The sequence below is a fragment of the Citrobacter sp. Cpo037 genome, assembly GCF_030332945.1.
In the GTDB taxonomy this organism is placed as follows: Bacteria; Pseudomonadota; Gammaproteobacteria; order Enterobacterales; family Enterobacteriaceae; genus Citrobacter; species Citrobacter portucalensis.
In genome coordinates, this window is the sequence record NZ_JAOWGW010000067.1 from 1 (window position 1) to 57215 (window position 57215).

64 protein-coding genes and 1 pseudogene (1 of these 65 running past the window's edge) are annotated in these 57215 nt (G+C 51.0%); 24 read left to right on the top strand and 41 right to left on the bottom strand.

The window, feature by feature from the left end; genetic code table 11:
- From OGX94_RS24990 to OGX94_RS15260, 6 genes and pseudogenes are all read right to left on the bottom strand, one after another.
- A partial coding sequence (locus OGX94_RS24990) for a hypothetical protein (protein WP_502873445.1) occupies window positions 1-222 on the bottom strand: 222 nt, incomplete at its 3' end.
- Between the two features lie 198 nt (window positions 223-420).
- A complete protein-coding gene (locus tag OGX94_RS15240) occupies window positions 421-969 on the bottom strand; it encodes a lysozyme (RefSeq protein ID WP_115601849.1) in 549 nt (182 codons plus the stop codon).
- Complete coding sequence (locus tag OGX94_RS15245; protein WP_016150433.1) at window positions 941-1219, bottom strand: phage holin; 279 nt, start codon at window positions 1217-1219, stop codon at window positions 941-943. The genes OGX94_RS15240 and OGX94_RS15245 overlap by 29 nt, the downstream gene beginning before the upstream one ends.
- A gap of 143 nt (window positions 1220-1362) precedes the next feature.
- Window positions 1363-2415 (bottom strand): DNA-methyltransferase, encoded by a 1053-nt coding sequence (locus OGX94_RS15250; protein WP_286569523.1) that lies wholly within the window; start codon window positions 2413-2415, stop codon window positions 1363-1365.
- Window positions 2416-2605: 190 nt separating this feature from the next.
- Window positions 2606-2938 (bottom strand): hypothetical protein, encoded by a 333-nt coding sequence (locus tag OGX94_RS15255; RefSeq protein ID WP_213760566.1) that lies wholly within the window; start codon window positions 2936-2938, stop codon window positions 2606-2608.
- Between the two features lie 130 nt (window positions 2939-3068).
- A pseudogene (locus OGX94_RS15260) lies at window positions 3069-3302 on the bottom strand (hypothetical protein); the annotation flags it as partial.
- Window positions 3303-3911: 609 nt separating this feature from the next.
- Between OGX94_RS15260 and OGX94_RS15265 the strand changes: the two are divergent.
- Both OGX94_RS15265 and OGX94_RS15270 read left to right on the top strand, forming a co-directional pair.
- Window positions 3912-4859 carry a hypothetical protein gene (locus tag OGX94_RS15265; protein ID WP_125112475.1) on the top strand — a complete coding sequence of 316 codons (948 nt, stop codon included), beginning with the start codon at window positions 3912-3914 and terminating at the stop codon, window positions 4857-4859.
- An 18-nt stretch (window positions 4860-4877) separates the two neighbouring features.
- The gene (locus OGX94_RS15270) at window positions 4878-5327 is read left to right on the top strand and encodes a hypothetical protein (protein WP_125112476.1); all 450 of its coding nucleotides are present in this window, start codon (window positions 4878-4880) and stop codon (window positions 5325-5327) included.
- 38 nt (window positions 5328-5365) lie between these two features.
- Here OGX94_RS15270 and OGX94_RS15275 read toward each other — a convergent pair whose 3' ends face one another.
- From OGX94_RS15275 to OGX94_RS15315, 9 genes are all read right to left on the bottom strand, one after another.
- Window positions 5366-5734: an antiterminator Q family protein gene (locus OGX94_RS15275; RefSeq protein ID WP_198579279.1), complete on the bottom strand. Its 369-nt coding sequence runs from the start codon at window positions 5732-5734 to the stop codon at window positions 5366-5368.
- Window positions 5735-5748: 14 nt separating this feature from the next.
- On the bottom strand, window positions 5749-6744 hold the full coding sequence (locus OGX94_RS15280; protein ID WP_286569530.1) for a DUF968 domain-containing protein: 996 nt from the start codon (window positions 6742-6744) through the stop codon (window positions 5749-5751).
- Entirely contained in the window at window positions 6741-7427 is a 687-nt protein-coding gene (locus OGX94_RS15285) for a phage antirepressor KilAC domain-containing protein (protein WP_286569532.1), read from the bottom strand. The genes OGX94_RS15280 and OGX94_RS15285 overlap by 4 nt, the downstream gene beginning before the upstream one ends.
- Before the next feature lie 13 nt (window positions 7428-7440).
- Window positions 7441-7827: a RusA family crossover junction endodeoxyribonuclease gene (locus OGX94_RS15290; RefSeq protein ID WP_286569533.1), complete on the bottom strand. Its 387-nt coding sequence runs from the start codon at window positions 7825-7827 to the stop codon at window positions 7441-7443.
- Window positions 7824-9143: a phage N-6-adenine-methyltransferase gene (locus tag OGX94_RS15295; RefSeq protein WP_286569535.1), complete on the bottom strand. Its 1320-nt coding sequence runs from the start codon at window positions 9141-9143 to the stop codon at window positions 7824-7826. The genes OGX94_RS15290 and OGX94_RS15295 overlap by 4 nt, the downstream gene beginning before the upstream one ends.
- On the bottom strand, window positions 9140-9997 hold the full coding sequence (locus OGX94_RS15300) for a conserved phage C-terminal domain-containing protein (RefSeq protein WP_286569537.1): 858 nt from the start codon (window positions 9995-9997) through the stop codon (window positions 9140-9142). Before OGX94_RS15300 ends, OGX94_RS15295 begins: the two co-directional genes overlap by 4 nt.
- Window positions 9987-10166 (bottom strand): DUF4222 domain-containing protein, encoded by a 180-nt coding sequence (locus OGX94_RS15305; RefSeq protein ID WP_072144012.1) that lies wholly within the window; start codon window positions 10164-10166, stop codon window positions 9987-9989. The genes OGX94_RS15300 and OGX94_RS15305 overlap by 11 nt, the downstream gene beginning before the upstream one ends.
- A gap of 172 nt (window positions 10167-10338) precedes the next feature.
- Window positions 10339-10890, bottom strand: a complete 552-nt coding sequence (locus OGX94_RS15310; protein ID WP_286569540.1) for a YmfL family putative regulatory protein — start codon at window positions 10888-10890, stop codon at window positions 10339-10341.
- Between the two features lie 22 nt (window positions 10891-10912).
- Window positions 10913-11116 (bottom strand): Cro/CI family transcriptional regulator, encoded by a 204-nt coding sequence (locus OGX94_RS15315; protein WP_000278289.1) that lies wholly within the window; start codon window positions 11114-11116, stop codon window positions 10913-10915.
- A gap of 92 nt (window positions 11117-11208) precedes the next feature.
- Here OGX94_RS15315 and OGX94_RS15320 point away from each other — a divergent pair, with 92 nt between their 5' ends.
- From OGX94_RS15320 to cmoB, 16 genes are all read left to right on the top strand, one after another.
- The gene (locus OGX94_RS15320) at window positions 11209-11868 is read left to right on the top strand and encodes a LexA family protein (RefSeq protein ID WP_000845984.1); all 660 of its coding nucleotides are present in this window, start codon (window positions 11209-11211) and stop codon (window positions 11866-11868) included.
- Window positions 11869-12215: 347 nt separating this feature from the next.
- Window positions 12216-12587, top strand: a complete 372-nt coding sequence (locus OGX94_RS15325) for a YfdP family phage-associated protein (RefSeq protein ID WP_286569542.1) — start codon at window positions 12216-12218, stop codon at window positions 12585-12587.
- A 56-nt stretch (window positions 12588-12643) separates the two neighbouring features.
- Window positions 12644-13471 carry a YfdQ family protein gene (locus OGX94_RS15330; RefSeq protein ID WP_286569544.1) on the top strand — a complete coding sequence of 276 codons (828 nt, stop codon included), beginning with the start codon at window positions 12644-12646 and terminating at the stop codon, window positions 13469-13471.
- Window positions 13472-13599: 128 nt separating this feature from the next.
- Window positions 13600-14139, top strand: coding sequence for a hypothetical protein (locus OGX94_RS15335; protein ID WP_071696451.1), 540 nt, complete (start codon window positions 13600-13602; stop codon window positions 14137-14139).
- Window positions 14127-14303: a hypothetical protein gene (locus OGX94_RS15340; protein WP_001253786.1), complete on the top strand. Its 177-nt coding sequence runs from the start codon at window positions 14127-14129 to the stop codon at window positions 14301-14303. Before OGX94_RS15335 ends, OGX94_RS15340 begins: the two co-directional genes overlap by 13 nt.
- Entirely contained in the window at window positions 14300-14554 is a 255-nt protein-coding gene (locus OGX94_RS15345) for a hypothetical protein (protein WP_275262751.1), read from the top strand. The genes OGX94_RS15340 and OGX94_RS15345 overlap by 4 nt, the downstream gene beginning before the upstream one ends.
- Window positions 14551-15168 carry an ead/Ea22-like family protein gene (locus OGX94_RS15350; protein WP_227409201.1) on the top strand — a complete coding sequence of 206 codons (618 nt, stop codon included), beginning with the start codon at window positions 14551-14553 and terminating at the stop codon, window positions 15166-15168. The genes OGX94_RS15345 and OGX94_RS15350 overlap by 4 nt, the downstream gene beginning before the upstream one ends.
- A 1-nt stretch (window position 15169) precedes the next feature.
- Complete coding sequence (locus OGX94_RS15355; RefSeq protein WP_286569547.1) at window positions 15170-15358, top strand: hypothetical protein; 189 nt, start codon at window positions 15170-15172, stop codon at window positions 15356-15358.
- A 3-nt stretch (window positions 15359-15361) separates the two neighbouring features.
- Window positions 15362-16084, top strand: coding sequence for a hypothetical protein (locus OGX94_RS15360; RefSeq protein WP_286569549.1), 723 nt, complete (start codon window positions 15362-15364; stop codon window positions 16082-16084).
- 1 nt (window position 16085) lies between these two features.
- Window positions 16086-16655 (top strand): 3'-5' exonuclease, encoded by a 570-nt coding sequence (locus OGX94_RS15365; protein ID WP_286569552.1) that lies wholly within the window; start codon window positions 16086-16088, stop codon window positions 16653-16655.
- A gap of 40 nt (window positions 16656-16695) precedes the next feature.
- Entirely contained in the window at window positions 16696-16932 is a 237-nt protein-coding gene (locus tag OGX94_RS15370) for an excisionase family protein (protein WP_286569553.1), read from the top strand.
- A 58-nt stretch (window positions 16933-16990) separates the two neighbouring features.
- Window positions 16991-18304, top strand: a complete 1314-nt coding sequence (locus OGX94_RS15375; protein WP_286569555.1) for a tyrosine-type recombinase/integrase — start codon at window positions 16991-16993, stop codon at window positions 18302-18304.
- Complete coding sequence (locus OGX94_RS15380; RefSeq protein WP_185879268.1) at window positions 18283-19056, top strand: DUF72 domain-containing protein; 774 nt, start codon at window positions 18283-18285, stop codon at window positions 19054-19056. Before OGX94_RS15375 ends, OGX94_RS15380 begins: the two co-directional genes overlap by 22 nt.
- A 52-nt stretch (window positions 19057-19108) precedes the next feature.
- Window positions 19109-19504: an MAPEG family protein gene (locus tag OGX94_RS15385; protein WP_003833847.1), complete on the top strand. Its 396-nt coding sequence runs from the start codon at window positions 19109-19111 to the stop codon at window positions 19502-19504.
- Window positions 19505-19544: 40 nt separating this feature from the next.
- Window positions 19545-20288 carry a carboxy-S-adenosyl-L-methionine synthase CmoA gene (cmoA, locus tag OGX94_RS15390; RefSeq protein WP_003034686.1) on the top strand — a complete coding sequence of 248 codons (744 nt, stop codon included), beginning with the start codon at window positions 19545-19547 and terminating at the stop codon, window positions 20286-20288.
- Complete coding sequence (gene cmoB / locus OGX94_RS15395) at window positions 20285-21253, top strand: tRNA 5-methoxyuridine(34)/uridine 5-oxyacetic acid(34) synthase CmoB (RefSeq protein ID WP_125112494.1); 969 nt, start codon at window positions 20285-20287, stop codon at window positions 21251-21253. Before cmoA ends, cmoB begins: the two co-directional genes overlap by 4 nt.
- Window positions 21254-21416: 163 nt before the next feature.
- Here the strand turns inward: cmoB and cutC are convergent, their stop codons facing one another.
- On the bottom strand, window positions 21417-22163 hold the full coding sequence (gene cutC / locus OGX94_RS15400; protein ID WP_257661890.1) for a copper homeostasis protein CutC: 747 nt from the start codon (window positions 22161-22163) through the stop codon (window positions 21417-21419).
- 2 nt (window positions 22164-22165) lie between these two features.
- The gene (locus tag OGX94_RS15405) at window positions 22166-22732 is read right to left on the bottom strand and encodes a VOC family protein (RefSeq protein WP_003833855.1); all 567 of its coding nucleotides are present in this window, start codon (window positions 22730-22732) and stop codon (window positions 22166-22168) included.
- A 238-nt stretch (window positions 22733-22970) separates the two neighbouring features.
- On the opposite strand from OGX94_RS15405, the gene argS reads away from it, so the two are divergent.
- A complete protein-coding gene (gene argS / locus OGX94_RS15410; protein ID WP_003833857.1) occupies window positions 22971-24704 on the top strand; it encodes an arginine--tRNA ligase in 1734 nt (577 codons plus the stop codon).
- A gap of 230 nt (window positions 24705-24934) precedes the next feature.
- A complete protein-coding gene (gene mrdA2 / locus OGX94_RS15415; RefSeq protein WP_003833859.1) occupies window positions 24935-26872 on the top strand; it encodes a peptidoglycan DD-transpeptidase MrdA2 in 1938 nt (645 codons plus the stop codon).
- On the opposite strand, the gene bglB is transcribed toward mrdA2, so the two are convergent.
- From bglB to tar, 10 genes are all read right to left on the bottom strand, one after another.
- On the bottom strand, window positions 26844-27983 hold the full coding sequence (gene bglB, locus OGX94_RS15420; RefSeq protein ID WP_257661889.1) for a beta-galactosidase BglB: 1140 nt from the start codon (window positions 27981-27983) through the stop codon (window positions 26844-26846). The genes mrdA2 and bglB overlap by 29 nt on opposite strands.
- Window positions 27984-28289: 306 nt before the next feature.
- Complete coding sequence (gene flhE / locus OGX94_RS15425; RefSeq protein WP_003833862.1) at window positions 28290-28682, bottom strand: flagellar protein FlhE; 393 nt, start codon at window positions 28680-28682, stop codon at window positions 28290-28292.
- Complete coding sequence (gene flhA / locus OGX94_RS15430) at window positions 28682-30760, bottom strand: flagellar biosynthesis protein FlhA (RefSeq protein ID WP_003833865.1); 2079 nt, start codon at window positions 30758-30760, stop codon at window positions 28682-28684. The genes flhE and flhA overlap by 1 nt, the downstream gene beginning before the upstream one ends.
- On the bottom strand, window positions 30753-31904 hold the full coding sequence (flhB, locus tag OGX94_RS15435) for a flagellar biosynthesis protein FlhB (RefSeq protein WP_003833866.1): 1152 nt from the start codon (window positions 31902-31904) through the stop codon (window positions 30753-30755). The genes flhA and flhB overlap by 8 nt, the downstream gene beginning before the upstream one ends.
- A gap of 158 nt (window positions 31905-32062) precedes the next feature.
- Complete coding sequence (cheZ, locus tag OGX94_RS15440) at window positions 32063-32707, bottom strand: protein phosphatase CheZ (protein ID WP_003034659.1); 645 nt, start codon at window positions 32705-32707, stop codon at window positions 32063-32065.
- A gap of 10 nt (window positions 32708-32717) precedes the next feature.
- Window positions 32718-33107 (bottom strand): chemotaxis response regulator CheY, encoded by a 390-nt coding sequence (gene cheY / locus OGX94_RS15445; protein WP_003034656.1) that lies wholly within the window; start codon window positions 33105-33107, stop codon window positions 32718-32720.
- A 17-nt stretch (window positions 33108-33124) separates the two neighbouring features.
- Entirely contained in the window at window positions 33125-34174 is a 1050-nt protein-coding gene (locus OGX94_RS15450; protein ID WP_003833872.1) for a protein-glutamate methylesterase/protein-glutamine glutaminase, read from the bottom strand.
- Window positions 34171-35043: a protein-glutamate O-methyltransferase CheR gene (cheR, locus tag OGX94_RS15455; RefSeq protein ID WP_003833874.1), complete on the bottom strand. Its 873-nt coding sequence runs from the start codon at window positions 35041-35043 to the stop codon at window positions 34171-34173. The genes OGX94_RS15450 and cheR overlap by 4 nt, the downstream gene beginning before the upstream one ends.
- 19 nt (window positions 35044-35062) lie before the next feature.
- Window positions 35063-36664 carry a methyl-accepting chemotaxis protein IV gene (gene tap, locus OGX94_RS15460; RefSeq protein WP_103014296.1) on the bottom strand — a complete coding sequence of 534 codons (1602 nt, stop codon included), beginning with the start codon at window positions 36662-36664 and terminating at the stop codon, window positions 35063-35065.
- 43 nt (window positions 36665-36707) lie between these two features.
- Complete coding sequence (gene tar, locus OGX94_RS15465) at window positions 36708-38363, bottom strand: methyl-accepting chemotaxis protein II (RefSeq protein ID WP_003833879.1); 1656 nt, start codon at window positions 38361-38363, stop codon at window positions 36708-36710.
- Window positions 38364-38769: 406 nt separating this feature from the next.
- Here tar and OGX94_RS15470 point away from each other — a divergent pair, with 406 nt between their 5' ends.
- Window positions 38770-40029 (top strand): dicarboxylate/amino acid:cation symporter, encoded by a 1260-nt coding sequence (locus tag OGX94_RS15470; RefSeq protein WP_003833882.1) that lies wholly within the window; start codon window positions 38770-38772, stop codon window positions 40027-40029.
- 76 nt (window positions 40030-40105) lie between these two features.
- On the opposite strand, the gene cheW is transcribed toward OGX94_RS15470, so the two are convergent.
- The 6 genes from cheW to flhD form a co-directional block, all read right to left on the bottom strand.
- Complete coding sequence (cheW, locus tag OGX94_RS15475) at window positions 40106-40609, bottom strand: chemotaxis protein CheW (RefSeq protein WP_003034638.1); 504 nt, start codon at window positions 40607-40609, stop codon at window positions 40106-40108.
- Window positions 40610-40629: 20 nt separating this feature from the next.
- Window positions 40630-42666 (bottom strand): chemotaxis protein CheA, encoded by a 2037-nt coding sequence (gene cheA / locus OGX94_RS15480; protein ID WP_197385787.1) that lies wholly within the window; start codon window positions 42664-42666, stop codon window positions 40630-40632.
- Between the two features lie 4 nt (window positions 42667-42670).
- Window positions 42671-43600 (bottom strand): flagellar motor protein MotB, encoded by a 930-nt coding sequence (gene motB / locus OGX94_RS15485; protein ID WP_003034631.1) that lies wholly within the window; start codon window positions 43598-43600, stop codon window positions 42671-42673.
- Window positions 43597-44484: a flagellar motor stator protein MotA gene (gene motA / locus OGX94_RS15490; protein WP_003034628.1), complete on the bottom strand. Its 888-nt coding sequence runs from the start codon at window positions 44482-44484 to the stop codon at window positions 43597-43599. The genes motB and motA overlap by 4 nt, the downstream gene beginning before the upstream one ends.
- Before the next feature lie 124 nt (window positions 44485-44608).
- On the bottom strand, window positions 44609-45193 hold the full coding sequence (gene flhC, locus OGX94_RS15495) for a flagellar transcriptional regulator FlhC (RefSeq protein ID WP_008785071.1): 585 nt from the start codon (window positions 45191-45193) through the stop codon (window positions 44609-44611).
- Window positions 45190-45531 (bottom strand): flagellar transcriptional regulator FlhD, encoded by a 342-nt coding sequence (gene flhD / locus OGX94_RS15500; RefSeq protein ID WP_003034622.1) that lies wholly within the window; start codon window positions 45529-45531, stop codon window positions 45190-45192. The genes flhC and flhD overlap by 4 nt, the downstream gene beginning before the upstream one ends.
- 793 nt (window positions 45532-46324) lie before the next feature.
- Here flhD and uspC point away from each other — a divergent pair.
- Complete coding sequence (gene uspC, locus OGX94_RS15505; protein ID WP_063940887.1) at window positions 46325-46753, top strand: universal stress protein UspC; 429 nt, start codon at window positions 46325-46327, stop codon at window positions 46751-46753.
- A gap of 17 nt (window positions 46754-46770) precedes the next feature.
- Here the strand turns inward: uspC and otsA are convergent, their stop codons facing one another.
- The 6 genes from otsA to OGX94_RS15535 form a co-directional block, all read right to left on the bottom strand.
- Entirely contained in the window at window positions 46771-48192 is a 1422-nt protein-coding gene (otsA, locus tag OGX94_RS15510) for an alpha,alpha-trehalose-phosphate synthase (protein ID WP_003833894.1), read from the bottom strand.
- Window positions 48167-48970, bottom strand: coding sequence for a trehalose-phosphatase (otsB, locus tag OGX94_RS15515; protein ID WP_257661887.1), 804 nt, complete (start codon window positions 48968-48970; stop codon window positions 48167-48169). Before otsB ends, otsA begins: the two co-directional genes overlap by 26 nt.
- Before the next feature lie 175 nt (window positions 48971-49145).
- The gene (gene araH, locus OGX94_RS15520) at window positions 49146-50132 is read right to left on the bottom strand and encodes an L-arabinose ABC transporter permease AraH (RefSeq protein WP_003034609.1); all 987 of its coding nucleotides are present in this window, start codon (window positions 50130-50132) and stop codon (window positions 49146-49148) included.
- A 14-nt stretch (window positions 50133-50146) separates the two neighbouring features.
- Window positions 50147-51661 (bottom strand): arabinose ABC transporter ATP-binding protein AraG, encoded by a 1515-nt coding sequence (gene araG, locus OGX94_RS15525; protein ID WP_126317812.1) that lies wholly within the window; start codon window positions 51659-51661, stop codon window positions 50147-50149.
- Between the two features lie 132 nt (window positions 51662-51793).
- Window positions 51794-52783: an arabinose ABC transporter substrate-binding protein gene (locus tag OGX94_RS15530; protein ID WP_003833897.1), complete on the bottom strand. Its 990-nt coding sequence runs from the start codon at window positions 52781-52783 to the stop codon at window positions 51794-51796.
- 318 nt (window positions 52784-53101) lie between these two features.
- Window positions 53102-53659, bottom strand: coding sequence for a DJ-1/PfpI family protein (locus tag OGX94_RS15535; protein ID WP_286569561.1), 558 nt, complete (start codon window positions 53657-53659; stop codon window positions 53102-53104).
- Window positions 53660-54212: 553 nt separating this feature from the next.
- Between OGX94_RS15535 and OGX94_RS15540 the strand changes: the two genes are divergently transcribed.
- Complete coding sequence (locus OGX94_RS15540) at window positions 54213-54716, top strand: non-heme ferritin-like protein (RefSeq protein WP_003034597.1); 504 nt, start codon at window positions 54213-54215, stop codon at window positions 54714-54716.
- Window positions 54717-54855: 139 nt separating this feature from the next.
- On the opposite strand, the gene OGX94_RS15545 is transcribed toward OGX94_RS15540, so the two are convergent.
- Window positions 54856-55107 (bottom strand): DUF2766 family protein, encoded by a 252-nt coding sequence (locus OGX94_RS15545; RefSeq protein ID WP_003034595.1) that lies wholly within the window; start codon window positions 55105-55107, stop codon window positions 54856-54858.
- A gap of 129 nt (window positions 55108-55236) precedes the next feature.
- Here OGX94_RS15545 and OGX94_RS15550 point away from each other — a divergent pair, with 129 nt between their 5' ends.
- Window positions 55237-56658, top strand: a complete 1422-nt coding sequence (locus OGX94_RS15550) for an MFS transporter (protein WP_003833901.1) — start codon at window positions 55237-55239, stop codon at window positions 56656-56658.
- 33 nt (window positions 56659-56691) lie between these two features.
- On the opposite strand, the gene OGX94_RS15555 is transcribed toward OGX94_RS15550, so the two are convergent.
- Window positions 56692-57215, bottom strand: partial view of an RpiB/LacA/LacB family sugar-phosphate isomerase gene (locus tag OGX94_RS15555; RefSeq protein WP_003034591.1) — the 3' portion only. Its footprint extends 115 nt past the window's final position; the window shows 524 of its 639 coding nt (coding positions 116-639); its start codon lies beyond the right edge, outside the window; the stop codon is at window positions 56692-56694.

Here is a 57215-nt window from a genome sequence, read left to right on the forward strand (position 1 = left end):
CAGCATAATATCGAGCTTCTTCTGCAAGGCGTCCGAGCATGTCGGCGAGCACTGCGGCGTCGGCTCCGGCTGTTTTGCTTCTGACGGCAGTGGCAAGATCTGCGGTGTGCTTTGCGGCGTCCAGGCGAGTGGCAAGCTTTGTTGCTTCGGTACGCAGCTGGTTAACAGTGGCAGACAGGCCAGCAGCAGTGGCAGCGGATTTAGCGGCTTGTGCTTGTGCATCTTTTACAGCCTCATCACGGGCAATAATACGCCCTTGTTCAATCATGCGAGCGGCGGTCTGTGCGTTCGCTGTTTGCGATGATTCTACGCTGTCACGCTCGGCCCACTTCTTTTCCCAACCGCGGCTGCTCCATACACTACCCGCGAAGAATGCAACGGCCACCAGCAACAAAATAACAATGAACTGATAGCGCAGGCTCACTGGTCTATCCCCCAGCACGTCAACGCGCTTTCCTGGTCTCGCCGTTCAACCTGACCATAGCAACCGTTCTTCTGCCCTTTGGTCAGACGACAATCGCGACCACCGTCTTTTATCCACCAGCGGATCGCTTCACAGGCACCTTCACGGTCGCCAGCATTTATTCGCTTATAGAACGTAGATGGGAAACATTTTCCGGGACCGATGTTATATGGGCAGAAAGACGCGATCCCGGCTTTCTGTGGTTCGGTCAGTGGTACTTTGATATTTCGGTCAACCCACGCCAGTGCCTTATCACGCTCAATGGCGTTTACCTGATCGCATTTCTCAGCAGACAGCTTCATGCCCTGAACTACTGGCTTACCATCAACCATCGTGGCGCCACGGCAAATAGTCCAGATGCCGGAGCCATCCTTGTATGCGGTCAGACTGTTGCCTTCTTTCTCATCCAGAAACTGATCGAGAATCACGGGCGCGGAAGCCCCCGCAAGAATTAAACCAACGACCGCTGCACTCAGTTTATTCTTCAGCTTTGGTGGCATAGCCATTGCGCCGATCCTCCCGTTCTTTCCAGCGGAAATACCAGTTCACTGCACAGGTGATAACGGTGCATGCGATACCGACAATAATTGCCCAGTCGCTCAGGCTTAACCCTGCAATTCTGTCGGCCAACATCCAGGACACCTCTTTTGCTGTTTTAGCTGTTTCGGCATATGCCTTCGCTGATACACCGCAGCCGGCAAGCGTGGTTCCTGATCCATATGAAAGTCTGCTGTAAATGGTGCTCATTCTGGTCATAGCCTCACCTCCGATTTTTCGGATGGCGCTGTGTGTGATTGGAGGGGATCAGGCAACCGGGCTCTTTTGTTCAACTAAAAGTAAGGATGATTCCCGGTGCCTGAAAATGGTGATCACCACAGCAACAGGGAGCGTGATGATCGTTATGTTTTGTTGAGTTTTTCCACCTCTTCGGTGGTCTGAATAAACCTGTCGGTTTCCAGTTCTACGCCGATCGCCCGACGACCAAGTTCTATTGCAGCTTTCACAGTTGAACCAGAGCCCATAAAGAAATCGGCAACGATATCCCCCGGTCTGCTGCTGGCGCTAATGATCTGCTTCAGCATGTCGGCAGGTTTTTCGCATGGATGTTTGCCTGGATAAAACTGAACAGGCTTATGCGTCCATACGTCGGTATACGGAACAAAAGCGGAAACAGAGAAGCAGCGCCGGAGGGTTTTGTATTCCTCCAGCAATTCTGAATACTTGCGGTTTAATGACTGATAGGTGGCTACCAGCTGGTGGTGAGGATGTTCAAGCTTCTGCTGAATGTGCTTATCGATAGCGATCCGTGTGAACAGTTCCTGCAATATTCTATAGTCCACTTCATTTGGTAGTTGCCATTGGCTTGCACCAAACCAGTGTGACGTCATGTTTTTCTTTCCGGTTGCCTCAGCTATTTCTTTCGCGCTGACTCCCAGTGATTCACGGGCATTACGGAAGTAATCAATCAGCGGCGTCATAATGTGCTGCTTTAGCTCTGTGCTTTTCCTTTCGTAAACATCCTCTTTACCTGTGTACGGCCCAAGATAGTGCTCAGCAAACAAAATCCGTTCCGTAGATGGAAAGTACGCACGCAGGCTTTCTTTGTTACATCCATTCCAGCGGCCCGATGGTTTTGCCCAAATGATGTGATTCAAAACTTTGAACCGGGTACGCATCATAATCTCTATGTCTGAGGCCAGTCGGTGACCGCAAAACAGGTAGATGCTGCCAGCAGGTTTAAGAACGCGAGCATACTCAGCCAGGCAGCTATCAAGCCAGCGTAAGTAGTCCTCGTCCCCCTTCCATTGGTTGTCCCAGCCGTTAGGCTTCACTTTGAAGTACGGAGGATCCGTAACAATCAGATCAATAGAGTTATCCGGGAGGGTGGCGACGTAATGCAGGCTATCAGCGTTGATTAACTCAACCCTGTTTATTTTTACAGTATTTTTCATAGATCAGTAAGCGTAACTCTGATAGGCTCACGTTGCTTTTGCGCTAAAGCAGTGGGCCTTGGTTAGCTTGTGACCTGAAAGCATGAGCTGATGGCTGACTGGGTGCGCTAACACCCACCAGCCGCCCATTTCCACAGCAGAAAGCCGCCAAACCATTTATAGCGGCGCGATTAGGATCAGTAAGCGGGAATTAATTGTCTACTCTCCAGACAGCTTCATCCACTTCAATGTGAATACTTCCATCTCTAACTTCATATTCAAGTATCCCAGAGTCTTCGTGGGTATCGTTCATATCTGAGCAACCAGCAAAAAAATCAATCCCAACCTCATACTCAAAAAAACCATCTCCAATACCGATAACTTCAAATGAGCCATCAATAACGGAGTATCGGGCATCACCGCCATAACCGGCTAGAAAATAGTCATTGAAAAGATGGGAGTGTGTCTCCAATAAGTCTTTAACCGCACCCAGGTTAGTTGGGTCAACATCATTTAAAGCAATTTCATAATTTTCAACACTCATTTTTCACCTCTATCAAGTTGATAAGGTAAAAAATCTTAATAGCTAAAGAGTTATGTCAAAAACTATTTTTAAGCCAGAAATAAGAAAAAACTAAACTGTTGATGCAGTTCACATAGTGCAAAAAAACATATCACTGGAAACGCTTATAACATCCGAACTGGTAGTCAGATAATCCCGCCATCACCAATTGCGTAAGTATGAGTTGGCAACGTTCGCGGCTGAGGTGGGTATTCTGTGCAATCTCCCCAACCGTTGCTGGTTTATCGCTTAACTCATTGAAAACAGCCTTCGCGGTTTCTGTCATATCTTGCTGATTTAGCATGCCTTTTACCCTTAAACAATTAGAGTGACATACAGATAACTCTGGTTGGCTTCACCAGCAAGAGAAGAATTCCATTCTGCGACCACCAGCGCCTTTACGCGCCGCGCATGTCTGATTTGTCATAAAAAAACCACCCGAAGGTGGTCTTATATTGAATGTTGTGATCATGAACCACTGCACTCAAACGCAGGAACTAATGATCTTTCTTGGTAGTTTCTGCACGATGGGCAATATGGTTGCACTATAACTCTGCCATCCCCCATATCCCTCTCGCCAAACTCCTCAATAAGATAGAAAACGTGATGCCCGGAAATCTGCGAACATCTTGGACAAGATTTGAACGTATTACCTAGGCTATCGGTGGAATACTGCGACTCATCAAGCCTACCACCACAAGAACACACTCCCAACATAGAACCTCCTTAGATAGAAAATTCATAGTCAAGGAAAAGAAGATAAGTTTCAGAGAGATAAGTCGCACAATCAAGCATCGTTAAAACAAAACTCAGAAGCTGAATTTGATGATTAAGCAATGTGACCAAGTAACCACTCTTAACACGTTACATCACTTTTTGCGGACCGCGCTAATGATCTTCTCAATTATTTATAGTATTTTTCGTCCGTTTATCAGAAATTCTCATCGGATTGATAATGACTACAGAAGATAAGAAGAAAACTCGTCGCGTAAGAGTTGGCTTTTTCACTGGAAATGGAAGTAAAAAAGACGGTCTGTCTACAGCGAAACTTGCATTCGAGCAAATGACAAACACGACTCCGATTACATTCCCTTTAGTGGTGACAGCAGAAACCCAAAACCGCGGTTTAAAACTTGTCATTCTTGAAAAGGATGATAAGCAGCAGAGTTATTTTGGGTATGTCTCGTGGAGGCGTGATTGTCTCTTACCTTTTATCGAGGATGGCACCACAGGAAGCGAGCGAACGATACCGCTTAGCGATAAAGATTCAGTAGTAGAACGGACATATTTTATTTACTACTTTGAAACAGATTTACTAGCAATGACTCTCAACCATTTAGGCCCCAAAGTGAATGATTTATCTTTCATTTTGTACAACAAGACACAAATGAAAAATGTTACATTCGAGGCTATCTGGAAGCACGAGAGCATGAAGGAACTTCTTGAAGATGGGAACATCCTTCGCAGTTTTGACCTCACTGTCGCAGCGCCAAGAAATTTCAATAAAGCTAATTATCAGATTAAGAATGACCTTACTAATGACATCATTGATATGGTGGTTGGTATGGGCGGTTCACACCTGAGACTTAACATGCGCGGTCGCATTCGTCCCAAAAGAGCAGGCTTCAACTATCTTAAATCATCAGTTACTGATGCTATTAAAGAACTGCTTGAACTATTCCCCAAAGGCTCTGGCGGGCTAAACATCAAGAAAATTGATGTAACAGAACCATCAGATACAGCGCCAAAAAGCCTACTTGATCAAGTGCTCATAGGCTCGAAAACTATAGTAGTAAAAAGCGGCTATCCTTCTGATTCTGATATCAGGACGGCGATGATATCTGCTAAAATTGATAATGCAAATTACCTTGCACAGTATGAGCTTGCAAAAAAAAACCAGTAACGCAAAAGGGAGGACAAAATGAGAGAATTTCTAACTCTTTTTTGGAAAGTGGTCCTCTTAGTTCTGATTACTTATGCAGCGACAAAACTGTTTAAGCCTATGAAACATGCTGATGTGTTAACTACAGCAGGTGTGCTTTCGACAATTTCAGGAATTCTTTTTGGGTTTGTTCTCGCCGCTATATCTATATTCAGTAGCGCAGATAGTGACAAAGATGGGGCCATTAACGCCCTCAAAAGGAATAATATATTACCAACATTGATAAATCGCTTGCTATCAACAGGGTTGACGCTGATTTTGGCCTGCTTGTTTCCACTGATCGCTATGTTCTTACCAGAGGATGTTAAGGTCTTTGCTCAACCAATTGATTTTTTATTTCTCCTGTTAGGATTGTCTTCGCTGCTCCTTTCACTTTGCACATTTGGTAGGTGTTGGTTAGTGCTGCGTAGAATTTTCCCTCACTTGTAACATTAGGCCCCTACACGGGGCATAATGTTAACAATTAGTTATTCATCCATATCAAGCCTTACATCCAACATTGAAAGGCAGCCATCAATAAACCCCTCAGCCATCTGTATCTCGATCCGTATCAATTTCTCATCTTTTTTACGCACTTTTGCGATCTTCCTCTTGGATATTCCATACAGATAGTGAGCTACAAGCAGTGAATGCTCATATGGTTTCCGGCTTTTCAATCGCGCCAGGCAACCTTCGATGATCAGCGCATCATCGTCAGTACATGACGGTCGGGATCTACCTGTTTGCGGCAACAGCCCCTTAAATCCTGCAGCTATAGGAGAATAGTCCACGCCAGAACTATCACTGGCAGCCCACCCGCCCCATCTTTCAAGTAACATTTGAATATCACGCATCACTTTTCTCCATACACTTAAGCTTTCGCAATTACACCGATCGCCAGCGCCCGATCCATAAAACGCAGTAGCAGCTCAAGCTGCGTACCATGCTTCTGCTCGAATGCCGGTACATCGGCGTGTAACTCGTCGTGGCACTCTCTGCACAGAGGGATCACGAAGAGGTCATGGGCTTTTGTTGCTGTACCACCCATACCGTGCCCTACGATATGGTGCGGATCATCTGCTGGCCGTCGGCAACACTCACAGGGTTGTGTTTTTACCCAGCGGGTGTAAGTCTCATTTATCCAGCGGCGTCGCTTTGGCCTGAGCATGAAAGATTCCGGAGACTCCGGATCAACAGAGAGCGTGATGATCTTCTTCGCCTTCTCCTGCACGAGGCTGGTTGCAGAAACGGAAGGTACAATATCGCTTTCCCTCATGACCGAGCGGATCTTCTCATCCGGAAGGCGTAGCCCCTTGTGCGCAACGCTTTCCGGAATAACATCAGCCAGGTCGTTTCTGACCATCCACCAGCACAGTTCCGGAAGCGTCAGGATATGCGACTCGGGAAAACCAGAATCACGCCGAATGACTTCCAGAATCCAGGATACCAGGTTTCCTGCCGCTATACCTGCAAGCTGTTCGGTATGTTGCCCCGACAAAGTGTGATCGCAATGCCAGCACAGGTGAATACTTCCTGGTGGGTGCCGCATTATTGTGAAGTTCTTATCGTGCCACGATGAATGTGGCCACTGGCATTCAAACCGGGTACTCAACCATTGCTCAAGGGAAGTAAGCCCACCGGCACGCTGAATAACCCGATCATTCTCGAAGACCTGCCGCATTACCGGATCATCAGCCAGCGGCTGAATGGCGGCGGGAACAGCTCCTGTACTGAATGACGCCATTTCTTCTGGTTCAGGCTCAAGCAGAACGCGACCGCGCATAAAGAGGTGCATCAGTTCCGCGCCGGGACGAAACAACACAATCCCCATGCGATGGGCGACTTCAGGAGTTAACAAAGCCCTCACGCCGCCTGCCCCCCTGCAATATGTTCAGCCCACAAACCACCAATCCAGCGTACTCCCTTGGCAGTGAAACGCGTCTGGCTGAATGCGTGATTGGATGAGCTCGATGTTCCCGTCTTAACTTCAAATCTTCCCGCGGAAATGTGCTGCGCCATGGGGGTAAGTGTGCCGCCGAGGCGATACAGGATATTGCGTTCAATAAGGAACAGACGAAACTCAGTTTCTTTTGCGTTAAGCAATTTGGCTACCTGCCGGAATGACATGGAGCCTTTTGCAGAGCAATAACGATCAACAAACTCCACTTTTGGCGCCGCGGCTGCCAGCTGGAACGTGAGTTGCTCTTTCTGCTCGGCTAAATCAGCAGCCAGACGAAGCGCTTCCGGCAATGAGCGGGGGACATTGACACTCTGCCCTTCTTCCAGTTCCTGCCAGCGATCGACGACCGCGGCGGTAAATTCAGGTGATAATCTGGCAACAATCACCAGAGAGTCGCGTTTGTTAAAACGATACTCCTGGTACACATTACCGTTATGCTCAAAATCGAACTGCGCCAACGGCGCGGTTAAAATTCCCGCAGCAACAAGACGCTCAGCTGAGCGTTTCACGTCACTGTGTTTACTCTGAACCAGATCCGCAATATCACGGCTGGACATTGTTACTACACCATTCACGATTAACTGGCTCATACTTTTCTCCATATCAGGCGGCTGCACCCGCCGGTCCATATCTGCTGATCGTTATCTCTACCCGACCTTTCGGCACTACGGGTCCCCATTCCACCAGCATGCGCTTAATCTGGCTGTCGTCTTCCCAGACACCCGCATGCGTCAGCGCGTCAAACAAGGCTTTGTTGTAATTATCGATATCCCGGCGGCGCGCATCCGGCGGGTACAGAGTGATTTCTACCGCTGCCAGTTCAGTCGATGGCTTCGGGAGACGTCGTAATTGCTCAATGATCGCCACGCAGGCAGCGCTTTGGTATTTACGGCCATCAGCGCTAATGAGGTGACGACCGGCCAGCGGCCCCTTGTTAGGGGCGCGCCAGTAAGTGTTCACGCTCGGAGGAAAAGGCAGGATCAGTTTCACGCGGCCTCTCCCCGCATATTGCGAACAAGTTCAGAAGCTGCAGTAATGATTTCGCTGGTGGCCGTTCGTTCCAGCCAGAGTTGATTGATATTGGCTTTCAGCTTGTTCTGCTGTGATTCATCCAGCATGCCAGCGCCATCCACCTGATCGAATACAATTCCAACCTCCAGCGGCCAGATATGGGACTCGGGATGCGGATCGGCTACTGGTTTAGCTTTCTCACGGATGTGCATGCGGATCTGGCGAATATTGGACCACCTGGAAACATCCAGGCTTCCCATAGCTGCAATGAAATCAGTACTGTTCATGCCATATTCACCAGATGCTTCAAGGGCAACAGTACGAATACGTTCCGACATATCCAGGCGCGCAGCAGCGTCATCGAATTCAATCGACAACAGCCACTCATCCACACCGAACAAAATACTCTCACGAATAAGCAGCTTCGCTTTGTCGATCGTTAATGGTGATACCTGAGTGAATTCCGGTGCTTCGACAGAATCCGCCGCCCAGGTATGCCCAAACTTCGATTCACTAAATGTGTATTCTTCTTTATCGCCGAACGCAGCTCTAACGCATGCCCACGCCTCGACACCGCTGATATCAAAAATATCTTTCTGGGTAAGTGGCAACTCTGCTTCTGGCTTGTCAGCTACAGATGGTGTGGCAGTTGCAGGTTGAAACTTGCTGGCAGCAAATTGCGCCAAAGTCATAAACGCCCGCCCTTTTGCCTCCAGTTCTGTACGGTTGATATAGCTGAACCGCTCACCACGCCATGACTTATCGAATACAGCTATGGCACCGGCAAAAAACGCGCTGGTGGGCTTCTGTTTTTCGTCAGCCGGTACAAACCACACAGGCAGATCGAACCCAATGCGCCCGCGAATGAATACAATGTGATCGGCATCTTCCGGCCACCACGTTTCACTAGGCGCGGCTTTTATCAGGAATACATAGCGACCGCCCTTCTCGCGCTGGGCTGCTGCGTACTTCATGATGTGCGTCATACCAGTGACCGCCTGTTTCTCGTGGTACTGCGAACGGCTATACGGTGGGTTGCCATAGCCAGCGCCACCCAGTTCTGCCAGACGTTCAGACCAGTCCTGCGTCAGCGCGTTATCTTCGGCGGTGTACCATGCCGGGCATTTCGCGTTGTCGTCGTCAGCAAACAAGTCCAGAACTAATGGACCAAATAGCGCGTTGATCCCCCAAAAAAGCAGATCCGGTGTTCGCCACTGATCGCCAACTTCTTTCAATTCGTGGGCTGGTTGGCTACGTAGTGCCACTAGCGCCTGGCAATATTTGTTTAACGTCATCCTCTGAACCCCTCTGGAATCGTTGTATCAACCGGACCAAAAGCCATCACATCGCGCTTTTTCGCACCCCAGTCAGCGCGTTTAGGCCGTCCCTTCTGCTCCCAGCGGGTAGCGCTTTGCAGATAGCTCTCGAATTTCTTCGGGCCGAACAGCGTTTCCGGGCGCATGTACTGGTACTGCTCGTCGTTCTCGTGCCAGTGCTCATGCTTCAGGTCGATAACCAATTGCAGGTCTGCAACGCTGTATCCCTCACGCAGTCGGGCACGAATGTTCTCCAGGGATGTTTTTGATTTCTGATACCGGGATCCGCTGATCTGGTTCAAATGAGACAAAACCAAAATCGCCTGGTCAGTAATCACGACTTCAGGGTCTGGTTGCGCTGCAACCGGACAAGAGGGTTTTGAAGTTACTTGTGGATCTTGTTTTGATTTTACTGACGGATCCCCGCCAGATTCTGACGGGTCAAAACCGCCTTTTTTGCCAGATTTCGACTGGTCAGTTTTTGAGGCGTCAAAATTTGATGCGTCAGATTTTGACGTGTCGGAATCTGACAGTTGAGAAAATGCGGCAGCCTGAAGTTTCGCCACATTCAGGCGGTACACGTTCGAAGCATTACGGTTACCATTACGGCGCTGTGTACGCGTGAGCCAGCCATCTTTTTCAAGCTTAGCGATTGCCGTTCTGATAGTGCTCGGCCCTGCGCCAAGCTGGCGAGCAATAGTTTCAATGGACGGCCAGCACACACCTTCATCGCTGCTGAAATCAGCAAGGCGAGCCATGATCGCGACACTAGACAACTTCATGCCCGACGCCGCGCAACCATCCCATACGTAGCCGGTTAATTTAGTGCTCATGATCGTCCGTTATCTCCCTGAACTTTTGCCTGAAATGCTCAAGTGGGCTGAAGCATTCGTGCGGGTAGCCATCACGCAGATAGATAACGCGCTGTGTTTCTGGCTCCCAGCGGATAACACGGACTGGCACTCCGCGGTTGTCTTTGAACCTTCGGTTAAGTTCGCGCACAGGCGTTTTGCCCTCCGGTTATAGACCCCCACAATTGAAACCGCCCTACTGTGGTTACACGGAACCCAGCGGTTTGATAATCTGCGTTCATACCGAAACAACGGAGTACCCGAAACCGGGATCATCCTGAGTTGCGGCAGACGGTCAAAAGCCGTTAAACTGCTCATGCGGATTATTTCTCCATACTCGAAGAGTTGTTCGCCAAGGCGCCCGGAGCTGCACACTCGCGGGCGTCACTCTTTTCAGCGACACAAAAAACTCGATAAAGAAGCGTTACGTGCTCCTGGAACTTCGCGATAACCTGATAGCTGTTTTCCTCAATCTGAGCACGCTCATCTGCGTCAATTACCCCATCAGCCGTGGCTTTACGTACAAAATTCGAATGACGGCCTATCCATTCGATGGACTCCATCAGGCGCTGATTTATATCGGCGTTATCCAGATCATCAACATCTGCCAGTGGTACAAATACGCCCTGAGAATGGCGCGCAACGGCATCAGCGATATGAGTTGAACCACCAGCACGTTGTAAAACCATTGCCCAGCCCAGTGGGAAGATCTGGTCGCCGTCAACACGAAGGCGGTTAAACAATGCGTTCTCTGTCACGCCCAACCATTCCGCCGCCTTGGCATAACCACCAGGTAGATCGGTGATCGTTTTTTTTATCGCCGCCACCAGCCAGGCTGGCTGACGTTCGACTTTCCAAATAGGTTCGTTACCCACGGCTTACTCCTTTTTCCTGTGGTTACTGGTTAGCAGATACGCCTGTAACCTTGTGATATAGGGATGCGTCATACTTAAGTTTCCCATTAGTAATTCTCTCTATTACGAAGGCTTGCTTCTCAGGGATGACCTTTCCCCAACGACATACGGCAGGGTGTGAGATATTCAAAGCAACAGCGGTTTTAGAGATACCGCCAAAATGCTTTACGACTTCGGACTTATACATAGTTCCTCCGGTGTGATGAATGAACTAAAGGTAACAAAAGGTACATTAAATAGCAAACAACAGTTACAAGCAAAGGGTGTAACATTGGTTACATGAAAACAGAGATGAAAGACCGCATCAGATCCAGACGAATCCAGCTGGATATAACCCAATTAGCACTGGCTAAAAAGCTTGGTGTAAGCCGTGTATCGGTTACAAAATGGGAAAACGGCACGACAAAGCCTGATGGTGAGAACCTTCACCAGTTGGCTCAGGCTCTATCAACAACACCAGAGTGGATACTCTATGGAAGCGGTGATGAGGCCATTGACGACACGCGCGTCGTGCCTTTTTTGAAACCCCCTGTAGCTGTACCGATCATATCGGCAGTTCAAGCCGGTTTATGGACGGATAGCTATGCCTGCTCAAGACTTACAGACGTGATTTCCTGGACTCAAACAACTGCAAATGTATCGGATGAAGCGTTTGGGTTAGTAGTCCGCGGTGAGTCGATGACTAACCCGCAAGGACTTCCATCTATACCTGAAGGTTCTATTGTTATAGTCGAGCCCCATTATGGGCAGCTTGATGATCTATATGGGAAAATAGTCGTTGCTATATTGGATGGGACATCAGAAGCAACGGTTAAAAAATTAGTTTGGGATAGCCCCTACTCATACCTAATGCCACTGAATCCGTTATTTAAGCCAATCCAAATTGATGGTAACTGTCGCATTGTCGGAAAAGTTGTACAAATCACTCAAAACATTTAATCCCTTCAAAATTAAGAGCCGAGCATAGCCTCGGCTTTTTTACATTCCCCAAGGTAACATAAAGTACATTACTCGCTTGACCACGAAGGTAACTAAAGGTACATTTAAATCATCAAACGTAATCATTGGTACGTTTGGTGAAGATAACAAATGCCTTGTATCACTATTCTGGCGGCCCAGTGTTTTCCCTTTTGTCTGGTTACCGCCAGCCTTTTTCAAGGCACAACATGCAAGCGCACTTCTTCACTTATCAGTTATGGGTGACAGGTATGAAACAGACAAAGTGCGCTTGCAGTTGAGTATGGAGAAAGTTCGGCGGTTGCAGCCGCCTTAACGAGGGTAAAACCATGAGTAATGACCACATGACCGTAGTGCCTGATTTTCTTGGCGAACTGGATGCCGGCGTGTTCATGAACAAAATCGCGGCAGCACTTAATACCACCGCGCTTGGCGTTCTGAACAACGGCAACAAAGGCAAAGTAGTCCTCACATTTGATTTTGAGCGCATGGGTAATTCCGTTGAAGAGAAGCGCGTCAAGATCAAGCACAAGCTGAACTACAGCACCCCAACACCGCGTGGTAAAGCCTCAGAAGAGGACACAACCGAAACCCCGATGTGGGTCAACAAAGGCGGGAAGCTAACCATCCTGCAGGAAGATCAGGGTCAGCTGTTCGGGATCACTGGCGCGGTGGATGGAAAGCTTAAAGCGGCTCAGTGATCCGCAACAACAAACTCACTGATACCACTTTGATCATCAGTTAATAAGGAATTTTTATGTCTCAGTTAGACAGCGGTACCTTCAAGCAGGTCAAAGACCTGGTTCTTTCAGGTTATCACCTGAATGATATTCATGGCCTGGCTTGCCCGACCGCATTACTGCCAGAGGGTACTGGCATTGAAAGCCTCGAGCGCTTTTCTCTGGAGCGTTTCCGCTTTCGTGGCGCAATGACCACAACCAGTATTGACGACTTCGCACGTTATTCTAAAGGCTATGCCAGCGACAGTGAGCCAGCTCGTTGCTTCATTGACGCTGACAACATGACCGCCCGTTCAGTGTTCAACATCGGCACCCTGGATAATCCCGGTCACGCCGATAACGTTGCTTCAATCACCCTGAAGAAAACCGCCCCGTTCCGTGCGCTACTGCAGATCGACGGTCAACGTCTGAAGCAAAAGCAAATCGCCGAATGGCTGGAAGACTGGAGCGATTACCTTCTGGCGTTTGATGCTGATGGCAATACGATGCAGATTTCCCAGGCGGCTCAGGCTGTGCGTCGTATCACTATTCAGCAAGCAACCCAGCAGGACCATGAAACTGGTGATTTCGCTGGTAAAAAATCGCTGATGCAAAGCGTTGAAGCAAGCAGCAAAGGCGTAATGCCTGTGGCATTCGAGTTCAAATGTGTGCCGTATGAAGGTCTGGGCGAACGCCGCTTTAGCTTGCGTAACAGCCTGCTGACCAGCGATGAACCCTGCTTTGTTCTGCGCATTGTCCAACTTGAAGCTCAGGAAGAAGAGATCGCCAACGAATTCCGCGATTTGCTGATCAGCAAGTTCGAAGGTGAATCAGTGGAAACTTTCATCGGTAACTTTAAAGCCTAATTGCTCTGCATTAAATCCCCGGCGCCGCGGGGATTTATTGAAGCGTAATTCCATTAATTATCGCCACCCGGCGAGGGATTCGTGCAACCAAAATCTGCGCGGTGCAGCGTGCCAATATGGAGAAAACCATGAGCTACATTCAGACATTATCCGGTAAAAAATTTAACTACCTGACCGCCACAATCGACGATATCGATGTTGAGGATATCGCGACGGCTCTTTCCAACATCTGTCGATTCGCTGGGCATCTGCCAGAGTTCTACAGCGTGGCCCAGCACTCTGTGCTTGTAAGCCAGATAGTGCCGCCAGAGTTCGCATTTGAAGCGCTGATGCACGACGCTGCGGAGGCATATTGCCAGGATATTCCTGCCCCGCTCAAAGCCCTGCTACCTGACTACCAACGCATGGAAACTTATGTTGATGGTCTTATCCGCTTTAAATTCGGTATCTCACTTGAACAAGCTGCTGTCGTGAAATATGCCGATCTAACCATGTTAGCTACCGAGCGCCGTGATCTGGAAATCGATGACGGTTCGAAGTGGGAAATTCTCGAAGGTATTCCCTGCTCTGATCTCGTTCAGGTTATCCCTCTCCGTCCTGGTCAAGCCTATGGCCTGTTCATGAATCGCTTTAACGAACTGGTGGAGCTGCGCCAATGCGCCGCATGAAGGTAAAAGAACTCGTTGCGGAGGCTTTTGCCTCCGTTGCTGAACTGCCACCAAAGCATGCACCGCTTATGCGCGAAGTCGCCACCAGACTGGACGCTACGTTCGCAGCATTAAAAGAGTCTCTGGTGCAACTGGAACAGGAACGTAAAGGTAAAACGCCATGACCGTATTTGAATATCTCCAGGCTCATCCGAATACCACCAGCGGTGAAATCGCCAAAGGCATGAATAAAAAGACACCCGCGGTCGCTGGCGCATTATCGCAACTCTATGGTACAGGCCGGATCGTGAAGTCTGGTGTTCGTAAGGGTATTCCAACATACCGTGTTAACGATATGCCGTTTGGATGCAGTAACAGCCTAACCATGTTGTTTAATCAGCTATTGAATAGCGCAAGACAGGGAGCAGCCCAATGACAGCACTCAACAAACAGGCGCTGCGTGAAGCGGTTAATGCCGCAAACATAGCTTCATGGGGTAAGTGGGAATCGTATAAGCCACATAAAGGCGCGAGAGGATATGAAGTAAAAGTTGGTGCAAAAGCAGTGGCTCAACACTGCCTTAAAGTTGATTCGGCATTCATCGCCGCAGCTAACCCTGCCACGGTGCTGGCGCTGCTGGATGAGCTGGAAGCCAAAGACAAGAGTATCGGCTTCCTGAAAGACCAGTTAGCTCAGCTGGCAAACTTCAACCCTGACTGGGACAGGCTAGAGGCAGCAACTGACAGCCTTCGTGAGCACATGGCTAAACTTTCCGCCGCAGAGAAGCGCATAGCAGAACTGGAGAGCAACGAAATTCGAGAGGACGGAAACCAGTTTCTCGTTGTTCGTCACCCTGGGAAAACTCCAGTCATCAAGCACTGCTCTGGTGACCTTGAAGAGTTTCTGCGGAACCTAATCGAACAAGATCCGCTAGTAACCATCGACATCATTACGCACCGCTACTACGGGGTTGGCGGTCAATGGGTTCAGGATGCTGACGAGTACCTGCATATGATGGCCGCCGCTGGCATTGGCGTGAAGGGGGAGTGAGATGACTGACAAATCTCCTTTAGAGCGCTTGAAGTCTGCAAACAAAGATAATCAGAGAATGGTCATGGTGAGCGTCGGAACACTCAAAGCCGCACGCAGTGAAATTCTTGCCCATGTCGCCGTAAACGGGAAAGGCCTGATGACAGATATCGTTCTCAATCAAATTAACGCAGTTATCGGTAAGGACTGACTCATGACAACTAACAACCACCCGGCGAACGGTCCTGTATCACTCGATCGCCTGCACCAGATAAGCGAAATACTCAGCAAAGCATCAGCACAAAGCGACGGCGGTAATCTCGGCTACGCAATGGCTGATGCTGTGAAGGTGATTGCTGGGGTTATTGCGGCGTTTGGTGCTGAGCCTGTGGCTGATGTTGTGGCCTGGTCATCGCCGAACGGGGAAAGAACCTGCGATATCCGATTGCGTCGTCACGATATTGCGCCGGGCCCGCTATACACCACCCCGCCAGCGCCGGAAGTGCCAGAACCAGCTACGGTAGAAACAACATACCCTGACGTGCAGACAAACTGGGAGGACGCAAAAATATACGCGGATGGATGGAACGCCTGCCGCGCCGCCATGCTTCAGGCTGGCAACTCTCCGGTGATTGGCTTTGACCTAGCATCTGAACCTGATCGCTCGGTCGAGGTTCACTATCTTGCACCTCCAGGCTACGTGATGGTTCCGAAGAAGCTAACCGCCGAGAGCGGCGCAAAGGGTGTACTGTCCGGTGAGTTTTCAGAAACGAAATTTATAAACTGCCCAGAGTGTTTTGGTGATGATGAATGCGAAACATGCGACGGCAGCGGTCAAATTGAGATAACAGTGCCAGTCAGTTGGACGAACATCAAGGCCATTTGGGCTAAAGGTGTCGAGCATTGCGAAGCAGCACCTCAGCAGGAGAATGTATAACGTGAACAATTTAATGATCGACCTCGAATCCATGGGCAAAAAACCGAATGCCCCTATCGTCTCCATTGGTGCCGTGTTTTTCGATCCGCAAAGCGGTGAACTGGGTCAGGAGTTTTACAGCGCCGTTAACCTTGAAAGCGCTATGGAGCAGGGAGCGGTGCCAGATGGTGACACTATTCTGTGGTGGTTAAGACAAAGCTCAGAAGCACGATCAGCAATCTGTGTTGATGATGCGATGCCGATATCATCTGCCCTATCTGAACTGAGCCATTTCATTAATCGGCATTCTGATAACCCAAAATATTTAAAAGTTTGGGGCAATGGAGCTACTTTCGACAACGTTATATTGCGCGGCGCATATGAGCGCGCAGGCCAGGTTTGCCCGAGGCAATTTTGGAATGATCACGACGTCAGAACCATCGTCACATTAGGCAGAGTTGTAGGTTTCGATCCTAAGCGTGATATGCCATTTGATGGGGTTGCACATAACGCACTGGCTGATGCCCGCCACCAGGCGAAATATGTTTCAGCGATTTGGCAGAAACTAATCCCAACCACCAGCAACAGCTAAAGTTTTCCCCGGGTGCAGCCGGGAAAATGGAGAAATAATTATGAGCAATATTTTCCAGTTAGCTCCCAACGATTGGGTTTGTGAAAGCGTTCTGATCGCGGTTACCGGGGTCAAACCCGGAACCATCCTCCGTGCCAGAAAAGAGTGCTGGATGGTTGGGAGGGAATATATCCACGTCTCGCCTGACGGGAATCCAAAACCGTCCAGTGAGTGCATGTATAACAGAAAGGCTGTAGATGCCTGGGTCGCTTCAATGAAATGCAAGCAGCCAGGGTGATTTGATGCCATGAAAAAGGTAAGCTCGTATCGCTCTTGGGCGTCTGGAGGTAACACCAATGGATAAAGTCACATATCCAACAGGCGTCGAAAACCACGGTGGCACTTTACGCATCTGGTTTAATTTTAAATGTAAGCGTGTCAGGGAAAGTCTCGGTGTCCCTGACACCGCTAAGAACAGGAAGATAGCCGGGGAACTGCGGACATCAGTATGTTTTGCCATCCGCACAGGAACCTTTGATTATGCAACCCAGTTTCCTGACTCCCCTAACCTCAAGGCTTTTGGTGTAAGTAAAAAAGACATTACAGTGAAAGAACTTGAAGAAAAATGGCTGGATCTGAAACGGATGGAAATCTGCGCGAACGCATTCAATCGCTATGAGTCTGTCGCAAGGAATATGGTGCCGAGGATCGGAGGTAATCGCCTGGTGTCAGCAGTAACCAAAGAGGAATTGCTGTATCTCAGGAAAGATTTGCTAACTGGTTACCAGAATCCGACGAAAAACAAAGTCCCGGCAAAAGGGCGAAGCGTTGTTACCGTGAACTATTACATGACGACAATGGCCGGAATGTTTCAGTTTGCTGCGGATCACGGTTACTTAGAGGTGAACCCATTCGAGGGAATTAAGCCTCTGAAAAAAGCCAGGGCAGAACCAGATCCTCTTTCTCGTGATGAATTTATTCGCCTGATAGATGCATGCCGGCATCAGCAGACGAAAAACCTGTGGTCATTAGCAGTGTACACAGGAATGCGTCACGGGGAACTGGTCTCCCTGGCCTGGGAAGATATCGACCTGAAGGCGGGAACAATTACCGTCAGGCGTAATTATACGAAACTTGGTGAGTTCACTCTACCGAAAACAGAGGCAAGCACAGATCGAGTGGTGCATCTTATCCAGCCCGCAATCAGTATCCTGAAAAATCAGGCTGAAATGACAAGACTGGGCAGGCAACATCACATTGAAGTTCAGTTACGTGAGTATGGACGTTCGGTGAACCATGAGTGTACATTCGTCTTTAACCCGCATGTGGTCAGACGCAGTAAGCAGGTCGGATTTATCTACCGAGTCGATTCAGTAGGCGACTCCTGGGAAGCGGCACTAAAGCGCGCGGGGATCAGACACAGAAAGGCGTACCAGTCACGACATACCTATGCGTGCTGGTCATTATCTGCTGGTGCAAACCCGAGTTTTATTGCCAGTCAAATGGGGCATGCGAGCGCGCAGATGGTGTTCAATGTTTACGGTGCATGGATGGCTGACAGCAGCGCAGAGCAGATCGCAATGCTGAATCAGAAGCTGGCAGATTTTGCCCCATTGATGCCCCATAGCCACGAGAGCAGTACGGGAGGATTATTAAAATCAGTAAGTTAACCCCTAACGCCCGTCATGTTAACTGCGTGGAGGGCAATACCACGCTGTATGCGCTGCCTAAAGCCGATATTGTTGCCCGCTGGCAGGCACAGACCACCGATGCGTTTCGATTTTGTTTTAAGTTTCCGGCGACCATCTCGCACCAGGCCGCGCTGCGTAATTGTGATGACCTGGTACAGGAATTTTTTACGCGTATGTCGCCGCTGGAATCGCGCATTGGACAATACTGGCTGCAATTACCCGCGACCTTTAGCCCACGCGACCTGCCTGCCCTGTGGCAGTTTCTCGATGCGCTCCCGAACCCCTTTACCTACGGTGTGGAAGTTCGCCATCCAGACTTCTTTGCCAAAGGCGAAGCCGAACAGCTATTTAATCGCGGTTTACACGAGCGTGGAGTAAACCGGGTGATTCTGGACAGCCGCCCGGTGCATGCCGCAATCCCACATACTGAAGCAATACGTGACGCTCAGCGCAAAAAACCGAAGGTTCCGGTGCATGTTGTGGTGACGGCAAACCATCCGATGGTACGCTTTATCGGTAGCGATGATATGGCACAAAACAGCGCCCTTTTTGCCGTCTGGCTGACCAAGCTGCCGCTATGGCAACGCAACACGACGCCGTATCTGTTTTTGCATACGCCGGACATCGCGCAAGCCCCGGAGCTTGTTGATACGCTATGGGCAGATTTACACAGTGCTCTGCCAGAGATCGGATCAGCCCCCTCTATTCCACAGCAATCTTCTCTTTTCTGAAAATGCCACCTATCATAGTCAATGCCAGCAGCCATTTAAAAAGGGAGTTTGTATGGTAAGCGCGCTTTATGCCGTATTGGGTGCGTTATTGTTAATAAAGTTCTCCTTTGACGTCGTTCGCCTGCGCATGCAATACCGCGTTGCCTATGGCGATGGAGGTTTTAGCGAGCTGCAAAGCGCTATCCGCATTCACGGTAATGCAGTGGAATATATTCCCGTCGCATTAGTGCTGCTGTTATTTATGGAAATGAACGGCGCAGAGACGTGGATGGTGCATATTTGCGGGCTGATGTTGATTGCCGGACGTCTGATGCATTATTACGGATTCCACCACCGACTATTCCGCTGGCGCCGTTCGGGCATGAGCGCAACCTGGTGTTCGCTGTTGCTAATGGTGCTGGCGAATCTTTGGTATATGCCCTGGGAGTTGGTTTTCTCCCTGCATTAGCGCACAATACGCCACTTTATTTTTCCCGGATTTTTACGTTATGTCTCACCGCGACACGCTTTTTTCTGCGCCTATCGCCAGTCTGGGTGACTGGACCTTTGATGAACGGGTAGCTGAAGTCTTCCCGGATATGATCCAGCGTTCCGTTCCTGGCTATTCCAATATCATATCTATGATTGGCATGCTGGCCGAACGTTTCGTACAACCCAACACGCAGGTCTACGATCTGGGCTGTTCTCTGGGCGCGGCGACGCTCTCGGTGCGTCGCAATATTCATCACGAGAATTGCAAAATTATTGCCGTCGATAACTCCCCGGCGATGGTTGAGCGCTGCCGTCGTCATATTGATGCCTATAAGGCACCGACCCCGGTTGAGGTTGTCGAAGGCGATATTCGCAACATTACTATCGAAAACGCCTCGATGGTGGTGCTGAATTTTACCCTGCAATTCCTTGAGCCACCTGAGCGCCAGGCATTGTTGGATAAGATTTATCAAGGGTTGAATCCCGGCGGCGCGCTGGTGCTGTCTGAAAAATTCAGTTTCGAAGACGCTAACGTTGGCGAGTTGCTGTTCAACATGCACCACGACTTTAAACGGGCCAATGGCTACAGCGAACTGGAAATTAGCCAGAAACGCAGCATGCTGGAAAACGTGATGCTGACCGACTCGGTAGAAACGCACAAAGCGCGACTGCATCAGGCCGGCTTTGAGCACAGCGAATTGTGGTTCCAGTGCTTCAACTTTGGCTCTCTGGTGGCGTTGAAAGCTGAGGTTAGCGCATGATCGATTTTGGTAACTTTTATCAGTTGATTGCCAAAAATCATCTGTCCCATTGGCTGGAAACGCTTCCGGCGCAAATCGCTGCCTGGCAGCGCGATCAGCACGGTCTTTTTAAGCAATGGTCAAACGCCGTCGAGTTTCTGCCCGAGCTGATGCCGCATCGTCTGGACTTACTACACAGCGTTACCGCAGAAAGTAAAGAACCGCTCAGCGAAGGCCAGCTTAAACGCATCGACACCCTGATGCGGAACCTGATGCCATGGCGTAAAGGACCGTACTCGCTGTACGGCGTCAACATCGATACCGAATGGCGTTCCGACTGGAAATGGGATCGTGTCCTGCCGCACTTGTCTGATCTCACCGGGCGGACCATTCTTGACGTCGGCTGCGGTAGTGGCTATCACATGTGGCGCATGATTGGCGCGGGGGCGCATCTGGCGGTTGGCATCGATCCTACGCAACTGTTCCTGTGCCAGTTTGAGGCGGTGCGTAAACTGCTGGGCAATGACCAGCGTGCTCACCTGCTGCCGCTGGGTATTGAGCAACTTCCAGCGCTCAACGCCTTTGACACTGTGTTCTCCATGGGCGTGCTTTATCACCGCCGCTCGCCGCTGGAACACCTGTGGCAGTTAAAAGATCAGTTGGTTAAAGATGGCGAACTGGTGCTGGAAACGCTGGTCGTCGAAGGTGATGAAAATACCGTACTGGTGCCGGGCGATCGCTACGCGCAGATGCGTAACGTCTACTTTATTCCGTCTGCGCTGGCGCTAAAAAACTGGCTGGAAAAATGTGGTTTTGTTGATGTGCGCATCGCCGATGTCTGCGTCACCACCACCGAAGAGCAGCGCCGCACTGAGTGGATGGTAACCGAGTCACTGGCCGACTTCCTCGACCCGAACGACCACAGCAAAACGGTAGAAGGTTACCCCGCCCCGCTGCGTGCGGTCTTGATTGCGCGTAAGCCGTGATGGATTGCCCGGTGACGCTACGCGTACCGGGCCTACAACTCCCGTAGGCCTGATAAGGCATCGCCGCCATCAGTCATAAAAGGATAAAAAAAGGCCCCTGTTGAAATTGCAGGGGCCTGGTACGAGCAAGCATCATATTGGGCGACATGATGCAACGGTAAAATCAGTTGGCCTGATGGTGTGCAATGATTGCTTTCATTTCAGCAACCGCCGCCCCGTCTACCGCATAGCGCGAATACTCATCCGCCTGCGCATCCGAAGACATCGACAACCCCGAATTGCGATAACGCATTGGTGAAGCCAGCCATACTCCGGCAGAACTGTGGACTTCCTGCACTCCAGCATCAAGGAGCAGGGACAAATTCGAGGCGCGAACCCCCGCTCCGGCCATAATGATTGGAGCACCGGGCTGCGCAATAAGTTCCATTATTTTTGTTAAACCTTGCGCCGCATCTGATTTTTGCCCTGAAGTGAGTACTCTGGCAACACCCAAATCAGCTAATTTTTTAAGCGCATTGAGTGGGTTAGCACACATATCAAAGGCCCGATGAAAAGTGACTTGCAGCGAACCGGCGGCAATCATTATTTTCTCCATGCGCGGCATATCGACATTGCCATCCGCATCTAAAATGCCGGTCACCAGCCCTGAGAATCCCAGTTCCCTGACCATCGCAATATCATCCAGCATTGCAGCGAATTCACCTTCGGTGTAGCAAAAGTCCCCTCCACGTGGGCGAATAATGGGATTGACGGGAATCGAAATGTGCTGGCGAACAGAACGCAAGACACCCAGTGACGGCGTTAAGCCCCCTTCTTTGGGTGCCGAACAAAGCTCAATACGATCCGCGCCGTTTTGCTGCGCCGTGCGCGCGCACTCCATGCTGTAACAGCAGATTTCCAGTATAGCCATGCTCACTCCTGACGTTCGCTTGCCACAATGGTTTCAATCGACCACGGATGGAATTTTATCGTCACGCTGCCATCGCTAACCGCCAGCGTCGGATTCGGTAAACGCTCACGCTCTCCTTTTGGCGAGCTGGTTTTCACAAAAATGCCCGGTTGACTCAGACCGTGATCGGAAAGCAGCGCCAGCGCGCGCGCATTCAGCGTTTCCGCCTCTCCCGGCAGAACAATTTCAATATGTTCCCAGCCTTCATGTGGGTAGCGTTTTTCGCCCGGCCACGGCAGTTCGACGATGGAAAATTGCCAATGTTGCACACAAACCGGCTCATGCAGTTTAAAAAGACAAATAGGTCTGCCGTTAATGATGTTTTCTGACAACAATTCACCGCACTGTTCAAACCCACGACGCCAGCGCTCTGCGGTGGTATTTTGATGGCAACGCAAGGAAATGTGATCGGCTTCCAGGCCTGTGATATCCAGCCCAAGACGGGTAGAAAGTTCCGTTAATGCCTGCGTGAAATGCGGTAAATCTGCAGAAATATCCTGTAGTTCTGCAACGGTTTGCCAGTTCGCCATATTAAAAGCTCATATCCATGTTCAAAGTCGCTAATTTACTCTGTTGCGCTGCGCCATCCAACCGCTGTTTTCTCCGAACACATCATGAATAAATTTACGCCATTGCATTGTTTATATTTCAGGCTACTGGCGGTACACACAATGCTGACGGCAACGGGCATTTGCAGTATACTCCCGCCCTTAATTCTTAAACTGGTGCGGTGAATTTTAGGCCGCTTCATAAATGTAAGGTATTCCGGTGAATATTCAGGCTCTTCTCTCAGAAAAAGTCAGTCAGGCCATGATTGCTGCAGGTGCGCCTGCAGATTGCGAACCGCAGGTTCGTCAGTCAGCAAAAGTACAGTTCGGCGACTATCAAGCTAACGGCATGATGGCTGTCGCTAAAAAACTGGGTATGGCGCCGCGACAACTGGCTGAGCAGGTGCTGACTCATCTGGATCTCAACGGGATTGCCAGCAAAGTTGAAATTGCAGGCCCGGGCTTTATCAATATTTTTCTCGATCCGGCATTTCTGGCGCAGCACGTTCAGCAGGCGCTGGCTTCCGATCGTCTGGGCGTCACTCAACCGGCTAAACAAACCGTCGTGGTTGACTACTCCGCGCCTAACGTAGCGAAAGAGATGCACGTTGGTCACCTGCGTTCCACCATCATCGGTGACGCGGCGGTGCGTACGCTGGAGTTCCTCGGTCACAACGTTATTCGCGCTAACCACGTCGGCGACTGGGGTACTCAGTTCGGTATGCTCATCGCATGGCTGGAAAAACAGCAGCAGGAAAATGCCGGAGAGATGGCGCTGGCTGACCTGGAAGGTTTCTACCGTGATGCGAAAAAACATTACGACGAAGATGAAGCCTTCGCGGAACGCGCCCGTAGTTATGTTGTGAAACTGCAAGGCGGTGACGAATACTTCCGCGAGATGTGGCGCAAACTGGTCGACATTACCATGTCGCAGAACCAGTTAACCTACGATCGCCTCAACGTTACCCTGACCCGTGACGACGTCATGGGCGAGAGCCTGTACAACCCGATGCTGCCTGGCATCGTCGCCGATCTGAAGGCGAAAGGGCTGGCTGTTGAAAGCGAAGGCGCTACCGTCGTATTCCTTGATGAGTATAAGAACAAGGAAGGCGAACCGATGGGCGTTATCATTCAGAAGAAAGATGGCGGCTATCTCTACACCACAACCGACATCGCCTGCGCCAAGTATCGTTACGAAACCCTGCATGCCGATCGCGTTCTTTATTACATCGACTCTCGCCAGCATCAGCACTTAATGCAGGCCTGGACCATCGTACGTAAAGCCGGTTATGTGCCGGATTCAGTGCCGCTGGAACACCACATGTTCGGTATGATGCTGGGCAAAGATGGTAAACCGTTCAAAACCCGCGCGGGCGGCACGGTTAAACTGGCCGATCTGCTGGATGAAGCGCTGGAGCGCGCACGTCGTCTGGTCGCGGAGAAGAACCCAGACATGCCTGCCGACGAACTAGAAAAACTGGCAAATGCGGTCGGTATCGGCGCAGTGAAATACGCGGATCTGTCCAAAAACCGTACTACCGACTACATCTTCGACTGGGACAACATGCTGGCGTTCGAAGGTAACACCGCGCCATATATGCAGTACGCTTATACCCGCGTACTGTCCGTGTTCCGTAAAGCAGATATCGACGAAAGCGCGCTGGCAAATGCGCAGGTCGTCATCAGCGAAGATCGCGAGGCTCAACTGGCGGCACGTCTGCTGCAGTTTGAAGAAACGCTGACCGTCGTTGCACGTGAAGGTACGCCACACGTGATGTGTGCTTACCTGTACGACGTTGCTGGTCTGTTCTCCGGCTTCTACGAGCACTGCCCTATTCTCAGCGCTGAAAACGAAGAGATTCGTAACAGCCGACTGAAACTGGCACAGCTGACGGCGAAAACGCTGAAGCTGGGTCTGGATACACTGGGTATCGAAACAGTAGAACGTATGTAATCACCTCAAGTAATATGAAAGCCCGCGCTATGTCGCGGGTTTTTTTATTTCCCCGAATTACCGCCCTCGTAGGCAGCACTATCAGGCCGACGAGAAACGGCTACGTTCACTGTAATTTGTAACAACCCACAAGGAATGACACATTTCCCTAGAGATATGGAACATCTTTTGCCTGTCATCCCGTCTAAGCCTCCGTATCATTAGGCGGCGAATTAATCGGGTACGGGTCAATGACATTCAGAGATTTTGAGGCGGAAGAAAAGCTCTTCCAGCGGCGTGTATTGGTGGCCTTTGGCCTGGTAGTCATCTGTTTTGGCATCCTGATTTACAATCTGTATAACTTACAAATCTGTCAGCACCAGTATTACACCACCCGGTCGAATGCAAACGACATCAAAATGCTGCCCGTCGCCCCAACGCGCGGCATGATTTACGATCGCAACGGCATCCCGCTAGTGCGCAACGTTACCTGGTACGATATTTCTGTTACGCCGTATAAAATCAGCGATATGAATGCGTTACTCCAGCAGCTCACGCCGATCGTTGACCTCACTCCTGATGACATAGACCAGTTTCGCCATGAGCTGAAAACCAGCAGCCGCTATCGTCCTGTGGTGCTAAAAAATGCGCTAACCGATGTCGAAATCGCCCGTTTCTCGGTAAACCAGTTTCATTTTAGCGGCGTCAACATCAATAGTTACGAAGACCGCCAGTATCCCTATGGCGCGGCGCTGGCGCATGTCCTGGGTTATGTTTCAAAAATCAATGACAACGACCTGAAAGCACTGGATCAAAAAGGTCTGGCGGAGAACTACGCCGCCGATCACAACATCGGTAAGCAAGGTATTGAGCGCTATTACGAAAACGAACTGCATGGAAAGACCGGTTATCAGGAGGTGGAAGTAGATAACCACGGACGCATCGTACGCCTGATCAAAGATGTGCCGCCCGTTGCCGGAAAAGATATCCATCTGACGCTGGATTTACATTTACAGCAATACATTGAGAGCTTGTTGGCTGGCCAGCGTGCCGCCGTTTTGGTTGAAGATCCACACGACGGTTCCGTACTGGCGATGGTCTCAAACCCCAGCTACGACCCTAATCCATTTGTCAAAGGCATCAGCTATCAGGACTATAACAAGCTACTCCAGGATAAAGACCTGCCATTAATCAACCGCGTCACGCAGGGATTGTACCCTCCCGCTTCAACGGTCAAACCGTATATGGCGATGTCGGCATTACTGAACGGTGTGATCACGCCGCAGACCAGTTTCTTCGGTGCCCCTACCTGGACGCTACCCGGCACCGAGCGACATTACCGTGACTGGAAAAAAACGGGCCACGGTATGTTGGATGTCACCAAAGCGATAGAAGAGTCTGCCGATACGTTCTTCTATCAGGTAGCGTATATGATGGGGATCGACCGGATTAACAGCATGCTCAGCCAGTTTGGTTACGGTAAACCGACCGGCATCGATCTTGATGAGGAGTATAACGGCCTGCTCCCGAGCCGTGAATGGAAGCAAAAAGTACACAAAAAAGCCTGGTATCAGGGGGACACTATTTCAGTTGGCATCGGTCAGGGCTACTGGATTGCCACGCCTATCCAGATGGTAAAAGCCATGGTCGCACTGATTAACAACGGCAAGGTTATCGTCCCTCACCTGCTGCTCGATGAAGAGAGCGGCAAAACCATCACGCCGTATCAGGCTCCAGAAGCACCTTCACAAATCGCCTCGGCCTCATCGCCCTACTGGGGACTGGTGCGTCAGGCGATGTTCGGCATGGCGAATGAACCAAATGGTACAGGTTATAAGTTCTTTCACACCGCGCCTTACGGCATTGCGGCAAAAAGCGGCACCTCGCAGGTCTTTAGCCTGAAAGAAAATCAGACCTACAATGCGAAGATGATCCCTGTCCGCTTGCGCGACCACGTGTTCTATACCGCATTTGCACCCTATAAGAACCCGAAGGTCGCGGTGGCGTTAATTCTGGAAAACGGCGGCAGTGATGGTGTCACCGCCGCGCCGGTTATGCGTCAAATCATGGATCATCTGTTTGCCCCGCAGGACAACACGGTACAAACAGTGACGACTGAACAATCAGGTCCGATAGCGGTATCGCCATTGAATACCGATATCAAAAATACTTTCGCAAGTATTCGGTAAGGCACAGCATCGCCATCGCCTGTCCGTAAGGCATGGAGGTCCGAGGGATGTTGCGGTAGAAATCAAGATTATGTCCCATCCCGGTACCAAACGAGGTGTGCAGCAGTTCACCTTCCGGTGAAATATGCTGCACAATGCCGCGAATGGCTTTTTCGGCCACCAGCGCATACTCTTGCCCAACATAGCGTTTACGTACTGCTTTGAGGATCCCATAGGCAAATCCGGCAGTTGCCGATGCTTCCAGATACGACTGAGGGTCGTCCAGCAAGGTATGCCACAACCCACTTTCATCCTGGCATTTCGCCAGCGCCGCGATTTGCGCGTTCAGGACCTGTACCAGATAGCGGTGAACAGCATTGTTTTCCGGTAAATCAAGTAATTCGAGGAAGTCCGGGATCACGATAGTTAACCAACTGTTGCCACGCGCCCAGCGGGCATTAGCAAAGTTATGATTTCCTTCATAGCTCCAGCCGTGGAACCACAGCCCCGTTTCTTTATCCATCAGGTTTTGCACGTGCAGCAGGAACTGATACGTTGCCTCTTCGATGTAGTCCGGGCGATTGAGTAGCTTGCCAATCTTCGCCAGCGGTAAAACCGTCATCATCAGCGTGTCATCCCACATCTGTTGATGGTTTTCTTCCGCCAGCGTGATGTGTTGCATACCACCAAATTCGGTACGCGGCATCTCATGCATTGCCCACTCCGCCCAGCTGTCGAGCCACGGCAGATACGCTGGGTTACGCGTCTCTTCAAAGCGATACGCCAACGTTAAAAATGGCGCCATGGTGTTCACGTTTTTGGTGGTTGCCCCTTCAGCAAAGCGATCGGCAAACCAGCTATCGATGATATCGCGCATTGTTTCATCGCCGGTTTGCAGATAGTACTGATACATCCCGTACAGGCCGACGCCATGTGTCCACTCCCATCCCGCCCAGCCTTTAGTATCAATTACGCGTCCATCGTCCAGACGCAGCAAGAACTCACCGGTTTCGTCATGAATATTGACCAGGTTATGCGTCACCTTTTTGATCAGCGTTTTTAATTCATCCCTGGCAATAAAATGTTCTGGCTGGCGCAATAACGGGCTATGTTTAACCGGGTAAACAATCATTTACTTAACCTCTGTCAATGTCGGATTCAATGCTGAGACTTGCCCCTGTTACGGCGCAGCAGCTTTTTTGGAGGCCCCGCAATCCTCGCTTTGACAATGGGCATCCTTATAGGGTCACAGTAAAAGCTAACGGGAAGTGAAACCTTTCTATTTCTGCCAGAAGGATTCGTTAAATGGCAAGAATACAAAGAGTCCGGCAACGTACGTCACTTATTTTATAAAACGGCGTTTCTATTTAATTGAGTGAGAGACTGAAATGTTGAAACAACCAGCAGTTTCAACTGCTGGTCTGAATGACGGAGGGTGTTAACGGTAGTTCACAATCACTTGATTGCTCTGAATGCGTAACGCGGGGATCAGGCGACCACCGCCGGGGACCTCCCAGACAAAATGCATCGGTTCAATGGCCGGAACGTTATTGAACCCGTTGGTGGTCCCACTTTGCCCGTCCAGCTCAACACAACGGGACTGAGAACATAAACGCACCCGCAAACCTGCGGGCGTGGGGCCATTCAGCTCATAGCGCCAGGCCACCAGCGTCATCAAGCCTGAGACCGGCTGGCTGGGAACCAAAGGATCAGACGAGGCTGACTGGCCACGGTGATTTAAGGTGATCCCCATGCCGCTTGCCTGCCAGGCCCCTTCTCCAGCGGCCTGCGCCACCAGAGGAAAAAACAACAACCACAGTAACTTACGCATTATTTACCTCCAATGGTCGCCGTCATGCGGATATGGCGGTTATCGGAAAGCTCCATATTCGATAACACCACCAACTGCGGGATGCTGCGACGTAAAAACCGCGCCAGTAACGGACGTAACGCGTGATTAACCAGCAAGACTGGCGGCGCGCCCAACATTTCCTGCCGGGACAGCGCTTCCTGAGTCTGGGCCAGCAGTCGGTCTGCAAGCCCAGGCTCCAGGCCGCCGCCCCCCTGCAGCGCTTGCAGCAGCAAACGCTCGAGCGGAGTATCAAGACCGATAACCTGAACCTCTTCATTACCCGGGAACCACTGCTGAGTGATAGCGCGTCCTAACGCAACACGGACGACCGCGGTAAGCTCATGCGGATCGTTTTGCAGCGGCGCATGTTCCGCCAGTGTTTCAAGGATGGTGCGCATATCGCGAATCGGTACTTTCTCGTCCAGTAAGTTCTGCAGCACTTTATGCAGCGTGGTGAGCGTCACAACGCCCGGCACCAGATCTTCCGTCAGCTTTGGCATCTCCTGCGACACTCGATCCAGTAACTGCTGCGCTTCCTGACGGCCAAACAGCTCAGCGGCGAACTGGCCAATCAGGTGGTTTAAATGTGTAGCGACAACAGTACTGGCTTCAACCACCGTAAAACCCTGAATCTGCGCCTGTTCCTTCAATGCGCTTTCAATCCAGATAGCGTCCAGTCCGAAAGCCGGATCGACCGTTTTCTCACCCGGTAGCGACCCGGCGGCAGTACCCGGGTTAATGGCCAGCCAGCGTCCCGGATAGGCGTCACCGCTGCCAATCTCTACCCCTTTCATCAAAATTCGATAGCGGGCCGGCTGCAGATCCATATTGTCTCGAATGTGTACCACCGGCGGCAGGAAGCCCATATCCTGGGCAAATTTCTTACGAATACTGCGAATTCGCCCCAGCAACTCACCATCTTGTTGAAAATCCACCATTGGGATCAGGCGGTAACCAACCTCCATGCCCAGCGAATCTTCCAGCTGCACGTCGTTCCATGTGGCTTCCACCACGGAGTTGTTTTCCGGCATTTTCACCGGCTGCGGTTCATCTGGCGCTTTTTGCTCACGACCGCGCATCCACCATGCCAGAGCCAACAATGCGGCAGTAAACATCAGAAACACCAGGTTCGGCATGCCCGGAACCAGACCCAAAAGTCCAAGTACCGCCGCACTGAGCAACATGACGCTGGGGTTACTGAACAGTTGGGTCACCATCTGTTCGCCTACGTCCTGGTCGGTACTCACGCGGGTCACGATAACGCCCGCCGCGGTAGAGATAACCAGCGCAGGAATTTGTGCCACCAGCCCGTCACCGATGGTCAGCAGGGTATAACTTTCCGCAGCGCTGCCCATGCTCATACCATGCTGCAACACCCCAACTAACAGACCGCCGACCACGTTGATCACCATGATCAAAATCCCGGCGATGGCGTCTCCACGGACGAATTTACTCGCACCGTCCATTGAGCCGTAAAAATCCGCTTCCTGGGTCACTTCCGAGCGTCGTTTTTTAGCTTCATCTTCGCCAATCAGACCGGCATTCAAATCTGCATCAATCGCCATCTGCTTGCCGGGCATTCCGTCCAGTACAAAGCGCGCGCCTACCTCGGCGATACGTCCTGCACCTTTAGTGATTACCATAAAGTTAATGATGACGAGAATCACGAAGACCACGATACCGATCGCGAAGTTACCACCCACCAGGAAGTGACCAAAGGCTTCAACTACCTTCCCCGCCGCCGCTGCGCCGGTGTGTCCTTCCATCAAAATGATACGGGTCGACGCGACGTTCAGCGCCAGGCGTAATAATGTGGTAAACAGCAAAATCGTCGGGAATGCGGCAAACTCCAGCGTACGCTGGGTGAACATCGCCACCAGCAGCACCATGATCGACAGCGCAATGTTAAATGTGAACAGCAAATCGAGGACGAAAGCCGGCAGCGGCAGCACCATCATCGACAGGATCAGCAGGATGAGGATCGGTCCGGCAAGGATTTGCCATTGCGTGGATTTCAGGTTGCTGGGCAGACGCAGCATCGCGACCAGATTAGCCATCAGTATTCTTCTCGTTCATGAAATCCAGTGCTTCTGGCACCGGAAGGTTTTCAGGTTGTGGTGGACGCTTGCCGCCAGCCAGACGCCAGCGTTTTAGCTGCCATACCCATGCCAGTACTTCAGCAACGGCGGCATATAATTGACCCGGTATTTGCTGACCAATTTCAGCATGGCGATAGAGCGCACGCGCCAGTGGCGGCGCTTCTAATGTCGGGACACGGTGCTCTGCGCCAATTTCACGGATGCGCAGCGCAACCAGCCCGGCCCCTTTCGCAACAACTTTCGGGGCACTCATTTTGTTCTCGTCATACTTCAACGCCACTGAGTAGTGCGTAGGGTTAGTGACAATAACGTCTGCTTTCGGCACATCCGCCATCATGCGACGCTGAGCGGCCGCGCGCTGCATTTGACGAATTTTGCCCTTAACGTGCGGGTCGCCTTCGCTTTGCTTAAATTCATCGCGGATATCCTGACGCGACATACGTAGCTTTTTCACATGGCTATAGATCTGGAAAAAGACGTCGAACCCCACCATCGGAATAACGCCAAGTACCACCAGTAGTGCACACATACCGACTAAATCCAGGGCGTTGCCCATCGCCGTAATCGGTGACTCCGCCATCAGACGCATCATCGCCGGCCAGTTATGCCAGAGATAAAATCCGGCCACGCTTCCCACTAACGTGGACTTCAGTATCGCTTTGAGCAGTTCTGCGCCGGTTTGCGCGGAAAACATGCGCTTAATGCCCGGCAGCGGATTCAGCTTCGAGAATTTGGGTTGCAGGGATTTACCGCTGAAAATCAAGCCGCCAAGCATCACCGGGGAGATTAAAGCCACCAAAACGACGCCGGTAATCAACGGCAACAGCGCAATCATCGCGTCTTTAATCAGCAGGATGATTTGGCTGAGGATCAGATTCGGGTCGTTAACCATGCTATGGTCAAAACGTAATCCGGCCGACAGCATGCCAGCCAGTCTGCGGGCAAGCGACTCCCCACCTATCCAGATAATGCACACACCCACCAGCAAAATAAGCAGTGAGGTTAGCTCTTTGGATCGGGGGATCTGCCCTTCTTCCCGCGCTTTTTCAAGTCGGTGGGGTGTGGGGGCTTCTGTTTTGTCGTCGTCGCTTTCTTCTGCCACGCATCAGACCCTGGATAGAGATATAGGCGAGAATGATGCCAGAACAGCTATCCAGCAATGGGAAGAGTAAGCGGTAAAAAAGACGGGATTTATGGCTTTAAGCAGAATTGCGCGTAAGCCGGATGAGAGGCCCACGCCTCACATCCGGCAAATACTCATCAGAACCCGAGGCTATCCAGCAGGTCGTCAACCTGATCCTGACTTGCCACTACACCGGCTTTCGAGGCGTCAACCTGCGGGCCGTTAAGCAAGCTTTCGTTTTCACGTTTTGGACGTGCGCCCTGTTCCGGAATGTTTTCCAACAGAACCATCAGCAGCTGACGTTCAATTTCCTGGATAACATCCATCATGCGCTTGATGACCTGTCCGGTGAGATCCTGGAAATCCTGCGCCATCATGATGTCCAGCAACTGGGCATTGGTAAAGCTGGTATGTCCAGGCACATCACCAAGGAACTGACGGGTATCGGTGACCAGTTCACGAGCATCGGACAGTTCGATCGGATTTTCGAACCATTCATCCCAGCGTTTGGTCAGGTCTTTGGCCCCTTTTTCCATCGCGTCCTGATGCGGCTGCGAAGCTTCTACGCTGTTTAGCGCACGCTCCGCCGCCTGCGCGGTCATCTGCACAACATAATCGAGACGATCGCGGGCATCAGGAATCGCTTCTGCCGCTTCGGCAATGGCCTGATCCAGCCCCAGTTCACGCAAGCTGTCGCGCAGCATTCGGGTCAAACTGCCGATGCGCGCGATGATGTCCCCTGCAGAGTGTTCGTCAGCAGGTTTAATTTGTGGTTGCATCATCATCACACCCTCACATGCCCAGTTTCTCAAAGATTTTATTCAGTTTTTCTTCCAGCGTCGCCGCCGTGAACGGTTTCACGACATAGCCACTGGCACCTGCCTGTGCTGCCGCAATGATGTTCTCTTTTTTCGCTTCTGCCGTGACCATCAGCACCGGCAGAGAAGCCATCCCGCCATCGGCACGGATGGTTTTCAGCAGTTCCAGTCCATCCATGTTCGGCATGTTCCAGTCAGAAATAACAAAGCCGAATCCCCCAGCCTGCAGCTTGTTCAGCGCATCCACGCCATCTTCAGCCTCTTCAACATTGTTGAATCCCAGCTCTTTAAGCAGGTTACGCACGATGCGACGCATGGTGGAAAAGTCATCCACAACCAAAAACTTAAGCTCTTTATCCGCCATAAAAATAAACTCCTGATTCAAATACGTATTGCCTGTCCGGCACTAATTTTCACCAGCATTTGCTGGCTCACCTGGCTAAGATCGACCACTTCGCTTACGCCACCCATATTGATGGCCTCGCGCGGCATGCCGAACACCACACAACTTGCTTCGTTTTGCGCAATGGTCCAGGCTCCCGCCTGATTCATCGCTAACATTCCGGCTGCGCCATCGTTGCCCATACCGGTCAGGATCACCCCGACGGCATTGCGCCCCGCATGTTTCGCCACCGAATGGAACAACACATCCACTGAAGGCCGATGCCGATTAACCGGCGGACCGTCATGAATTTTGATTTGATAGTTCGCGCCGCTGCGCGCCAGTTCCATATGCTTGTCGCCCGGCGCGATATACGCATGCCCTGGAAGTACGCGCTCTCCGTCCTCTGCCTCTTTCACGGTTATCTGGCACAGTTTGTTCAGACGTTCGGCGAACGAACGGGTAAATCCTGGCGGCATATGCTGGGTAATAAGAATACCCGGACTTGAAAGCGGCAATGGCTGGAGTACATGGCGAATTGCCTCTGTTCCTCCGGTTGACGCCCCAATCACCAGCAATTTTTCCGAACTGAGTAATGGCCCTGCCTTCAAGGTCGTCGGTGCAGCCATGGGCTTATGGGCCGCCAGTTTTGCCCGCGATGCGGTGCGGATTTTCTCCGCAATCATCTCGCTATACGCCAGCATTCCTTCGCGGATCCCCAGTTGCGGTTTGGTGACAAAATCAATCGCCCCCAGCTCCAGCGCCCGCAGCGTGACCTCTGAACCTTTACCGGTCAGCGAAGAAACCATGACTACCGGCATCGGACGCAGACGCATCAACTTCTCAAGAAAGTCGAGGCCGTCCATGCGCGGCATTTCCACGTCCAGCGTCAGGACGTCGGGATTGTATTTTTTGATTAAATCCCGGGCGACCAACGGATCCGGCGCCGTCGCCACCATTTCCATATCACTGTGACTGTTAATAATTTCGGTCATGATTTGACGCATCAATGCAGAATCATCTACCGACAACACCCTGATTTTACTCATGCTTTATCCTTACCTGGCGCATGCGCATACACGGTCTGTCCACGCAGGCTAAACTCGCGCACAAGGTTGCTAAAGTTTTCTGAATGACCTGCAAACAGCAGCCCGTCAGGTTTAAGAAGTGGAACAAAACGGTGCAAAATGTCCTGTTGAGTCGTTTTATCGAAATAGATCATCACGTTACGACAAAATATGGCGTCGAACGGTCCTGGCACGTTGTACTGCTTATCCAGTAAATTCACGCTGGAAAATTCAACATGCCCTGCCAGTTCCTGCCGAACGCGTACCAGCCCTTCATGCGGCCCGGTGCCGCGCATGAAATAACGCTGCAGCTGCTGGGGTGACAGCGTCTTTAGCTCATCAAGGCGATAAATGCCATTTCTGGCCTTTTCCAGCACTTCGGTATCAATGTCGCTGGCAAAAACACGCCAGCGGCCCGGTGCCATACCTAAGGTATCGGCAAGCGTAATCGCAATGCTGTAGGGTTCTTCTCCGGTTGACGCCGCCGCGCTCCAGACGCGGTATTCACCGTTGCGCCGACGAGCATGATCTGACAGCACCGGAAAATGATGCCCTTCGCGAAAAAACGCGGTCAGGTTGGTCGTCAGGGAGTTAATAAAAGCCTGCCACTCAGCACTGTTCTGGTTAGCTTCCAGCATGCTGAGATAGCGACCAAAGTCATCCAGCCCCAGGGTACGCAGACGACGAACCAGGCGGTTATAAACCATGTCCCGCTTATGGTCGGCCAGTACGATCCCCGCACGCTGGTAGATTAATTGACATATCCGACGAAAATGCGCGTCAGACAGCGCGAGGCGCTGTGTCATCTGTAACAATAATGACGTTTGCCCGGAGGGCAGAGATGATGTCATAGCGCCTTCTCAATCACATTCAGGATACAACGGGCGCAACCTGAGGCTGCGCCAACTCTTGTTTTGCTACGGTTTGCTCTTCAAGTTTAAAAAATGCGACACAAGCAGAAAGATGATCGGCCTGCGTCGCAAGTTGTCCGGCGGCGGATGCGGCTTCTTCCACCAGACCGGCGTTTTGCTGCGTCACGGAGTCCATCTGGCTGACGGCCTGCGCCACCTGCTCAATGCCTCTGCGCTGTTCATCGGATGCCGAGGCAATCTCGCCCATGATGTCGTTAACCCGGGTCACCGAACTGACAATTTCCGTCATAGTGCGCGACGCCATATCCACCAGTTGCGATCCCTGATGCACCCGGGTGACGGATTCCTCAATCAGTCCCTTAATTTCTTTCGCCGCCTGTGCGCTACGGCTTGCCAGATTGCGCACTTCTCCGGCGACGACGGCAAAACCACGCCCTTGCTCCCCCGCTCTGGCGGCCTCTACCGCGGCATTCAACGCCAGGATATTGGTCTGGAAGGCAATGCTGTCAATCACCCCGATAATGTCGCCGATTTTCTGCGAGCTGGCAGAAATCTCATGCATGGTGCTGGCGACCCGGGACGTCTGCTCGCCACCTTTATGCGCTGTGTCTGCCGCACTTTTGGCGATTCCTGACGCCTGGCGTGCGTTATCAGCGTTCTGGCCGACGGTGGCGGTCAGTTGTTCCATGCTGGCCGCCGTTTGCGCCAGCGCAGCCGCCTGCTGTTCAGTCCGTGAAGACAAATCGTTATTGCCCATCGCGATTTCTGAAATACCGCTATGCATGGCTGAGCTGCCCTGACGAACGTCACTTACCGTTTCGCGTAACGCCTTTTGCATCTTCTGCAGGCTGGCAAAAATAGCCGAGATCTCATTGCGCCCATAAACCGCTACCGGTCGTGCCAGGTTCCCCGCGGCAATACTGTCGAAATGGCTGCCAATAATCGCCAGCGGCTGAACGATCATCTTGCGTGACCAGAACAGCGCACCGCTGGTGAGCAGTGCCGCCAGTACCACCATGGTGGCGAAAATCACCCCCGACATATGGTAATTACGCTGACTCTGCTCCCCCGCCGTTTGCAACACGCTGTCAATGTTGCTCTGCCACGCATTCACATTCGCATCAAAAGCATCCTGAGCCGCCTGCACCGGCGCGGTCAGAAAATCTGACAACTGATTGTTTTCAAGCCAGGTTGCCTGATGCGCGAGAGCGCTGTGCCACTGGCTGAAGCTATTCTCCGTTGCGCCAAACAGCGCCTTGCCTTGCTCCGTCGAATCCGACGTCGCCATAAAGCGTTTAAACATCAATTCAGACTGCGTCAGGCTATCGCGCGCGAGGGTCATCAGCGTTTTGATGTCCTCTGGCGGATAGCTCAGGGCAGTCAGCGTCCCTGCCTTATTAAGGGCCGTACTGGCCTGTAATAACACAGCGCGGGTTTGGGCCAGCGCAGCGCGTTGCTGATTACTCCGTTCGACCTGATTCAGGTTCTGAAAACCGTCCCGAAATGCCCAGAAGGACAAGCCATTACTGCCAATCTGCAAAACTCCGCAGAGGATCAAAATCAAAAACAGCGTGGTCGAAATTCGAATACGATTAAACATCAACGCTCCCATCGGGCGGCACTGGCCGCGGTTTAACTATCAGTCAAAATGTTTCCCAATTGGTATCTTGTTCAATGCTCTGGCGCGGATAGGATGCGCTCGGGGCTGCAGGTAATCGTGTATCGCGTGGTTTTGTCGACGCCGGACGAGACGCAAGACGGAAAGTCGATACCGACTGCGTTAAGCGACTGGCCTGTTCTTCAAGAGCGGCCGCTGCGGCAGCTGACTCCTGTACCAATGAGGCGTTTTGCTGCGTAACACGATCCATTTCAGAGACCGCGAGCGCAACCTGATCAATCCCCCGGCTTTGCTCGTCAGATGCCGAGGCAATCTCGCCCATAATGTCTGTCACCCGCGTCACGGCATTGACGATATCGTTCATCGTTTCGCCGGCGCTTTCTACCAGTACGGAACCGGTATCAACCCGGGAAACGGAATCTTCAATCAATGCCTTAATCTCTTTCGCCGCCTGCGCACTGCGGCTTGCCAGATTACGCACTTCACCCGCCACCACAGCAAAGCCGCGGCCTTGCTCACCGGCACGCGCTGCTTCAACCGCCGCGTTCAGTGCGAGAATGTTGGTCTGAAAGGCAATGCCATCGATGACGCTGATGATGTCGGCGATTTTCTTCGAGCTATCGGCGATTTCGTGCATGGTGTTCACCACGCTATCAACCACTTTGCCGCCATGCTGCGCGGTATCGGACGCGCTTTTCGCCAGTTGCGAGGCCTGACGCGCGTTGTCCGCGTTTTGCTTCACGGTTGCGGTCAGCTGTTCCATGCTGGCTGCGGTCTCTTCCAGTGCAGACGCCTGCTGTTCCGTACGAGATGAAAGGTCAGTGTTTCCGCTGGCAATTTCGCTGGTACCGGAATAAATCGCATCAGAGCCTTCACGCACCAGGGTGACGGTTTCCGTCAAGGAGCGCTGCATATGATCAACCGTACTGGCCAGCTCGCCGATTTCGTTACGACCGCTAACAGCGAGAGTTGCGGTCAGGTTACCGCTGGCGATTTCCCGGATATGGGCAATGACACGGGACAGAGGATTAAGCAGGGTATGACGGATGCCGTACCAGACCACCACCAGAATCAGCACCAGCACGACGGCCAACACGCCAAGCTGCCATTGGGCGAAATGGTAATCCCGCGCGCTTTGATCAAATGCCTGGACGTAAAGCTTTTCGCTAACGCTGGCGTACTTGCCCAGCGCCTCGCCGAGCGCGTTTTGCATTCCCTGCGTAGGCTGCGCGAAGTAGGCATCCATATTGCCGCTTTCCAGAAACTGAACCAGTTCTGCCAGGGCAGCATGGTACTGCTGATATTTTTCCTCGACGTTGCCGCTGGCTTCTGCCATTTCCGGCAACGGTGTGATGTTTTTAAATTTTGCGTAATGCGTTTCGGCCTGCGCCAGCGATGCTTTCGCATTCTTCAGCAGATCGTTTTTAGCGCTGCTTTGCTGGTTAGACGCATCCATCATCATGCGCGCAGAAGAACGGCTTAAATTGATTCGTGTCTGCAGCATCAGATCCCATGTTGAGGTGAGTTCACTTTGCTGCTGTCGAAGATCGTTAGAAATAACAAAACTTTGCTGATTCTGCTGCAATGAAGAAAACAACAGACCACCGGAAACAAGCTGTAGCAGTGCGAAAACCCCCAGCACCATCATCAGCATTGTGACAACGCGGATACGGTTAAACATAAGGCACCTTCCTGAAAACAAGTTATCAACGTTATCGGCACTCGCTGAGATAACTTTACGTTTGCGAAAAGGAAATCCTGAAGGGATGTGAAGCCTGGCGAGGGGAAAATAAAACGGGTGCGCAGCAACCACAAATCATTCACATAAAAACACCATAATTATCATGTAAATAACATTTATTTTCATCGATGAGCACGGCCAGAATGGCCGAAGTACGCATTTTTATGTGATTGAGATCACACATACGCATCGTAAATACCACAACAAAATGGATAAAAAATTAAAAAAAGTTGTATCCGCTTACGCTTTAATCCAATTTATATGATGAATACCTCGTTACCACTTAATAAGTATAAAAAATGAGTAACCGATCAATAAATGTTAAATCCTTACTGAGGGCTTTTTAGTGGCAAATGCAAACAAACTCACGTTGTTTATCGTGATCTTCATGCTGGCGGGGATCCTGTCGGGTGCGGTGATCCACTCTTATGCCTCCCCCGGCGTTGTGACCGCCTGGGCCGATAACATTACGCTTCTTACCGACATCTTTTTACGCCTGATTAAAATGGTGATCGCGCCTTTAGTATTCAGCACCCTGACAGTTGGTATTATGCGCCTGGGAGAAACGTCCACCATCGGACGCGTGGGCGGCAAAGCGATGATCTGGTTTATCAGCTCTTCTATATTGTCTATCCTGGTCGGTCTGTTTGTGGTTTCCCTTGAGCAACCTGGCAGCGGGCTGAACCTGGCGATCCCGCTGGAAGCCACCGACACCGGCCTGGCCGTGGGCGGCATGAGCCTGAAAGGTTTTCTGACGCATACCATTCCAACCAGCATCGCCGAAGCGATGGCTAACAATGAGATCCTGCAAATTGTGGTGTTCTCAATGTTCTTCGGTATTGGTGGCGCATCGCTCGGAGAGAAATTTAACGCTCCACTGGTTGCCGCGCTGGATGTGGTTTCCCACATTATGCTGAAAGTGACTGGCTACGTGATGTACGTTGCACCGCTGGCTATTTTTGCCGCCATCTCTTCCGTAATCTCCACCCAGGGGCTGGGGATCCTGCTTAACTATGCGTCGTTTATCGGCGGCTACTATGTGGCGATTTTACTGACCTGCCTGGTTCTGCTGGCTGTGGGTTATGTCATGCTGAAAAAAGAGGTATTTCGCCTGGTAAGCATGCTGAAAGACCCGGTTCTGGTCGCATTCACTACCAGCAGCTCTGAGGCCGCTTATCCGAAAACGCTGGAGCAATTAACTAAATTTGGCTGCTCACCCAACATCGTGTCATTCGTGCTGCCTATCGGTTATTCGTTTAACCTGGTCGGTTCCATGGTCTACTGTTCATTTGCCTCCATGTTTATCGCGCAGGCCTATAATATTCACCTCTCCTTCGCAGAAATCACCGTCCTGATGCTGACGCTGATGCTGGCGTCCAAAGGGATTGCCGGTGTGCCACGTTCAGCACTGGTAGTGTTGGCTGCAACCATCCCGAGCTTTAACATTCCGGTCGCCGGGATCCTGTTGCTGATGGGAATTGACCACTTCCTGGATATGGGACGTTCAGCAATCAACGTATTAGGTAACGGGATTGCAACGGCGATGCTGGCGCAGGATGAAGGTTTACTGGAAGAAGAACCCGAGCTGGTTGAGCGGGAAGCGTAAGAGAGAAATCTGCCGGATGCGCTACGCTCATCCGGCCTGCAACAGCAATCATTGTAGGCCGGATGAGTTATGGCGATTATGCGACGTGGGAAGCGGCAATATCCAGCAGCGCCATTTCTTCGCTGTTCAGCAGCTTCTCAATGTTGACCAGAATCAGCATCCGGTCACCCAGCGCACCCAATCCCGTCAAATATTCCGTTGACAGCGTGACCGCAAACTCCGGTGCCGGACGGATTTGATCCGTTGTCAGCGACAGCACATCCGAGACGCCATCAACCACAATTCCAACCACCCGCTGACCCAGATTCAGCACGATCACCACGGTGTTTTCGTTGTAATCCACATCGCTCTGGCTAAATTTCACGCGCAGGTCGACGATAGGCACAATCACACCACGCAGGTTTGTGACGCCTTTGATAAACGCTGGCGTGTTAGCGATGCGCGTCACCTGATCATAACCACGGATTTCCTGCACTTTCAGGATATCGATACCGTACTCTTCATCCCCCAGCGTAAACACGAGGAATTCCTGACCTGACGGTTCGCCGGCCAGTTTAGTTACATTACTCATACCGGTCATATTATTCCCTTCTCACTCAATCAGGCGGCTGTGATCGCCACACGTTGTTCGCGGTTTAACCCCTGCAATGCAGAGACATCGACAATCAGCGCGACGCTGCCGTCGCCGAGGATCGTTGCAGCAGAAATACCTGGCACTTTGCGGTAGTTGCTTTCCAGGTTTTTGACCACCACCTGGTGTTGGCCAATTAACTGATCCACCAGCAGCGCATAGCGACGCCCTGCACTTTGTAAAATGACCACTATGCCCTGAGTCGCTTCAGTTTTAGCGCCTTCAACCTCAAAGACTTTCCACAACTCAACCAGCGGTAAATATTCGCCACGCACTTCCAGAACGCGCTCTCCTCCGGCCAGCGGATGGAGATCTTCTTCGCGCGGTTGCAGCGATTCCATAACGGCATTCAGTGGCAGAATGAAGACCTCATCGGCCACACGCACGGACATCCCGTCGAGGATCGCCAGCGTCAGCGGCAGCAGAATGCGAATAGTGGTCCCCTGTCCCTGTTTAGACTGGATCTCAACATGGCCGCCCATCTCCTGGATATTTCGCTTCACCACATCCATACCCACGCCGCGTCCGGAAACATCCGTCACCTGTTCGGCGGTCGAAAAGCCTGGAGCGAAGATCAGCATACCCACTTCGTCATCGCTCATGTTTTCGTGGATCGGCATGCCCTGAGAGACAGCTTTAGCCAGGATACGTTCGCGGTTCAGGCCAGCGCCATCATCGGTCACTTCAATACAAATATTCCCGCCCTGATGCTCCGCGGAAAGCGTCAGATTGCCGATTGGGCTTTTGCCGGATTCAAGGCGTTTTTCCGGCAATTCGATACCATGGTCGAGGCTGTTACGCACCAGGTGCGTCAACGGATCGATGATGCGTTCAATCAGGCTCTTATCGAGTTCGGTTGAGCTACCAACCTGCGTCAGCTCGACCTGTTTACCCAGCTTACCGGCCAGATCGCGCACCAGACGAGGGAAACGGCTGAACACGTACTCCATTGGCATCATACGAATCGACATCACCGACTCTTGCAAATCTCGGGCGTTACGTTGTAACTGACCCATACTGGTGATGAGATCGCCGTGATTGACAGGATCCAGTTCGTTAGAGCGCTGGGCCAGCATCGACTGCGTGATCACCAACTCGCCAACCAGGTTAATAAGCTGATCAACCTTTTCAACTGCTACGCGGATACTGGTCGACTCGCTGGCGCGGGCGGGTTTTTCACGTTCCGCGCGGCTATGTGGTGCTTCACTGGCGGTAGCTTTCACCGCAGGTGCCACAGCAACCGGCTGCGGCTCAGTGACAACAGCCACCTCATCAGCTTCAGCTGCCACAGGCTCTGCGCTGACGGTTTCGAATTCAATTTGGTCGGCTTCAATGACAAAGCAAAGCACCGCGATGATGTCATCTTCTGCGAGGTTGCCATCAAGCGTTGCTGATAACGTGTCGCTTCCTTTTACCACATCGGTTAAGGTCGCCAGATTCGCCAGTTCCTCTTCCAGTAAATCCACTTCGCTGGCTTTCAGGCGCGAGAGAGTAATGCGTTTTTTGCTCTCTTCACTGGCGGGTTCAGGCTTTGCAACCGCCTCTTCCTGCATCGCGGCGCTGTCAACAACGCTAAGTTTTGCTGGGTTGACAACTGCCGGTGCGGTTTCACCTTTCGCTTCGAGCGCTAACTGCCGTAACGCCTGGCAGATATACTCAAAACTGTCGGCATCAGGCTCCACTGAGCTTTTATAGGCGTCGAGCTGTTCCTGCATAATATCTTTCGTTTCCAAAAACAGGTTGATAATGTCGGCATTGAGCTGCATCTCGCCACGCCGCGCTTCATCCAGCAGGTTTTCCATCAGATGGGTCGTTTCCTGCAAAATGGTAAAGCCGAAGGTGCCCGCCCCGCCTTTAATCGAGTGCGCTGCACGAAAAATGGCATTCAGCTGTTCGGAATCCGGGGCTTCAGGAACCAAATCAAGCAGGTGTTGCTCCATATCAGCCAACAGTTCGTCAGCTTCATCAAAAAATGTCTGATAAAAATCGCTAATATCCATGCTCACGCTATCACCTCGGATTGGCTGGTGGCGATGTGGGAACGCTTACCGGCGGGAGTTCCGCTGGCCGTTGTAAGACACTTACCGGCTCATTCTGGCTTTCAGCGTTTTCATGCAAAATGGCCTCTTCTGCCTGCTTATTGAGAACCAGCAGGCTAATACGGCGGTTGATAGCGTCTTCAGGACCGCGATCGCTCAGACGCATCGTGGCGGCCATACCTACCACACGTAATACTTTTCCATCATCCAGACCGCCGCTAACCAGCTCGCGACGCGATGCATTTGCGCGATCGGCAGACAATTCCCAGTTGCTGTACCCTTTCTCACCATTCGCGTAAGGGTAATCATCCGTGTGACCGGAAAGGCTGATCCGGTTAGGGATCCCGTTGAGCACTGGTGCAATCGCGCGCAGGATATCGCGCATGTACGGCTCAACTTCAGCGCTACCGGTCTTAAACATCGGACGATTCTGACTGTCGATAATCTGTATCCGCAGCCCTTCCTGAACTAAATCAATCTTTAAATGCGGACGCAGCGCTCGCAGTTTGGGATCGGATTCAATCAGTTGATCGAGATCGCCGCGAAGTTTGCTCAAGCGGCTCTGTTCCATACGTTTTCTCAGGTCATCAATATTCGGCTGTTTGTTCACCTCGCCCTGCTGCTGGGTGTAATCATCCCCGCCGCCTGGAATCGGGCTTTGGCTATTCGAAATACGATTTCCCCCGGTCACTGCGGTGGCCAGCGGTGTACGGAAATATTCGGCAATCTGGATCAATTCTTTAGGGCTGGAAATAGAAATGAGCCACATCACCAGAAAGAAGGCCATCATCGCGGTCATAAAATCGGCGTAGGCGATTTTCCACGAGCCATGCGCCCCACCACCGTGATTCTTATGCTTGCGTCGCTTTACAACGATAATGGGATGAGCCTGATTTTTCATGCGTCCTCGGTCGTCTGTTGCGCAGTTGGATTTCTCACCGCACGAACATGTTCTTCCAGTTCGATAAACGAAGGACGTTCGCTGGAGTACAGTGTTTTACGACCAAATTCAACGGCAATCGGCGGCGCGTAACCATTCAGATTGGAGAGCAGCGTTATCTTCACGCACTGCATCATTTTGGTTGTTTCAGCGCTTTTCTGTCGCAGAACGCTGGCAAGCGGAGAAATAAATCCATAGGCCAGCAAAATACCGAGGAATGTTCCCACCATCGCATGCGCAATCAACGCACCCAGCTCTGCTGCCGGGCGATCGGCAGAAGCCAGCGCATGCACAACCCCCATAACGGCCGCGACGATCCCGAATGCCGGTAGTGAGTCGCCGACCATCGCCAGACTATTCGCCGGGACTTCAGCCTCACTCTCATGAGTCTCAATTTCTTCGTCCATCAGCGCTTCAATTTCAAACGTATTCATGTTGCCGCTGATGATCAGGCGCAGATAATCGACAATAAAATCAAGCATTACAGCATCCGCAAGAATGCGCGGATAGCTGGCGAAGATTTCACTTTCTTTTGGGTTTTCGATGTCGCGCTCAAGCGAGAACATGCCCTGTTGACGTGACTTGGCCATCAGGCGATACAAGAGCGCCAGCAGATCCATATACATCGCTTTGGTGTATTTCGAACGACGGAAAAGCAACGGGATCGCTTTCATCGTCCCTTTGATGGCTTTCCCGTTATTGCCGACGATGAATGCCCCAATACCCGCACCACCGATAATCACCAGCTCAGCCGGTTGATAGAGTGCCCCAAGGTGTCCGCCGGTCATCATGTAACCGCCGAAAACTGTACCAATAACAACCAGGTAACCTAATAAGATAAGCACGACATCATCCTTTCGCAATTGACTATGACAGGATGCGCAGTCGGGCAATTAACGTAAGGTCAGGACAAAAAAAAGCAGCGGTAATTGCTTACCGCTGCTGGAGTGTTCATCCACACCGTATCAGTTAAACAGCCTGTTCGATCTGTTCATCCAGCAGTTGTGGAATAATATCGGCAGCATTCTGGGAAAGTTTACGTCTTTTTACGGCCCGTGATGGCGGTTGGCATAAACTACAGGCAAAGCTGCCTGCGGGTTGGTGTGCGTGGGTGATAAAATTCCCACCGCAGCAATTGCATTGGGACAACTCCAGCAATCCGCTGTCGACAAATCGCACCAGCGTCCACGCGCGGGTTAACGCCAGCAGTGGCCCTTCTTCAGGCTGCGGGCATTGCTCAAGATATAACCGATACGCCTTGATCACGGCATCCACGCCGCTACAGAGACCCGTTTTGAGCAAGAATTGCCATGCATTGCAAAACATCGACGCATGAATATTTTGTTCCCACGTCATAAACCAGTCGGTGGAAAACGGGAGCATCCCTTTTGGCGGAGGACTACCGCGTAATTCTTTGTACAGCTTGATTAATCGACCACGGCTTAATTGCGTTTCGCTTTCCAGCATTTGCAAACGGGCGCCCAATGTGATTAATTCCATTGCTAACTGGATATCACGCGCTTCCTGAACAATGCTTTTTTCGCTCATCATCAAGCCCTTTTCTTACGTGCTGCATCATCGATGTCGCTTAACAGGCGTGTTGAAAGCATGATACCAGTATGAATTTGCTGAAGATCGTCAACGCGGGAGTCTTGCGTCAGGCGAGTAACAGTCTGGTGATCGTCGAAACGGAAATGACATACCAGTTGGTTTGTTTCGGCCAGTTTGACCATTTGAGGAAGTGTTAATGTTGCCAACGTGTCCGCCATTTCCTCGCTGATACCAAGGCGAAACATCGCAGATGCTTTGTCCTGAACGATCAAACGCTGTGCAAGCAATAAATATGACAAATTGATGTCATAAATGTGTTTCAGCAACTCGGATGTATGCATTATTTGCATCCATAATAACCAACATTGTTTTCATGCGGTAAAACCGCACCCCGTGATGTCGCCGGGAAGGCCCGGTAAAAAAAAGCAAAAGGTCAAATACATAGCAGCGTGACGACACTTACGCGTTGTCTAAACATTCCCTTTTAAGAAGGCAGCATCCCTTACAAGCTCACATCAATTCTTACAAATGTCTAAGATTTTTCCTAATTCGACGCAACTCTACCCGCCGTCAGTTACACATACAACGGAGCTATGCTGCGAATTTAAAGAATATGTGATCAAGATCACATAAACCAGCCAAACACTTAACATAAATCCATCAGCGTAGCTTTTACTTTGCTTATTTTTTACCCTGCCATCATCCATTTCAATTCCTGATGTACGAATATTCTTGCAATAAAAGCGAATAGTATTTTGTTCACATCCGTTAATATCACGCCGTGAAATAGCGAGCTGGATCACATATTTAACTCAAAAAATTTTTTTAATTAAATTCTTTATAAACAATAAGTTAAATATTTAGAGTGATTAATTAATACCGCGATGTGACGACCTTGCAAATGTTAATATATGTTTAATTTCTATTAACACGTTGTTTTCATTAGCAGTGGGTTTCACTTAAGTAACTTGAACATATCTGCAACTAATATGAATCGATTATTCTATTTATAAGAATAATTAATGAATAATCATGATGACATTCACACTATGAAGGAAGGAAACGTTGCAGTATGGAGTAAGCTGAGTAAAGCTGAAAAGCCCTCTCATAATTCTTGAAAAAAAGGAGCGAGTTATGAGCTATTCGCACATTCTTGTTGCTGTTGCCGCCACCCCTGAAAGTCAGCAGTTGTTAGACAAGGCGGTTTCTATCGCTCGCCCTGTCAACGCCCGAATTAGCCTGATTACACTGGTCTCAGACCCCGAACTGTATAACCAGTTTGCTGCCCCCATGCTGGAAGACCTGCGTGAAGTCATGCAGGAAGAGACTCAGGATTTTATCGACAAACTTAGCAAAGAAGCAGAATACCCCATTGAACATACCTTTATTACCTATGGGGCTCTGAATGAACATATCCTGGATGTATGCCGCAAACACGCCGTTGATCTGGTCATTTACGGCAACCATAACCACAGTTTTTTTTCGCGCGCTGCCTGTTCAGCGAAAAGCGTGATTCATACCAGCCAGGTGGACGTTCTTCTGGTTCCGCTAGCTGGAGATTAATCCACGGTGCCACGACTTCATGCGAGTTTAGAACAGGAAGAGATATTGTCTGGCAGTTGGCATTGACTCCGACGCGGCGTGACCGTTTTAAGATCGCAAATGAACGTCGCCTGCCAGTTGTCGATATCGTTTTTAACGATAGTCTCAAGCATTTCAGCGTGGCGCGAGATACGTTCGGTAAGTGGCATCGTCAGCGCCTGGTTTAATGCGCCTGCCACTTCATCCCGGTCATAAGGATTAACAATAAGCGCGGAGGTTAGCTCGTTCGCCGCCCCGGCAAATTGCGATAAAACCAGCACGCCAGGGTTAGCAGGATCCTGTGCGGCCACAAACTCTTTCGCCACCAGGTTCATACCATCGCGCAACGGGGTCACCAACCCTACATCCGAGTAGCGGAAGATCTTCATCAGCAATTTACGATCAAAATACTGGTTCAGATAGTAAAGCGGCGTCCAGCCCAGTTGCCCATATTTGCCGTTGATTCGCCCTGCCTCTGTTTCCAGTTGGTGGCGAATATCCTGATAGGCCTGCACCTCTTCACGCGAGGTCGGTGCTATCTGCGTATAGCGAATTTTACCGTGGTGCTGCGGATAATGTTCCAGTAAGGCCTCATAGGCCTGAAAGCGCTCCGGCAAGCCTTTGGAGTAATCCAGACGCTCCACGGAGAAAATATTCTGCACATTTTTAAGCTCCGCTTTTAGCTGTGCCAGTTTTGGCGGCAGCGGACCGGACGCCTGTCGAGCAATCTCATCCGGTTCAATACCGATGGGATAGACCTGAGTGCGAAACGCTTTTCCCCATGCCTGGTGGTGCTTATCTTTATGCGTGGTCACCCGAGTCTGGGCTGCGAGACAGTCCAGAAAAGCCTGACGATCGTTTTCGGTCTGGAAACCAAGCAAATCAAAATCACACATTTGCTCAAGCAGCGCCAGATGTGGCGGGAGCGCATTAAAAATTTCCGGCGTCGGAAACGGAATATGCAGGAAAAAACCGATGCGATTACGCACGCCGCGCTTACGTAACTCGCAGGCAAACGGCAACAGATGGTAATCATGAACCCAAATAATGTCGTCATCGCCAAGCAACGGCAGAAGTTTATCCACCAATAAGGCATTAACCCGTTGGTAGCCTTCCCAGGCAGAGCGCTGAAACTGAACTAAATCCAGTCGATAGTGAAACGCGGGCCATAAAACCGCATTTGAAAACTGGCAGTAATACTCTTCGTAATCTTGCTCACTCAAATTAAACGAGGCCCAGGTGATATTGCCACGCGTGACCTTTTTTAACGGTTTATCCTCATTACCTGTATCACCACTCCAGCCAAACCATAAACCACCAGCAGCTTTTAACGCGCCCAGTACACCGACCGCGAGCCCACCCGCGCTCCCTTTGTCATCTGGTGAGGCGATACGATTAGATACTACGACTAAACGACTCATAGCCACCTCTTCTGTTATTCGTTGCTTTCGGTTCTTGCTGCGAAGAGTTAATTTTCTCCAGCCAGCGCCAGACATCCCTGACGCCATCCAGACGCCATGTCGCCTGCGTCGGCCCGATCCCCACCTTCACGGAAATACCGCCAGCGCGGTTAACTACAGCAAACCCTGTTTCATCTGTCAGATCATCACCGAAAAACACAGGGATCCGGCCAGCAAAAGGAGCTTCCCGCATAAATGCAGCTATCGCGTCGCCTTTATTGCTGCCCTTAGGCTTTATTTCCACGACACATTTTCCGTGCTGCAGAGCAAGCTGCGGCCATCTGCGCGTGATGCCTTCAGCCAGGGTAACCAGCGCCGCTTCGTGTTCGGGTGCCTGGCGATAATGCAATGCGAAGGCCATGCCTTTGGTTTCAAGTGTTGCCCCCGGTAACGTCACCAACGCTGCGTGTAATAACGCCCCGGCTTCACGTTCGATACCTTCAGGCAGGTTTACTATGTGCGTCTGACCATTGATGTCACGGCGTTCTGCCCCATGTACTCCGGCAAGCGGAAAACGAAACGGAGTAGTGAGTGCGTCAAGCTCAACCATTGAGCGCCCTGAAATCAATGCCAGCGCATCCGCATTCTGCGTCGCTAACTGATGTAGACATTGCAGGATTGTCTTCGGGACAACGACCTGGTCGGGAAAGGGTTTAATCTCAGCAAGTGTCCCATCGAGATCAAAAAAGTAAGCACAGTTTGCAGATTGTTCAGGGGGTAAAGTCAGTGATGCTGTCACCCGGTTATCCTCCTCATCATGGTCAGAACGCCACGCGGATCGCGGCATATAGATGATGTATGACGGATATAAGTATAGACAGTGTGACCATGCTCGCCATTTGAAAAAACAATCGCCAGCCGGGTAGCGGCTGGCGACGGGCAGAAGCTAGACTAAAAAGTTGGGGTTTAAATCATCAAACGGTACGCTTCGCTTTTTGCTTATAACGGTCGAAGATCACCGCCGCCAGCAGGATGAGGCCACGTACCACATACTGCGCGAACGGAGAGATATTCAGCAGGTTCATCGCATTCTCAACTGTACCCAGGATCAGCACCCCGGCCACCACATATGAGATTTTTCCGATGCCGCCTTTAAGCGAAACGCCCCCTAACACGCAGGCCGAAATAACGATCAACTCATAACCGATTGAGGTCATTGGCTGGCCGCTGGTCATACGCGATGCGAGGATAATCCCGGCAATGGCGGATACCAGACCGGAAAGAATAAAGATAATAATCTTGGTGCGAACAACCGGAACCCCAGCCAGGCGCGCCGCCTCTTCATTGCCCCCAATGGCCAGGGTATTACGCCCAAACGTGGTTTTGTTCAGCAGTAAGCCAAAGACAATGAAACAAACGACCGTGATCCAAATAGGCGCCGGCAGACCAAACCAGTTAGCATAGCCGAGTGTGAAGAAACGCTCGTCTTCAATCCCGACTGCCTTACCGTCGGAGATAATATAGGCCAGACCACGTACAATCTGCATTGTCGCAAGAGTCGTGATCAGGGCGTTAATTTTTAACCGCGCAATCACGAACCCATTGACCAGGCCACACAGAATACCGAGCAGCAGTCCGGCAGCCACACCAATCCACAGACTTTCGGTCATGTTAATAACTACGGCAGTGGTAACACCAGCACAGGCAATCACAGATGCGACAGACAGGTCGAAATCACCGGACGCCAGGCAAAACAGCATCCCGCAGGCAACCATACCCGACATTGATACCGCCAGCCCTAACCCCTTCATGTTGATGAAAGTAGCAAAGTTTGGCACAAAGAGGGAACAAACCAGGAACAGCACAGCGAACACCACCAGCATGCCGTATTGGTCCCAAATGCGGCCCAGATTTAGCGCCGACTTCGCAGCACCTGAACCCGATGTAGAAACGGAAGACATCATACTCTCCTTATTCAGGCTACAGCCTGGCTGACTTTAGGCATAGCAAGGCTCAACGCCTGGCGCTCATCCGCCTGTTCATGAAGTAACTCACCGGCAATTTCGCCTTCTCTCATCACCACAATACGGTCGGCGACACCGAGTACTTCTGGCAGGTCACTGGAAGCAAACAATACGGCCACACCGCGCGCTGCGAGGGCATAAATCACGTTGTAAATTTCATGCTTGGCGCCCACATCAATGCCGCGTGTCGGCTCATCCAACAAAATCACTTTCATCTCTTCCGATAACCAACGACCGAGAATAGCCTTCTGTTGATTACCGCCGGAGAGGTTCATGATCAGTTGCTCTGCACCCGGCGTTTTGATGTTGAGTGAACGAATATGGTGATCGGCATTGGTCTCTTCCCAGCCGTTGTTGATCACGCATCCCCCCAGAACATGCTTACGCCGTGCACTAATGTTGATGTTGTTGCGCACTGAATGGACCGGAATGATCCCTTCGGCTTTGCGATCCTCCGGGCACAGCATCATACCCGCTTCAATGGCATGGCTTGGTTTACGGATATCGATAGGCTGTTCATCAATAAATACCTGGCCCGCCGTGATACGCGTACCGCCGAATAGCCCTTTCATTAATTCGCTACGTCCGGCCCCCACCAGGCCAAACAGCCCGACAATTTCACCGCTTCGCACAGATAAGCTGATTGGCGTACGCACGCCTGGAGCTTTGACTTCATGCAGCCGCAGACGCTCTGTGCCATACGGTCTGGATTTCCAGCCATAGATATCCCCGAGGTCACGCCCGACCATCGCCTGCACCAGCGCATCGTGATCGACCTGCTGCATGTCCGAGAACGTTTTGACGTAATGACCATCTTTAAACACGGTGATGGCATCGCTGAGAGCAAAAATCTCCTCCATACGGTGCGAAACGTACAGAATGATACGTCCTTCGTTGCGCAGCTCACGGATAACGCGAAACAGATTCTCAATCTCGCGAGCCGACAGGGAGCTGGTTGGTTCATCAAAGGCGATAATTTTGGCGTTTCGCGCCAGCGCTTTTGCAATCTCCACCATCTGCCACTGGCCAATGGAGAGGTATTTCAGTGGGGTATCGGGATCAATATCCATCCCCAGATGCTTCAGCTGGATTCCTGCTTCATAGTTCAGCAGCGAGCGGTTCACAATCCCGCCTTTGTGTGGTAACTGCCCTAAGTAAATATTCTCGGCAACGGTCATTTCCGGGACGAGATGCAGTTCCTGATAAATAATGGCGACACCGGCGTTGAGTGCGGCAGTGGTATCCGCGAACGAAACTTCCTGTCCGCGGATCGTCAGAGATCCCGTTGTTGGCGCATAGTTACCGCTGAGAATTTTTAAGAGTGTTGATTTCCCGGCGCCATTTTCGCCCATCAGCGCATGCACCTGTCCGGCATAGCAGTCGAAACTGATATCCGTCAGCGCCTTAACGCCCGGGAACGTTTTGCCAATGCCGCGAAATGAGAGATACGGGGTAGACTGTTGCATAACGTCTCCGTGAGTCAGGATTTTACCGGCCTGGAAAACCGCCGGACGTAGGCCCGGTAAGCACAGCGCCACCGGGCATTGCGCCGGATGGCGGCTTCGCCTTATCCGGCCTACAACATCGCAGCATTTCTGTTACTTACCGCCTAAGCCTTTCTTCGCCAGCTCTTCTTTGAAGTTATCGCGGGTAATCAGCACCACATCCGTCACTTCAGTGAATGCCGGTGGCTCTGCACCTTTCGTTACCCAGTTGTAGAGCATTTCACTGGATTTATAGCCGTGCACGTCCGGGCTTGGCAGCAGTGAACCGTAGAACCCGGTCGCTTCGCCTTTAGACAGCTCGCTAACCGCGTCAACGCCGTTGATCCCGATACCAATCACGTTTGGTGCTTTGAAGCCCTGCCCTTCGGTAGCACGTACGCCACCCAGCACGGTGTTGTCGTTCATGCCGACAATCAGCCAGTTTTTGACTTCAGGATGCTGAACCAGCATGGAGTTGGCGGCGTCAAATGCGCCGGGGATGTCATTCGATTTTGTTGGGACCTGGTAAATTTGTTTTTCCGGGAAGCCTGCGGCTTTAAGCGCTTCCATTGAACCAGAAGTACGACGACGTGCGGTATCCAGTTCGTTGGCGGTAATGGCCATTACGGCGGTGGATTTCACATCCCAACCGCGTTTTTGCATCTCCTTGTACAGCTCCTGGCCCTGGCGCTCACCAATTTTGGTTGCCGCCATCATCACCAACGGTACGGTATCCATCGGCTTACCTTTGGCGTTGGCAAACTGGTCATCGACGGCAATGACTTTCATATCGTAGCCACGCGCCTTAGCCATAATGGCTGGTCCCAGTTTTGGATCTGGCGTGCAAATCACAAACCCTTTTGCTCCACTTGCAGCCAGGCTGTCGATGGCGTTAAGGGTTTTCTCACCATCCGGAACGGCAATTTTAATCACCTCAAAACCAAGGTCTTTACCGGCTTTATCGGCAAATTTCCATTCAGTCTGGAACCACGGTTCTTCCGGCTGTTTGACCAGGAAACCGAGCTTCATGGATTCAGCGATAGCGGATTGTGACATAATGGCAGCCAGACCGATGGCAGCCAGCGCTTTAGTGAATTTGTGCATGGTTAACTCCAGCTTTAACGTTCTTTTATGTAGGGTAAAATCAGACGATTTTTTGTAATTCGGACGTAAAACAAGGCATTACCTTTTATTGATAAGATCAATGCCAGTGCTGAGAGTATTTTTAGCGGGAAATTGATTCTCCATAAGAGAGCGGCATCACACCACAGAATTACAGTAATTGCGTACATAAATTCAGCGGGAAATGACATAAAAAAACGCGGTTTTGTCGACGGGAATAAAGAGGGATAGCAGATTAGTCCATAACATCAGCCAACGAATCCTTGTTCCCGAATACCGAAGCATTCGGGAGCACAATGATTACCATCTGTAATAAATGTGGTCAGCATGATCGCGAACCGGAATGTCATCTTCCAGCAGACGCGCTGAAAGCGTGAAAGCAAAATCGAAAATATGCCCTAACCCTTTGCCGCTAATAAGGTTGCCATCTTCAACAACCGGCGCATCAATATATTCTCCATCCGCGACGTTTTGCCACAGATCTCCCGAACACACATAGCGGCGCCCCTTCAGCAGGCCGTTGCCGCCCAGCACACGCGCCGCCGCAGAACACACCGGGCAAATGAGTTTTCCTGCCTCGTCATGGCGAGCGATAAACTGGATGACAGCCTCACTGGCGGCAAGATTAACGCTGCCCTGCGGCCCGCCAGGCAACACGACAGCATCGTAGAGGTCCGTCTGACGCATAGCCAGCGTGCTGTCCGTCACCATCGGCACGTCATGGTAGCTCACCACCGCACGGGACTCGGCGCAGGCCAGTGTTTCAACTTCGATCTGCAGGCGGCGCAGAATATCAATGGTAACAATGGCTTCCGCCTCTTCAAAACCAGGTGCCAGTAGCACGGCAAGCTTTTTCATACACACTCCTCGATTTTTCCAAATACACCAAACAATAAATGCCGAATCATTCAGGCGCTTAACTTTATTAATTTCCACAAAACTGATCTGGCGCAAAAAATTAGCCAGCAGATAGCGTTCACCGACGCGGGTCAATGGTGAAATTTCTTCATCCGAAGACCAGATAATCATCTGGCGACAGACAATACCTGATTGTGAAATTCCATTTCGTGATATGAAACATCATTTCATTATCAATGTTTTACTTTAATCCCATAAATATCAATCTGTTATATTCACAGCATTTATATGCACAAGCGGAAAAATCACTAATATTGCTATGACAATATGTAAAAAATCATAAATACGCAGATTTAAGGATTTTCTTATGTCGGGACTGGAGTTATGCTGAATCTCGATCGGGAGCGAATATAATTCGTGATCACTAAAGGACCGGCGGAACGGATTTATTCTGCTAACAGTTTTAATTGTACGTAGTGGTGACGTGTAGCGGCAGCCCGTTGCACTGACGTTAGTAACGTACATTCCCCTTTCTGGAAATAAGGATATTGATATGGCTGCAGTTGGAATTGTTCATAAACTCAACACACAAATGAACCTCGAGTTCTACGCATCGAATCTTTACCTGCATCTCAGTGAATGGTGCTACGAACACAGCCTGACTGGCACCGCAACCTTTCTACGCACCCAGGCGCAAGGTAACGTGACTCAAATGATGCGTATGTTTAATTTTATGAAAAGTGCCGGGGCTAACCCTATCGTCAAGGCTATTGATGTTCCGGGTGATGAACTAACTTCCCTTGAAGAACTGTTTCAGAAAACGCTGGATGAATACCAACAGCGCTACAGCAAGCTATCACGCTTAACTAATGAAGCAGAAGCCTTGAATGATGCAACAACCATTGATTTTCTTCACGATCTGGAAAAAGAGCAGCAGCAGGATGGCGTGCTGTTACAGACGATTCTTGATGAAGTCCGCAGCGCTAAACGTGCGGGACTGTGCATGGCGCAAACCGATAAGCACCTGCTGAACGTCGTGAACTATCAACATCACTAATCTTCAATTTTCATCGTGTTAATGCCGGATAACGATGCGACGCACCTTATCCGGCTGGTGCTTAATTTTCTCTACGCTCACGCCTCTCATTCTGCGAGGCGCAAAAAAACCTTTCTAAAACCTGAAACAACGGTTTATTTTAGTGAGATTCATTCTGCGGCGTGAATTTCAACTCGATCAAGGCAACCGCTTTTTGTATTGCGCGCATAGTGACCGGATCGGCACCTGCAGGATGGCTGGAAAAGTCGATGCTTTTCAGCTGGCTGGACATTTTCTCCCGAACTTCTACTGGGGCAATAACATCAAGAACATCCAGAATCTGCTTGATAACCAGCTGACAGGCAACAACGTCCGAGAGCAGTTCCTGATCGGCATTCAGTGTTTGGGACATAGTGAGCTCCTTATAGAAAGGTCGTCATAGTACCCATTCAACGAACGAAACGATAGCCGCGCATGCCTTCCGAATGCGCTGAAAATAAAAATAGTTCCAGTCAGTTTCTTTTGAGATGGCAAGCACAACATGAGTGAACATTTTGCGGTTGAGAACAAACGCGGTCTATCCCCGGCGGCATTACTGGTTGCCGGGGCTTTCTTTATGGAGTTTATTGACGGCACGGTGATTGCCACCGCACTGCCCGACATGGCGAAAAGTTTTGGCGTGCAGGCAGTTGACCTAAACATAGGTATCAGCGCCTATCTGATCACCCTCGCGGTACTGATCCCCGCCAGCGGCTGGATTGCGGATCGCTTCGGCGCCCGAAAGGTGTTTACCCTTGCACTGGCGATATTTACTCTCGCCTCGGTTTTATGCGGTTTGTCCGAAAGCCTTGAGAGCTTTGTCGCCATGCGAATCTTACAGGGTATAGGTGGTGCGCTAATGGTTCCGGTTGGCCGACTCGCGGTATTACGAACCACGCCTAAACATCAGTTGATCACCGCTATTGCGACCCTGACCTGGCCCGCGTTAGTCGCACCCATCATTGGCCCTCCCCTTGGCGGATTCATTACCAGCTATGCCAACTGGCGCTGGATCTTTTTCATTAATGTACCGCTCGGAATACTGGCGATTGCGCTGGCGCTACGTTTTATTCCGGATATTCATGACGACGAGCGCCGCCCATTTGATATAACGGGATTTATCGCAACCTCTGTTGCGATGGTGAGCCTGGTGTATGCCATGGAGTTACTGGGAACCCAACAGCCTCAGGGCTGGCTGACCGCCGGACTTTTGGCGCTAGGAACAGTGACCTTTCTGTTTGCACTGCATCATTTTCATCGCACCGCCTGGCCAATGATTCGCCTTGATGCCATGAACGTCCCTACTTTTCGCGTCACCATGTATGGCGGATCGCTGTTTCGTGCCTCTATCAGCGCCGTGCCGTTTCTGCTGCCGTTAATGTTTCAGGTAGGTTTTGGCATGAACGCTTTTCACGCGGGTTCGCTGGTACTGGCGGTATTTGTCGGCAATCTGACGATTAAACCTGCCACCACACCGTTGATACGCTGGCTGGGATTTAAGAAATTGCTGTTGATTAACGGTGCACTTAACGTTCTGGCGCTGCTGGCCTGTGCATTAATTACGCCACAGACCCCCGTGTGGGTTATTTTGCTGGTGTTGTATCTGGGCGGCGTGTTCCGCTCAATTCAGTTTACCGGCGTCAGCACACTTGCCTTCGCTGACGTCCCCGCGGCACAAATGAGCTACGCTAATACGCTGTTCAGTACGGCGACACAATTAGCGGTGGGGTTGGGCATTTCTTTAGCCGCTATTGGCATCCGCATTGGCGATGTGGTCAGTGAAAAGCTGGCATTGGGCAATGTTCCGGGGATCAGTTTCCGGCTGGCCTTTGTCGCTATTGCCATTATTTGTCTGGTAGGTATGGTGGATACGCTGCGGCTCACCCATGATGCAGGAAGCGCAGTATCGAACAAGAACAGGTAGCCCGGAGGGTGAACGCCGCCGGGCCAACAGGATTTAGCCAATCACCTCGCGTACAAACGCTTCGATTGCTTTGTCCTGGCAGTTTTCAAAGAAGCACTGCTGGAAGCGCGGGCCTGATACAGCGGTTTTCACCAGTTCAGGATCGATCGCGCGCAGCGTGTCCAGATAATTTTCTTTTACCACAGCCGCTTTCACCTGATTCAGAATACCGGCGTTACGCACCTGCGGCTCTTTACGCTCCGGTGGGTAGCCTTCACCGTTACGCCCGGTGAACGCTTTTTCAAACATATAGCGCACATTCAGCTCAGCACCCCAGCCAAAACCTTTGGCGAATGCCAGAGAAAGCGCGTTGCCGTTGTTAATCTGAGAGAACAAGAACGCATCTGCAGGATCGAGGCAATAACCACACACCACACCCGGATGGATATTCAGTGACATCATTGCCCCCTGGCCCGTACCGCAACCTGTAACAACAAAGTCTACAGCTTTGGAATTAAGCAGGATGCTGGCCATAATTCCTAAATGGATGTAGGTCAGATGATGATCATTTTCGTCGC

Bases quoted from the DNA above. Each gene is read 5' to 3' on its own strand.
- OGX94_RS15405 (WP_003833855.1), bottom strand. From the start codon at position 22,732: ATGGCGAACTGGCAAACCGTTGCAGAACTACAGGATATTTCTGCAGAT.
- OGX94_RS15545 (WP_003034595.1), bottom strand. From the start codon at position 55,107: ATGTCCCAAACACTGAATGCCGATCAGGAACTGCTCTCGGACGTTGTT.
- OGX94_RS15250 (WP_286569523.1), bottom strand. From the start codon at position 2,415: ATGAAAAATACTGTAAAAATAAACAGGGTTGAGTTAATCAACGCTGAT.
- cmoA (WP_003034686.1), top strand. From the start codon at position 19,545: ATGTCTCACCGCGACACGCTTTTTTCTGCGCCTATCGCCAGTCTGGGT.
- OGX94_RS15370 (WP_286569553.1), top strand. From the start codon at position 16,696: ATGAGCAATATTTTCCAGTTAGCTCCCAACGATTGGGTTTGTGAAAGC.
- araH (WP_003034609.1), bottom strand. From the start codon at position 50,132: ATGTCTTCCGTTTCTACATCGGGTTCAGGTGCTGCGAAGTCGGCGCTA.
- OGX94_RS15320 (WP_000845984.1), top strand. From the start codon at position 11,209: ATGAAAACAGAGATGAAAGACCGCATCAGATCCAGACGAATCCAGCTG.
- OGX94_RS15295 (WP_286569535.1), bottom strand. From the start codon at position 9,143: ATGACGTTAAACAAATATTGCCAGGCGCTAGTGGCACTACGTAGCCAA.
- OGX94_RS15550 (WP_003833901.1), top strand. From the start codon at position 55,237: ATGAGTGAACATTTTGCGGTTGAGAACAAACGCGGTCTATCCCCGGCG.
- OGX94_RS15450 (WP_003833872.1), bottom strand. From the start codon at position 34,174: ATGAGTAAAATCAGGGTGTTGTCGGTAGATGATTCTGCATTGATGCGT.
- mrdA2 (WP_003833859.1), top strand. From the start codon at position 24,935: ATGACATTCAGAGATTTTGAGGCGGAAGAAAAGCTCTTCCAGCGGCGT.
- OGX94_RS15325 (WP_286569542.1), top strand. From the start codon at position 12,216: ATGAGTAATGACCACATGACCGTAGTGCCTGATTTTCTTGGCGAACTG.
- OGX94_RS15245 (WP_016150433.1), bottom strand. From the start codon at position 1,219: ATGACCAGAATGAGCACCATTTACAGCAGACTTTCATATGGATCAGGA.
- OGX94_RS15530 (WP_003833897.1), bottom strand. From the start codon at position 52,783: ATGCACAAATTCACTAAAGCGCTGGCTGCCATCGGTCTGGCTGCCATT.
- flhE (WP_003833862.1), bottom strand. From the start codon at position 28,682: ATGCGTAAGTTACTGTGGTTGTTGTTTTTTCCTCTGGTGGCGCAGGCC.
- OGX94_RS15340 (WP_001253786.1), top strand. From the start codon at position 14,127: ATGCGCCGCATGAAGGTAAAAGAACTCGTTGCGGAGGCTTTTGCCTCC.
- OGX94_RS15315 (WP_000278289.1), bottom strand. From the start codon at position 11,116: ATGTATAAGTCCGAAGTCGTAAAGCATTTTGGCGGTATCTCTAAAACC.
- cutC (WP_257661890.1), bottom strand. From the start codon at position 22,163: ATGGCTATACTGGAAATCTGCTGTTACAGCATGGAGTGCGCGCGCACG.
- araG (WP_126317812.1), bottom strand. From the start codon at position 51,661: ATGCAACAGTCTACCCCGTATCTCTCATTTCGCGGCATTGGCAAAACG.
- cheW (WP_003034638.1), bottom strand. From the start codon at position 40,609: ATGACCGGTATGAGTAATGTAACTAAACTGGCCGGCGAACCGTCAGGT.
- OGX94_RS15240 (WP_115601849.1), bottom strand. From the start codon at position 969: ATGGCTATGCCACCAAAGCTGAAGAATAAACTGAGTGCAGCGGTCGTT.
- OGX94_RS15330 (WP_286569544.1), top strand. From the start codon at position 12,644: ATGTCTCAGTTAGACAGCGGTACCTTCAAGCAGGTCAAAGACCTGGTT.
- OGX94_RS15270 (WP_125112476.1), top strand. From the start codon at position 4,878: ATGAGAGAATTTCTAACTCTTTTTTGGAAAGTGGTCCTCTTAGTTCTG.
- cmoB (WP_125112494.1), top strand. From the start codon at position 20,285: ATGATCGATTTTGGTAACTTTTATCAGTTGATTGCCAAAAATCATCTG.
- tar (WP_003833879.1), bottom strand. From the start codon at position 38,363: ATGTTTAACCGTATCCGCGTTGTCACAATGCTGATGATGGTGCTGGGG.
- OGX94_RS15255 (WP_213760566.1), bottom strand. From the start codon at position 2,938: ATGAGTGTTGAAAATTATGAAATTGCTTTAAATGATGTTGACCCAACT.
- motB (WP_003034631.1), bottom strand. From the start codon at position 43,600: ATGAAAAATCAGGCTCATCCCATTATCGTTGTAAAGCGACGCAAGCAT.
- OGX94_RS15335 (WP_071696451.1), top strand. From the start codon at position 13,600: ATGAGCTACATTCAGACATTATCCGGTAAAAAATTTAACTACCTGACC.
- flhA (WP_003833865.1), bottom strand. From the start codon at position 30,760: ATGGCTAATCTGGTCGCGATGCTGCGTCTGCCCAGCAACCTGAAATCC.
- OGX94_RS15360 (WP_286569549.1), top strand. From the start codon at position 15,362: ATGACAACTAACAACCACCCGGCGAACGGTCCTGTATCACTCGATCGC.
- OGX94_RS15535 (WP_286569561.1), bottom strand. From the start codon at position 53,659: ATGAAAAAGCTTGCCGTGCTACTGGCACCTGGTTTTGAAGAGGCGGAA.
- cheY (WP_003034656.1), bottom strand. From the start codon at position 33,107: ATGGCGGATAAAGAGCTTAAGTTTTTGGTTGTGGATGACTTTTCCACC.
- uspC (WP_063940887.1), top strand. From the start codon at position 46,325: ATGAGCTATTCGCACATTCTTGTTGCTGTTGCCGCCACCCCTGAAAGT.
- OGX94_RS15345 (WP_275262751.1), top strand. From the start codon at position 14,300: ATGACCGTATTTGAATATCTCCAGGCTCATCCGAATACCACCAGCGGT.
- OGX94_RS15300 (WP_286569537.1), bottom strand. From the start codon at position 9,997: ATGAGCACTAAATTAACCGGCTACGTATGGGATGGTTGCGCGGCGTCG.
- OGX94_RS15375 (WP_286569555.1), top strand. From the start codon at position 16,991: ATGGATAAAGTCACATATCCAACAGGCGTCGAAAACCACGGTGGCACT.
- cheR (WP_003833874.1), bottom strand. From the start codon at position 35,043: ATGACATCATCTCTGCCCTCCGGGCAAACGTCATTATTGTTACAGATG.
- OGX94_RS15285 (WP_286569532.1), bottom strand. From the start codon at position 7,427: ATGAGCCAGTTAATCGTGAATGGTGTAGTAACAATGTCCAGCCGTGAT.
- bglB (WP_257661889.1), bottom strand. From the start codon at position 27,983: ATGATTGTTTACCCGGTTAAACATAGCCCGTTATTGCGCCAGCCAGAA.
- OGX94_RS15265 (WP_125112475.1), top strand. From the start codon at position 3,912: ATGACTACAGAAGATAAGAAGAAAACTCGTCGCGTAAGAGTTGGCTTT.
- OGX94_RS15540 (WP_003034597.1), top strand. From the start codon at position 54,213: ATGGCTGCAGTTGGAATTGTTCATAAACTCAACACACAAATGAACCTC.
- cheZ (WP_003034659.1), bottom strand. From the start codon at position 32,707: ATGATGCAACCACAAATTAAACCTGCTGACGAACACTCTGCAGGGGAC.
- flhD (WP_003034622.1), bottom strand. From the start codon at position 45,531: ATGCATACATCCGAGTTGCTGAAACACATTTATGACATCAATTTGTCA.
- otsA (WP_003833894.1), bottom strand. From the start codon at position 48,192: ATGAGTCGTTTAGTCGTAGTATCTAATCGTATCGCCTCACCAGATGAC.
- tap (WP_103014296.1), bottom strand. From the start codon at position 36,664: ATGTTTAATCGTATTCGAATTTCGACCACGCTGTTTTTGATTTTGATC.
- OGX94_RS15355 (WP_286569547.1), top strand. From the start codon at position 15,170: ATGACTGACAAATCTCCTTTAGAGCGCTTGAAGTCTGCAAACAAAGAT.
- OGX94_RS15350 (WP_227409201.1), top strand. From the start codon at position 14,551: ATGACAGCACTCAACAAACAGGCGCTGCGTGAAGCGGTTAATGCCGCA.
- OGX94_RS15385 (WP_003833847.1), top strand. From the start codon at position 19,109: ATGGTAAGCGCGCTTTATGCCGTATTGGGTGCGTTATTGTTAATAAAG.